The 57,671-nt window shown below is 65.5% G+C and carries 48 protein-coding genes, 1 tRNA gene and 2 pseudogenes; 24 read left to right on the top strand and 27 right to left on the bottom strand.

Features of this window, described 5'->3' with window-relative positions:
• Window positions 1-514 precede the first annotated feature (514 nt).
• Both EO156_RS02235 and xopAE read left to right on the top strand, forming a co-directional pair.
• Window positions 515-2,932: an HrpF/NolX family T3SS translocon protein gene (locus EO156_RS02235; RefSeq protein ID WP_016850043.1), complete on the top strand. Its 2,418-nt coding sequence runs from the start codon at window positions 515-517 to the stop codon at window positions 2,930-2,932.
• A gap of 856 nt (window positions 2,933-3,788) precedes the next feature.
• Window positions 3,789-5,432, top strand: coding sequence for a type III secretion system effector XopAE (gene xopAE, locus EO156_RS02225; protein WP_080683271.1), 1,644 nt, complete (start codon window positions 3,789-3,791; stop codon window positions 5,430-5,432).
• A 410-nt stretch (window positions 5,433-5,842) separates the two neighbouring features.
• On the opposite strand, the gene EO156_RS02220 is transcribed toward xopAE, so the two are convergent.
• Window positions 5,843-5,919 (bottom strand) — tRNA-Arg (locus EO156_RS02220).
• Window positions 5,920-6,393: 474 nt separating this feature from the next.
• Here EO156_RS02220 and ubiA point away from each other — a divergent pair.
• A complete protein-coding gene (gene ubiA / locus EO156_RS02210) occupies window positions 6,394-7,299 on the top strand; it encodes a 4-hydroxybenzoate octaprenyltransferase (RefSeq protein WP_011050286.1) in 906 nt (301 codons plus the stop codon).
• 250 nt (window positions 7,300-7,549) lie between these two features.
• On the opposite strand, the gene EO156_RS02205 is transcribed toward ubiA, so the two are convergent.
• Entirely contained in the window at window positions 7,550-8,275 is a 726-nt protein-coding gene (locus tag EO156_RS02205; protein WP_029827882.1) for an amidophosphoribosyltransferase, read from the bottom strand.
• A 49-nt stretch (window positions 8,276-8,324) separates the two neighbouring features.
• On the opposite strand from EO156_RS02205, the gene bioB reads away from it, so the two are divergent.
• The 7 genes from bioB to lpxO all read left to right on the top strand — a co-directional run bounded on the left by bioB (window position 8,325) and on the right by lpxO (window position 15,017).
• Window positions 8,325-9,359: a biotin synthase BioB gene (bioB, locus tag EO156_RS02200; RefSeq protein ID WP_005920040.1), complete on the top strand. Its 1,035-nt coding sequence runs from the start codon at window positions 8,325-8,327 to the stop codon at window positions 9,357-9,359.
• Complete coding sequence (gene bioF / locus EO156_RS02195) at window positions 9,283-10,656, top strand: 8-amino-7-oxononanoate synthase (RefSeq protein ID WP_016850190.1); 1,374 nt, start codon at window positions 9,283-9,285, stop codon at window positions 10,654-10,656. Before bioB ends, bioF begins: the two co-directional genes overlap by 77 nt.
• Window positions 10,657-10,847: 191 nt before the next feature.
• Window positions 10,848-11,222 carry a hypothetical protein gene (locus tag EO156_RS02190; protein WP_003485712.1) on the top strand — a complete coding sequence of 125 codons (375 nt, stop codon included), beginning with the start codon at window positions 10,848-10,850 and terminating at the stop codon, window positions 11,220-11,222.
• Window positions 11,223-11,322: 100 nt separating this feature from the next.
• Entirely contained in the window at window positions 11,323-12,084 is a 762-nt protein-coding gene (gene bioH / locus EO156_RS02185) for a pimeloyl-ACP methyl ester esterase BioH (RefSeq protein ID WP_016851553.1), read from the top strand.
• A gap of 44 nt (window positions 12,085-12,128) precedes the next feature.
• On the top strand, window positions 12,129-12,911 hold the full coding sequence (locus tag EO156_RS02180; RefSeq protein WP_016851554.1) for an SDR family oxidoreductase: 783 nt from the start codon (window positions 12,129-12,131) through the stop codon (window positions 12,909-12,911).
• Window positions 12,912-12,978: 67 nt separating this feature from the next.
• Window positions 12,979-13,863 (top strand): malonyl-ACP O-methyltransferase BioC, encoded by an 885-nt coding sequence (gene bioC, locus EO156_RS02175; RefSeq protein ID WP_016851555.1) that lies wholly within the window; start codon window positions 12,979-12,981, stop codon window positions 13,861-13,863.
• A gap of 248 nt (window positions 13,864-14,111) precedes the next feature.
• The gene (lpxO, locus tag EO156_RS02170) at window positions 14,112-15,017 is read left to right on the top strand and encodes a lipid A hydroxylase LpxO (RefSeq protein ID WP_003485707.1); all 906 of its coding nucleotides are present in this window, start codon (window positions 14,112-14,114) and stop codon (window positions 15,015-15,017) included.
• Window positions 15,018-15,127: 110 nt separating this feature from the next.
• Here lpxO and EO156_RS02165 read toward each other — a convergent pair whose 3' ends face one another.
• The 3 genes from EO156_RS02165 to EO156_RS02155 are packed head-to-tail and all read right to left on the bottom strand — an operon-like array spanning window position 15,128 to window position 17,151.
• A complete protein-coding gene (locus tag EO156_RS02165; protein WP_016851557.1) occupies window positions 15,128-15,547 on the bottom strand; it encodes a ketosteroid isomerase-related protein in 420 nt (139 codons plus the stop codon).
• A 42-nt stretch (window positions 15,548-15,589) separates the two neighbouring features.
• Window positions 15,590-16,207, bottom strand: a complete 618-nt coding sequence (locus EO156_RS02160) for a YdcF family protein (protein ID WP_005920033.1) — start codon at window positions 16,205-16,207, stop codon at window positions 15,590-15,592.
• Complete coding sequence (locus tag EO156_RS02155; protein ID WP_029827869.1) at window positions 16,192-17,151, bottom strand: pyridoxal-phosphate dependent enzyme; 960 nt, start codon at window positions 17,149-17,151, stop codon at window positions 16,192-16,194. The genes EO156_RS02160 and EO156_RS02155 overlap by 16 nt, the downstream gene beginning before the upstream one ends.
• 156 nt (window positions 17,152-17,307) lie before the next feature.
• Here EO156_RS02155 and EO156_RS02150 point away from each other — a divergent pair, with 156 nt between their 5' ends.
• From EO156_RS02150 to EO156_RS02140, 3 genes are all read left to right on the top strand, one after another.
• Complete coding sequence (locus EO156_RS02150) at window positions 17,308-17,781, top strand: hypothetical protein (RefSeq protein ID WP_003485699.1); 474 nt, start codon at window positions 17,308-17,310, stop codon at window positions 17,779-17,781.
• A 571-nt stretch (window positions 17,782-18,352) separates the two neighbouring features.
• Window positions 18,353-20,257 carry a tRNA uridine-5-carboxymethylaminomethyl(34) synthesis enzyme MnmG gene (gene mnmG, locus EO156_RS02145; RefSeq protein ID WP_029827866.1) on the top strand — a complete coding sequence of 635 codons (1,905 nt, stop codon included), beginning with the start codon at window positions 18,353-18,355 and terminating at the stop codon, window positions 20,255-20,257.
• 237 nt (window positions 20,258-20,494) lie between these two features.
• Window positions 20,495-21,175 carry a DUF2490 domain-containing protein gene (locus tag EO156_RS02140; protein ID WP_026006799.1) on the top strand — a complete coding sequence of 227 codons (681 nt, stop codon included), beginning with the start codon at window positions 20,495-20,497 and terminating at the stop codon, window positions 21,173-21,175.
• Between the two features lie 300 nt (window positions 21,176-21,475).
• On the opposite strand, the gene EO156_RS02135 is transcribed toward EO156_RS02140, so the two are convergent.
• Together EO156_RS02135 and EO156_RS02130 are read right to left on the bottom strand one after the other, a co-directional pair.
• The gene (locus EO156_RS02135) at window positions 21,476-22,444 is read right to left on the bottom strand and encodes an alpha/beta hydrolase (protein ID WP_011050277.1); all 969 of its coding nucleotides are present in this window, start codon (window positions 22,442-22,444) and stop codon (window positions 21,476-21,478) included.
• A 270-nt stretch (window positions 22,445-22,714) separates the two neighbouring features.
• Window positions 22,715-23,575: a PA4780 family RIO1-like protein kinase gene (locus tag EO156_RS02130; protein ID WP_005912751.1), complete on the bottom strand. Its 861-nt coding sequence runs from the start codon at window positions 23,573-23,575 to the stop codon at window positions 22,715-22,717.
• A gap of 148 nt (window positions 23,576-23,723) precedes the next feature.
• Between EO156_RS02130 and EO156_RS02125 the strand changes: the two genes are divergently transcribed.
• On the top strand, window positions 23,724-24,584 hold the full coding sequence (locus tag EO156_RS02125; protein ID WP_016848874.1) for an IclR family transcriptional regulator C-terminal domain-containing protein: 861 nt from the start codon (window positions 23,724-23,726) through the stop codon (window positions 24,582-24,584).
• A 261-nt stretch (window positions 24,585-24,845) separates the two neighbouring features.
• Here the strand turns inward: EO156_RS02125 and EO156_RS02120 are convergent, their stop codons facing one another.
• The 9 genes from EO156_RS02120 to EO156_RS02075 all read right to left on the bottom strand — a co-directional run bounded on the left by EO156_RS02120 (window position 24,846) and on the right by EO156_RS02075 (window position 33,115).
• A complete protein-coding gene (locus EO156_RS02120; RefSeq protein ID WP_003485685.1) occupies window positions 24,846-25,772 on the bottom strand; it encodes an alpha/beta fold hydrolase in 927 nt (308 codons plus the stop codon).
• Between the two features lie 169 nt (window positions 25,773-25,941).
• Window positions 25,942-26,355 carry a 4-carboxymuconolactone decarboxylase gene (gene pcaC, locus EO156_RS02110; protein WP_016848875.1) on the bottom strand — a complete coding sequence of 138 codons (414 nt, stop codon included), beginning with the start codon at window positions 26,353-26,355 and terminating at the stop codon, window positions 25,942-25,944.
• A gap of 26 nt (window positions 26,356-26,381) precedes the next feature.
• Complete coding sequence (gene pcaD / locus EO156_RS02105; protein ID WP_005928893.1) at window positions 26,382-27,164, bottom strand: 3-oxoadipate enol-lactonase; 783 nt, start codon at window positions 27,162-27,164, stop codon at window positions 26,382-26,384.
• 10 nt (window positions 27,165-27,174) lie between these two features.
• Window positions 27,175-28,527: a 3-carboxy-cis,cis-muconate cycloisomerase gene (locus EO156_RS02100; protein WP_016848876.1), complete on the bottom strand. Its 1,353-nt coding sequence runs from the start codon at window positions 28,525-28,527 to the stop codon at window positions 27,175-27,177.
• A 352-nt stretch (window positions 28,528-28,879) separates the two neighbouring features.
• Window positions 28,880-29,443 (bottom strand): protocatechuate 3,4-dioxygenase subunit alpha, encoded by a 564-nt coding sequence (pcaG, locus tag EO156_RS02095; protein ID WP_016848877.1) that lies wholly within the window; start codon window positions 29,441-29,443, stop codon window positions 28,880-28,882.
• 4 nt (window positions 29,444-29,447) lie between these two features.
• Complete coding sequence (gene pcaH, locus EO156_RS02090; protein ID WP_003485674.1) at window positions 29,448-30,182, bottom strand: protocatechuate 3,4-dioxygenase subunit beta; 735 nt, start codon at window positions 30,180-30,182, stop codon at window positions 29,448-29,450.
• 79 nt (window positions 30,183-30,261) lie between these two features.
• Window positions 30,262-31,470 (bottom strand): 3-oxoadipyl-CoA thiolase, encoded by a 1,209-nt coding sequence (gene pcaF, locus EO156_RS02085; protein WP_016848878.1) that lies wholly within the window; start codon window positions 31,468-31,470, stop codon window positions 30,262-30,264.
• The gene (locus EO156_RS02080; protein WP_005912761.1) at window positions 31,467-32,255 is read right to left on the bottom strand and encodes a CoA-transferase subunit beta; all 789 of its coding nucleotides are present in this window, start codon (window positions 32,253-32,255) and stop codon (window positions 31,467-31,469) included. Before EO156_RS02080 ends, pcaF begins: the two co-directional genes overlap by 4 nt.
• A complete protein-coding gene (locus EO156_RS02075) occupies window positions 32,252-33,115 on the bottom strand; it encodes a CoA-transferase (protein ID WP_005912762.1) in 864 nt (287 codons plus the stop codon). The genes EO156_RS02080 and EO156_RS02075 overlap by 4 nt, the downstream gene beginning before the upstream one ends.
• A 252-nt stretch (window positions 33,116-33,367) precedes the next feature.
• Here EO156_RS02075 and EO156_RS02070 point away from each other — a divergent pair, with 252 nt between their 5' ends.
• The 6 genes from EO156_RS02070 to glpK all read left to right on the top strand — a co-directional run bounded on the left by EO156_RS02070 (window position 33,368) and on the right by glpK (window position 41,222).
• Complete coding sequence (locus tag EO156_RS02070; protein ID WP_005912763.1) at window positions 33,368-34,444, top strand: aromatic ring-hydroxylating dioxygenase subunit alpha; 1,077 nt, start codon at window positions 33,368-33,370, stop codon at window positions 34,442-34,444.
• 100 nt (window positions 34,445-34,544) lie between these two features.
• Window positions 34,545-35,528 carry a PDR/VanB family oxidoreductase gene (locus EO156_RS02065; protein ID WP_003485667.1) on the top strand — a complete coding sequence of 328 codons (984 nt, stop codon included), beginning with the start codon at window positions 34,545-34,547 and terminating at the stop codon, window positions 35,526-35,528.
• A gap of 493 nt (window positions 35,529-36,021) precedes the next feature.
• The gene (locus tag EO156_RS02060; RefSeq protein WP_003485664.1) at window positions 36,022-36,849 is read left to right on the top strand and encodes a DeoR family transcriptional regulator; all 828 of its coding nucleotides are present in this window, start codon (window positions 36,022-36,024) and stop codon (window positions 36,847-36,849) included.
• A 222-nt stretch (window positions 36,850-37,071) separates the two neighbouring features.
• On the top strand, window positions 37,072-38,586 hold the full coding sequence (gene glpD, locus EO156_RS02055; protein WP_005928922.1) for a glycerol-3-phosphate dehydrogenase: 1,515 nt from the start codon (window positions 37,072-37,074) through the stop codon (window positions 38,584-38,586).
• A gap of 174 nt (window positions 38,587-38,760) precedes the next feature.
• Window positions 38,761-39,582 (top strand): MIP/aquaporin family protein, encoded by an 822-nt coding sequence (locus EO156_RS02050; protein WP_007968441.1) that lies wholly within the window; start codon window positions 38,761-38,763, stop codon window positions 39,580-39,582.
• Window positions 39,583-39,722: 140 nt separating this feature from the next.
• Entirely contained in the window at window positions 39,723-41,222 is a 1,500-nt protein-coding gene (glpK, locus tag EO156_RS02045) for a glycerol kinase GlpK (RefSeq protein WP_003485659.1), read from the top strand.
• 111 nt (window positions 41,223-41,333) lie between these two features.
• Here glpK and EO156_RS02040 read toward each other — a convergent pair whose 3' ends face one another.
• Window positions 41,334-41,846 carry a nuclear transport factor 2 family protein gene (locus EO156_RS02040; RefSeq protein ID WP_005912773.1) on the bottom strand — a complete coding sequence of 171 codons (513 nt, stop codon included), beginning with the start codon at window positions 41,844-41,846 and terminating at the stop codon, window positions 41,334-41,336.
• 450 nt (window positions 41,847-42,296) lie between these two features.
• The gene (gene pobA, locus EO156_RS02035) at window positions 42,297-43,481 is read right to left on the bottom strand and encodes a 4-hydroxybenzoate 3-monooxygenase (RefSeq protein WP_026006801.1); all 1,185 of its coding nucleotides are present in this window, start codon (window positions 43,479-43,481) and stop codon (window positions 42,297-42,299) included.
• Between the two features lie 96 nt (window positions 43,482-43,577).
• Between pobA and EO156_RS02030 the strand changes: the two genes are divergently transcribed.
• Window positions 43,578-44,465, top strand: a complete 888-nt coding sequence (locus EO156_RS02030) for a helix-turn-helix domain-containing protein (RefSeq protein ID WP_016848879.1) — start codon at window positions 43,578-43,580, stop codon at window positions 44,463-44,465.
• A gap of 348 nt (window positions 44,466-44,813) precedes the next feature.
• Here EO156_RS02030 and EO156_RS02025 read toward each other — a convergent pair whose 3' ends face one another.
• The 6 genes from EO156_RS02025 to EO156_RS01995 form a co-directional block, all read right to left on the bottom strand.
• Entirely contained in the window at window positions 44,814-46,295 is a 1,482-nt protein-coding gene (locus tag EO156_RS02025; RefSeq protein WP_016848880.1) for a benzaldehyde dehydrogenase, read from the bottom strand.
• 31 nt (window positions 46,296-46,326) lie between these two features.
• Window positions 46,327-47,094 (bottom strand): coniferyl-alcohol dehydrogenase, encoded by a 768-nt coding sequence (locus EO156_RS02020; protein ID WP_011050262.1) that lies wholly within the window; start codon window positions 47,092-47,094, stop codon window positions 46,327-46,329.
• Between the two features lie 33 nt (window positions 47,095-47,127).
• The gene (locus EO156_RS02015; protein ID WP_050595576.1) at window positions 47,128-48,120 is read right to left on the bottom strand and encodes a transporter; all 993 of its coding nucleotides are present in this window, start codon (window positions 48,118-48,120) and stop codon (window positions 47,128-47,130) included.
• 167 nt (window positions 48,121-48,287) lie between these two features.
• Window positions 48,288-48,818 (bottom strand): MarR family transcriptional regulator, encoded by a 531-nt coding sequence (locus tag EO156_RS02010; RefSeq protein ID WP_005912782.1) that lies wholly within the window; start codon window positions 48,816-48,818, stop codon window positions 48,288-48,290.
• A 442-nt stretch (window positions 48,819-49,260) separates the two neighbouring features.
• Window positions 49,261-50,520, bottom strand: a complete 1,260-nt coding sequence (locus EO156_RS02000; RefSeq protein WP_003485645.1) for an HD-GYP domain-containing protein — start codon at window positions 50,518-50,520, stop codon at window positions 49,261-49,263.
• Window positions 50,521-50,669: 149 nt separating this feature from the next.
• Entirely contained in the window at window positions 50,670-51,980 is a 1,311-nt protein-coding gene (locus EO156_RS01995) for an MFS transporter (RefSeq protein WP_016850521.1), read from the bottom strand.
• Window positions 51,981-52,221: 241 nt separating this feature from the next.
• On the opposite strand from EO156_RS01995, the pseudogene EO156_RS01990 reads away from it, so the two are divergent.
• Together EO156_RS01990 and EO156_RS01985 are read left to right on the top strand one after the other, a co-directional pair.
• A pseudogene (locus EO156_RS01990) lies at window positions 52,222-52,448 on the top strand (hypothetical protein).
• Window positions 52,445-52,990: a gamma carbonic anhydrase family protein gene (locus EO156_RS01985; protein WP_011050260.1), complete on the top strand. Its 546-nt coding sequence runs from the start codon at window positions 52,445-52,447 to the stop codon at window positions 52,988-52,990. The pseudogene EO156_RS01990 and the gene EO156_RS01985 overlap by 4 nt, the downstream one beginning before the upstream one ends.
• Window positions 52,991-53,044: 54 nt before the next feature.
• Here the strand turns inward: EO156_RS01985 and EO156_RS01980 are convergent, their stop codons facing one another.
• The gene (locus tag EO156_RS01980) at window positions 53,045-53,242 is read right to left on the bottom strand and encodes a proteinase inhibitor (protein ID WP_230578019.1); all 198 of its coding nucleotides are present in this window, start codon (window positions 53,240-53,242) and stop codon (window positions 53,045-53,047) included.
• 117 nt (window positions 53,243-53,359) lie between these two features.
• A complete protein-coding gene (locus EO156_RS01975; RefSeq protein ID WP_029827855.1) occupies window positions 53,360-54,721 on the bottom strand; it encodes a cellulase family glycosylhydrolase in 1,362 nt (453 codons plus the stop codon).
• A 384-nt stretch (window positions 54,722-55,105) separates the two neighbouring features.
• Between EO156_RS01975 and ilvD the strand changes: the two genes are divergently transcribed.
• On the top strand, window positions 55,106-56,944 hold the full coding sequence (gene ilvD, locus EO156_RS01970) for a dihydroxy-acid dehydratase (RefSeq protein ID WP_011050257.1): 1,839 nt from the start codon (window positions 55,106-55,108) through the stop codon (window positions 56,942-56,944).
• A gap of 305 nt (window positions 56,945-57,249) precedes the next feature.
• Here ilvD and EO156_RS01965 read toward each other — a convergent pair.
• A pseudogene (locus EO156_RS01965) lies at window positions 57,250-57,600 on the bottom strand (phage integrase N-terminal SAM-like domain-containing protein); the annotation flags it as partial.
• Between the last annotated feature and the right edge of the window lie 71 nt (window positions 57,601-57,671).

Here is a 57,671-nt window from a genome sequence, read left to right as displayed (position 1 = left end):
CAAGAGCGACCTTGATCCGGTGAATCATCCGGCCCTCTGGCTGCACATACAGGCGACGCATGGAGGTCTCGCACCCTGGCGGCCTACATGCACACAACGCATGACACAAATACTAACTATCTGCGCACATCATCAACTTCAATTTCAGCGGTCTCCATCATCATAATCAGTGCAAATTCCATCTGGAGCAGCCGAATAATCCGGACAATCCTCATGACATGCATTCTTGGCACTCATCGGTTTGCAACGCCGTATCAACCCGATAGTCATGATGGGACAGGCCACAGCAGGAGCACTCGTCTGTCGGGCAGCTGCGCGCGAACGAGCAGCCCCTGAATAGGGCATCGACGCACCGATTTTTGCGCTTTTTTCGCCAAAATAGTTCGTCGATCAGGGTGCCCATCGCGCAGATTGGCAACATACGGCTACACCGCATGGGCGCACCCGTGCGGCCGTATAAGAGAAAGCTTATACGCAGGTGCTCTGCCAATTCTGCCATTGCGAGGCCGCCCATATGTCGCTCAATACACTTTCTACCGGGAGCAACCCCAGCCAATTGCTGGGCACTCCTCTAAATGAGTCCGATTCGTCGGAGCTGTTGGGGTCGGATTCTTCCAAGGATGACTCCGATCTGCCGTCGACGATGGACGACATCTTTCTGCTGATCTACCAGCTGCTGGCAGCCCTCCAAACCAACGCGCCAACGAGTACATCAGGCAACGGGTCAGCCGATGCACCAACAAGCGCGCCAAGCGGTGATGCCAGCACCCCGGCTTCTGCATCGGACGATCAAGCCAACCAGCCGATCGAGAAGCGCACCTCGTGGCCATCGCTGGGCTACGACTTCGATCCCAAGGACATCAAGGGTAAGGACGCGCCACCAGCATTGGAGGGCTCAACGGTCACCTGGAACGGTGGCACGCTCACACCATCGGAGCTGCAGATCGTTTCGACCTTGAATGCCCACAAGGATCAGATGCCGCTCGAATACAAAAATCTCGATGACAAGATCAACGACCCTTCCACGCCCGCCGACCTGAAGGCCGCATTGCAGGGACTGAAGCAGGACCCGCGCTTGTTCTTTGCGATCGGTTCGCAGGGAGACGGCAAGTGCGGCGGCAAGATCAAGGCGCAGGATCTCTGGGATTTCTCCGATTCGCATCCGCAGGTCAAGGCGATGGGCGGGAAGAACGACCAGTTCAACCCCAAGGACATCAAGGGATCGACGCCACCTCCCGCCGTCGATGGCTCATCGGTCACCTGGGATGGTGGAACGCTCACCCAGAATGAGCTGGAAATCGTCAGTACGCTCAATCGCCATAAGGATCAGTGCCCACTCAAGTGGTCCGATCTGGATGCAAAGATCAACGACCCGTCGACACCACCGGATCTGAAGAAGGCATTGACGGACTTGCAGTCGGACCCGCGGCTGTTCTTCGCGATCGGCTCGCAAGGTGATGGCAAGTGCGGCGGCAAGATCAAAGACGGCGATCTCGGCAAGTTCGTCTCCCACCATGCGCAGGTCGCCGAGTACGCCGACAAGCAAGCAAAGAGCTACACACAGAACTACGTGGCCTCGGACAGCCCGGACAAGACCAAGGCGTCGGTAATGAACGAGAGCGATGCCATGCGTGAGCTGTACCGCTATTCGGACTATCTGCCGGACGATCTGAATCAGGATACCTTCAAGTCTCTGGTGGATGGCGAAAGCAGCACCAAGAAATGTCCGCCGCAGGTCATCGCTGCCGCACAGTATTTTCGTGATCATCCCGACCAGTGGAAAGCGCTGGCAGGAGACTCCGGCTCGATGAGCAAACCGGACTTCCTGCAGAAAGCCAGCTCCGAGATTCACCTGACGGCGGACGAGCGGAAGACGCTGGACACCATCAACAGTCATCAAGACGCTTTTTACGGCGATGGCAAGGAAGTGACCCGCGACAAGCTCGACTCCATTTCCAAGGACGACAAGGCCGACCCCGCGGTGAAAGAGGCCGCGACGCAGTTGTTGAGCGATCCGTTGCTGTTCGGGTTGTTGAACAACTCGATCACCGGCTACAAGAAGCCACATCGCTTCTTCGGGGGTGGTCATGTCGTCGACTCGGGCAAGATCAGCCAGGACGATTTCCGGCGGTTCTACGACAACATGAGCGCAGCCAACAAGACCGTGGACAAGCCGGTCACGCACGATGCCAGCTCGGCCGAGCAGCAAAAGGCCGTCTCGGACATGCTGATGGGCAAGGACGATCCGCCCGCGATCAAGAAGCCCAAAAAAGACGTCGGCGTGTTCCAGGAGGGCTTGCACGAGTTCCTCAAGTGGGACAGCAAGATCCTGGACTGGATGTCCGTTGGCCTCAGCGCATTGAATGGGATTCCCATCATCGGCGAAATTACCGATGCGGCGTCGATTGCATTGGAAAGCGAGGCGCAGGCGGCGCAGGTGGTCGACACCGCGATTCAAGGTGGCGACATGTCGCTTGCCTTGAAGCTGGCCGGCATCAATATGGCCGGAGCAGTGGTTGGAGCAGTCGGCGGACCCACGGCCAGAATCGGAGCCAAGGCGGTCGCCAAAGGAGTCGCCGAAGCCGCGGCCAAGGGAACAGCTGAGGGTGCGGCCAAGGGAACTGCCAAGGGCGTGGCCAAAGGTGCGGGTAGAACGGCGGCCGAACGGCCGAGCGCCGCGAAGTTCGCAAAAGGCTATGTCGGCGGCACTGCCATCAGTAAATCGGTTGAAATTCTCAAGACGCCCGTCTTGGCGGGCTTGCATTACGAAGAATATCAACTGGACAAGCAGAAAGAAGGAGAGATCCACCAGAAGATGGAAAACGCCGGCGGCATCCCGATGGGTAAGCAGATTGTTCCCACGAACGTTGCCAACAATTTCGAGGGAGACCTGCGACAGAACCTGAGGAATATCAGAGTGCGTCGTAGATAACGCGCATGCCACAGCGACATTTGCGTTAGACGTCCTGCAGCCGGCGTTGGTGCTCGTGAACGTGGGCGTTGCGGCAACGCCGGTCGATCCGCCACGACGTGCTGCGGGGTCGCGCTGCGATGATGGGTTGCGGTTCGCTTGGCAACCTTCGTATGAACGTGCCTCTAGGTGCCTGGAGGCACGTTCCGGCGCCGCTGCAGCCGTAATGTGCCTGCGGGCGATTAAGTGACCGGATGCCGGAGGCTGTCCCGGGAGCATCAACATCCTTGCAATGAAGACGGTCGACACGCGTGGATCCTGAGTCGCGAACGATGTGGCGCACCACCTGATCGGTCCCCTGTTGCCCTCGTGTGTTTCACGCTGAAAACCGATTAAATCGAACCTCGAACCATTTACCGCTTTCGGTGAGCAGATACGCAGCACGGCTGCGCCCTTGGACATAAGCGTCTGATTCGCCAGGCGATACAACCTCTTCGCTTTGGTGCAGTGATGACAGTCGCATCGCAGTAGCCTGCATTCCGGAACGCTGCAGCCAGCCGACTACGCAGGAGATACCTCCATGTTCAATATAAATCGCTTACTGCGCTCTCGTCCGCGAACGGACACTGCCGATCAAGCACCGGCTGAAGACAGGCCTTCACATCAGCCTTCGGCCGCAGAGGGCTTGCTGAGCCCTCTGCTCGCGCGGCCGCGGCGGCGCGAAAGCGCGTCGGCGCCTAGAAACGCGGGGCAAAGGAGCCCTTTCCGATCGCCTCTGCGTGCGTCGGGCCAGCCGGCTGCACTCGCGGGAGCCTCTTCTGCGCCACCGCGCAGCATCGAGCACGACATCGACGATTGGCTTGCGCAAAGCCTACCGATGGCAGAGAGGGTTCGAACGGGCTACAACCTGCACGACGGGCAGAGAGATACGTCGCGGGAAGTACTGCAAAGCGTCGCAGATGCAATCCGCCGTGCAGCGACTCGCCATAGCACCGAGCTTGTCCTCGACTACGGCCTGCCTGCCACGACGCTGCCTGACGTGATCGGCCGGCTCGACGCGCTACAGAAATTGACGCTGCTCCATACCGGGCTCCAATCGCTGCCAGACAGCCTGGGGCAGCTGCACCAGCTCCGCCATTTGCAGATCGCTGGCGCGCTGGGCCTGAAAACGCTGCCACCCTCGTTGACGCGCCTGTCCAATCTCAGAACCCTTCAATTGACGATGATCCCGTTGGACGAATTGCCCGTAGGCATTGGCCGCATGCAGGGTCTGCGCAGCCTCACGCTAGGTGGCGGGCACTATGCGCGTCTGCCGGCCAGCATCGTTGAACTGAGCGGATTGACCGAGTTGCGCATGCCGTACTCTTCGCATTTTCGCGAGTTACCTGAGAACATCGGCCTCATGCAGGGGCTCAGGTCGCTGGAGGTGGCATCGAATTCCGAGCTAGAGCAGCTTCCTGGCAGCCTCACCCAGCTGCATCGGCTGGAAAAACTCACCCTGTCGTCCAACCGCCGGCTGGCGCATTTGCCTGAAGACATCGGCCAACTGCGCGGCTTGACGGAACTCTCGCTCAAAAATTGCGCTGCGCTGCGGCAGCTGCCCGACAGCGTGGGGGATCTGGCCCAGCTGCAACTGCTGGACCTGCGCGGCACCGGCCTGCAGACCCTTCCACAGTCGCTGGCACGACTGCCCGCTCAATGCGATATCAAGGTACCGGATCATCTGGCAGGCCAATTGCTGCAAATCCGCGACCCGGAGCGCGCTGCGCGCGAGCCACAGCGCGCGGCACAGCGACTGGCCGAGAGAAGGCGGCGCGCGCCTGTGCCGGCGGCGCAGCAGGCCGGGGCATCGTGGAACCGCATGCCCGAGTTCGCGCGCGTGCTGCGCACTGTCGATGCCGACCTGGGCGAGCGTTTTGACAAGTGGACGCAAGGCTTGGCGCAAACTGCCAGGATCTCCGGCGCATCCATCACGCCGGCCGACATGCCCCTGCTGGACCAGGTGGTGACCGAGGCCATTCGCTCACCCGAATTCCGCAGCAGCTTCGGCCAATTTTTGAGCGACCACACCCTCAAGACGCTCAACATGGATGGCATGACGCAGGTGGGCGGTTTCGGGCCCGCCGTGCGAGGAGACGTCAAAACCGCGTTTGCCGAGATGCTCAAGCACAAGCTCATGCACACGCAGGACCACCAGACTGCACTGGGCCTGCTGCAGGACGCCCTGCAAAATCCAGACTTGGGGCTGTCCAGGGAGATGCTGCTGCGCAGCAGGAATGAACTCACCGGGCGTGTGGAGATGTGGCCGCCATTGAAGGCCTATATTTCCATGCACGATGTGGAGGGACAAGCGGCGCAGGATGCGGCGATCACGTGGACGATGGCGCAGTTCGAAGAAGCGCAGCAGGGTGGCATCGGGGACGCAGAGGCCAAGCAGGAGTCCGAACGTGCGCAGGCCAACGCGAACCGCTTCATCGAGCAGCGGGCCCGTGTACTGCTCAGGGAATGGGACATCCGTTAGGCCCTGGAGACCGGTGATATCGCGCCCGGCACTTTAAACGGCAGGCATGCTGGCGATGTTGATCGCAGAGCTCGGCGGGTGTTTGCCCGCCGAGCCCATGCAGTCTTTATTGGATGCCGGCAACCAGCCAAGCGTCGGCCTGTCTGTTTGATCGCTTCGCTCACGCCGCGGAACCCGTGCATATCCGGAACGCCGCGTTGTTCTCTGTCGTTGAAGCGTTCCATGAAGCCGCTTGACTGCATGGGGCATCTATCCTCTGCGCGTCTGCGTTGAGGGCTGGTGCGCCCATCTGTGGCCCGACCAGTCCGGATGCCAATGGATCCGGATAGACCTTTCGATGTACAGACAACAAAAAACCCCCGATCTCTCGAGGGCTTTTGTTCATCCCAGGACAGGCCTGGAACGGAATGTGGTGCGCCCGGAGGGATTCGAACCCCCGACCAATGGCTTCGGAAGCCACTACTCTATCCGGCTGAGCTACGAGCGCCTGGCCGCGCATTATGCCAGAACAGCCGGCATGCGCGTGATGGGGCCGGGCGGCGCGGGACCTGGGTGAGCCACGGCGTCACTGGAGACGTCATGACCGGCCTCTCGGCCCGGGCAGTCGGTGGGTCGCAACCGGATGTCCAGGTTCGAGCGCACCGGACCCAGACCGTGCAACGGTGTCGCCGTCTCAAGCGGCAGTCTGCAGAACGCAAGCCCGCTCAACGTCCCCAGCCTGACCGTGCGGTTGAGCACGCGCCCGAGCGCGGTCACTGCCGAGCTTGCGTTGTAGCCGCATACCTGCCGCACGCCTGACTGCGCCAACGTCCGGCTTAGCCGCTTGCGACCACGTCGTTCAGGCCAGCCGCACCCGTGAACAGCCTGCCATCGCGGACGCAGGGCTTTCCCAGGATTGCCGCCCGGGCAGCGCCCACCCCGCACATGACCACGGCCAAGCCGCGCTGCTACCCTTTGCCGCATGAGCAAGCATGGTGTCGAACAACTGCCCGCAGCGCGCGCGCTGACGTGGCCGCAGCGATTGGGCCAGTACTGGAAGCTGGTCCGCGGCGACCGCCCGATCGGAAGCCTGCTGCTGCTCTGGCCCACCTGGTGGGCATTGTGGCTGGCCGCCGACGGCCTGCCGCCGCTGTGGACGCTCTTCGTGTTCACCGCCGGGGTGTGGCTGACCCGCTCGGCCGGTTGCGTGATCAACGATTACGCCGACCGCTGGCTGGATCCGCACGTGGAGCGCACCAAATCGCGTCCGCTGGCCACCGGCGCGGTCTCCGGGCGCGAGGCATTATGGGTATTCGTGGCGCTGATGCTGGTGGCCTTCGCGCTGGTGCTCACGCTCAACTGGCTGACCGTGATGCTGAGCGTGCCCGGCGTCTTCCTGGCCGCCAGCTACCCCTATCTCAAGCGCCATACCCACCTGCCGCAGGTCTATCTGGGCATGGCGTTCGGCTGGGGCATCCCGATGGCCTTCGCCGCCGTGCAAGGCAGCGTGCCGTTGCTGGGCTGGCTGCTGTATGCCGCCAACATCCTGTGGGCCACCGCCTACGACACCTGGTACGCCATGGTCGACCGCGACGACGATATCCGCATGGGCAGCAAGTCCACCGCCATCCTGTTCGGCAGATTCGATCTGATCGCGCAAGGCATCCTGTATGCGCTGATGGCCGCGACGCTGGTAATGGTCGGCCTGCGCGCTGATCTCGGCGCTGCGTACTGGGCCGGCCTGGGCGCTGCAGCGCTACTGGTCGCCTACGAATTCCGCATCGCCCGACACCGCGAGCGCGGCCCCTGCTTCCGCGCCTTCCTGCACAACAACTGGGTTGGCCTGGCGATCTTCGTCGGCATCGCAGTGGCGGTGGCAGGGCGTTAGATGCGGGATCGGGGATTGGGGATGGGAAATTCGTCGATTGAAGGTCAGATCTTGAAATTGCGAGCAAGGATTCAAGCCCGCCACCAGCTTCAACTGCTCTATTCCTCAATCTCTTCTGGCCATCCACCCGCCGAAGCCGCATCGCCATCCATCGCGCTGTGCCGTCGGACAAAGAGCCCGTCTCCTGCGGGAGAGAGGCTGGGGCGAGGGTGCGGGCGAAGCCTCGCGCACCCGGCGGCCGCCGGCTAGATCACGGCACCCGCGCGCAGACCCAGGCATCCACCCGTTGAACACCCGCCTTGCGCAAGGCCTTGGCCGCGGCGTGGAGCGTCGCGCCGGTCGTCATCACGTCGTCCACCAAGGCCACATGCGCCGGCAAGGCGCCGCGGACCTCGAACGCATCGCGCAGATTGCGCTGCCGCTTGGCCGCATCCAGTTCGGATTGCGGTGCGGTCGCGCGAACCCGGCGCAGCAACGGCTGGCACGGCAGCTGCAGCGCGCGGCCCAGCGGTCGGGCCAGCTCCAGCGCCTGGTCGTAACCGCGCTGGCGCAGGCGCTGCCGGTGCAGGCTTACCGGCACCAATGCCTGCGGGCGCGGCAGCCCCACGCAGCGCCGGGCCATCAGTTCGCTGAGCAGGCGGCCGGCCGCCAGGTCCTGATGGAACTTGAACCGCCGCAGCAGCCCATCCACCGGCCAGCGATAGGTAAAACAGGCATGCACCCGCTGCAGCGCTGGTGGGTGCTGCAGGCACTGCCCGCACAGCACCACCGCGTCGGAGGCGAACAGCTGCGTGGCGCAGCACAGGCAGGCGTGGCCATGATCGGGCAAGGCGGCGCGACATGCAGGGCATAGATCGCCGTCGGGCGTGCCGGCCTCCGCGCAGACCAGGCACAGGCTCGGCAGCAACAGTCGCAGCACCCGCTGCGGCCATCTGTAAACCGATCGGACCTGATTGAAGTTGACAGTCTCTTGCATGCTCACCAGACTGCCTGGCTTCCAAGCCGCTGACTGTCAGGAAACTCCGATGTCTGTTGTCGTCCGCCATGACTGGGATCGCAAAGAGCTGCAGGCGCTGTTCGATCTGCCGTTTCCGGAGCTGCTGCACCGCGCGGCCAGCGTGCATCGCGCGCACTTCGATCCGGCGCAAGTGCAGGTGTCCACCTTGCTCTCGGTCAAGACCGGCGGCTGCCCGGAAGACTGCGCGTATTGCCCGCAGGCGCAGCGCTACGACACAGGCGTGAGCGCGCAGAAGCTCATGGAGACCGAAGAGGTCGTCGCCAAGGCGCGCCAGGCCAAGGCCGCCGGCGCCTCGCGCTTCTGCATGGGCGCCGCCTGGCGCTCGCCCAAGGAGCGCGACATTCCCAAGGTGGCCGCCATGATCCGCGAGGTGAAGGCCATGGGCCTGGAAACCTGCGCCACGCTCGGCATGCTCGACGCCGGCCAGGCGCGTGCGCTCAAGGACGCCGGGCTGGACTACTACAACCACAATCTGGACACCGCGCCGGATTACTACGACTCGATCATCCACACCCGCCAGTATCAGGACCGCCTGAACACGCTGGAGCATGTGCGCGATGTCGGCCTGAAGACCTGCTGCGGCGGCATCGTCGGCATGGGCGAAACCCGCGAACACCGCATCGGCCTGCTGCTGGCGCTGGCCACGCTGCCGGCGCATCCGGATTCGGTGCCGATCAACCAGCTGGTGCAGGTACCCGGTACTCCGCTGCACGGCACCCAGCAGCTGGATCCGTTCGAGTTCGTGCGCATGATCGCCGTTGCCCGTATCGCCATGCCGAAATCGATGGTGCGCCTGTCCGCCGGCCGCGAGACGATGAGCGACGAACTGCAGGCGCTGTGCTTCCTGGCCGGTGCCAATTCGATTTTCTACGGCGAAAAACTGCTCACCACCGGCAACCCGGACACCGAGCGCGACCAGGCCCTGTTCCAGCGCCTGGGCCTGCGCCCGATGCAGGTCACCGTCGATGCGGCCGAGCACGATCACCCCGGCACCGTCCATGCGGAGATCACCCGTAGCGCGGCCTGCGAGCACGCCGCCTGACCCGGCACCGGGCACCGGTCGTCGGTGGCGGCTGGGCGCCCTGAGCCCGGCACGCTACGCTATCCGGCCTTCCCTGCCGTTGAACGCCCCCATGGCTCGCCCCGATCTGCACGAACGGATTTCGTCGCTGCGTAAATTGCGCGTGGCCCAGGAACGGGTGCGGGTGCGACGGCAGGTGGGCCGGCGCGACGGCGTGCGGCTGGAGATCGACGGCCGTTGGCTGACCGGTTTCTGTTCCAACGACTACCTGGGCTTGTCGCAACAGTTCGAAGTAGTCGCCGCGCTGCAGGATGCCGCTGCCCGCGATGGTGCCGGCGCCACCGCCTCGCATCTGATCTGCGGGCACCACACCGCGCACGAAACATTGGAACGCGAAATCGCCGAATGGCTGGGCTATCCGTCGGCGTTGCTGTTCGGCAGCGGCTTCATCGCCAACCTGGCCGTGCAACAGGCGTTGCTCAGCGAAGAAGACGATGTCTGCGTGCAGGACCGGCTCAATCACGCCAGCCTGCTCGATGCCACGCGGCTGGCCGGTTGCCGGTTGCGGCGCTATCCGCACATGGATGTGGAAGGCGCGATGCGCCAGCTCAAGGGCGCGCCCGAAGGCGCGGCGATGCTGGCCACAGACGGCGTTTTCAGCATGGACGGCGATGTCGCGCCGCTGCGCGCCTTGAGCCTGGTGGCACGCATGCAGCAAGCGCTGTTCTATGTGGACGACGCGCACGGTGTTGGCGTGCTCGGTCCGCAAGGACGCGGTTGCGTCGCCGATGCCGGGTTGGGCGTGGCCGAAGTGCCGTTGCAGTTGGTCACCCTGGGCAAGGCGCTCGGTGGCTACGGCGCGGTGGTGGTGGGCGAAGAGGCGTTGGTGCGCCATCTGGCCGAAACTGCGCGCCCCTACATCTACACCACTGCATTGCCGCCGGCGCAGGTCGCGGCCACCCTGGCGGCCGTGCGCCTGGCGCGGCGCGACGATTGGCGGCGTGCGCGCCTGGTCGAATTGATCGGTGCGTTCCGCGATGGCGCGCGCAAGCACGGCTTCGAACTGATGGCCTCCGACACGCCGATCCAGCCGCTGCTATGCGGCGAGGAAGCAACCGTGATGGCGATGTCGGCTGCGCTCGAACACGCAGGTTTCATGGTTGGTGCCATTCGTCCGCCCACCGTGCCCGAAGGCAAGGCGCGCTTGCGCGTCACCTTGTCTGCGCTGCATACGCAGCAGCAGGTGCAGGCACTGATCGAGGCCATCGTGCAGGCGCGCGATGTGGTCAGTCGGCAGCCGCTGCGTGCCTCTGCCTGAGGCGAGTGGCAGCGCGTGGCTGGCCTGCACGCAGACACGCGCGGGCCACTCAGCCAATGCAGCGATCGCACGACGCACCTGCGTGGCAGGCGACCACGGCGCGCTGACCGTGCATTGCGCGATGGTTTGCCTGCATTGGACCAGCCGTGCAACCGGTGCGTGCCGGTATCCGATCGCACCCCGGCACTGACATGTCACGCGCGACACCAGGCACAGCCACGGCGGCGCAACGTCGCGTGTGGGAAGCGTTGTCGCGGCTGTACCTGGACAGCGACAGTTGCGACGACGACGGCATCGCACGCGTCCTGGCTGCCTCGCCCTTCGCCCTGGAACAGTTGCGCACGATGTTGTTGTACGAGGTGCACCCGGTGCTGATCGGCAATCTGCGCAGCGTGGCCGGCGTCTGGGACGGCTTCGATCCCGACTGGCTGGCGGCGGCGATCCAGGTGCGGCGCGCACGGCGCCGGCACTGGCCGGCGCGCTGGCGCTGGTGCGGCCATGCGCGTGCGCAGTGGGCGTTGCTGGCCCCGAGAATCCTCGCACTGCGTGCAGCCGCCACGCATTGACGCCAGGACCCTGCACCCAACATCGGATCTGCGTGCATCCAATCACCAGCGCGTATCCCGCGATGCGTGCCGGCACGCCACAATCGGCGACAATGCGCGCATGCATATCGATGTCATCGGCCACGGGCCTGCGCTGGTTCTCCTGCACGGCTGGGCACTGCACGGCGGCGTGTTCGCACCGCTGGTGGAGCGCCTGGCGCCGCACTATCAATTGCATCTGGTCGACCTGCCCGGGCACGGCTTCAGTCGCGACGACAGCACACCGCTGGCCTTGCCCTATGTGGTTGCAGAAATTGCGGCCGCCACACCGCCCGCGGTATGGCTGGGCTGGTCGCTGGGCGGGCTGTTTGCGCTGCATGCGGCCGCCACCCTGCCGCAGGTGCGTGGGTTGGCGATGATTGCCGCCACGCCGCGTTTCGTGCGTGGCAGCGATTGGCCGAGTGCCGTCCAGCGCGAGGTGTTCGTGCAATTCGGCGTGGAGTTGTCGCGCGACTATCGCGGCACGCTGGAGCGTTTTCTTGCGCTGGACACGCTCGGCTCGGCGCATGCACGCAGCGAACTGCGCAGCCTGCGCGAGACGCTGACCGCGCGCGGCGAACCGGCACCGGAAGCGTTGCAGCAAGGGCTCACCCTGCTCGAACGCACCGATCTGCGCCGCACCTTGCCGCAGCTCGCACGCCCCAGCCTGTGGATCGCCGGGCAACGCGATCGCCTGGTGCCTGCCGCCGGCATGCATGCCGCCGCCGCGCTCAGCCCGCACGCGCAGGCGCTCACCATTGCCGGCGGTGGTCACGCGCCGTTTCTTGGTCATGCAGATCAGGTGAGCGAGGCACTGCAACGCTTCGTTGCGTCCGTGCCATGAGCCGATCGTCGATCATGCGACATCGCTGATCGAGGGACACTCGCATGGATCTGGGAATCGCTGGCCGCTGGGCGTTGGTCTGCGCCGCAAGCAAAGGGCTGGGTCTGGGCTGCGCACGTGCATTGGCCGGCGAAGGCGTCAATGTGGTGATCGCCGCGCGCGGCCGTGAGGCACTGGAGCACGCCGCCGATGCCTTGCGCGCATTGCCCGGCTCTGGCGAAGTGCGCAGCGTGGTTGCCGATATCGCCACGCCGGAAGGGCGCAGCGCCGCACTCGCGGCCTGCCCGCAGGTCGACATCCTGATCAACAACGCGGGCGGCCCGCCGCCAGGCGATTTCCGCCAGTGGGAACGCGCCGACTGGTTGCGCGCGCTGGACGCCAACATGCTGGCGCCGATCGAACTGATCCGCGCCACCGTCGATGGCATGCGCGCACGCCGCTTCGGCCGCATCGTCAACATCACCTCCAGCGCGGTGAAGGCGCCGATCGACATCCTTGGCCTGTCCAATGGCGCGCGCGCCGGCCTCACCGGCTTCGTCGCCGGGCTTGCGCGCAGCACCGTGGCCGACAACGTCACCATCAACAACCTGTTGCCTGGGCAGTTCGCCACCGACCGCCTGCGCGGCAACTTCGCCGCCATCGCGCAGCAACAGGGCAGCAGTGCCGACAAGGTCGCCGAACGCAAGCGTGCGGGCATTCCGGCGGCGCGTTTTGGCGAGCCGGACGAGTTCGGTGCGGCTTGCGCCTTTCTGTGCAGCGCGCAGGCCGGCTATATCACCGGACAGAATCTGTTGATCGATGGCGGCAGCTATCCCGGCACGTTCTAGCGTGGCGTCGTCGCGCACCACGCATCGATTCCCTCCGCCCTAGCCCTGGGGCGACAATAGCGGCGCCATGACCAGTACTTTCGACCCCCGCCACGTCCGGCGCGCCTTTGCGCGTGCCGCCAGTACCTATACCGCCGCAGCCGCACTTCAACGCGAAGCGGAAACCCGCCTGCTCGAATCGCTCGACTACCTGGGCGAGCAGGTGCCCAAGGTGGCGCTGGATGTCGGCGCCGGCCCCGGCCATGCCAGCGCTGCAATCAAGAAGCGCTGGCCCAAGGCGCAGGTCATCGCGCTGGATCAGGCCATGCCGATGCTGCGCCAGGCGCGCAAGGCCGCGGGCTGGTGGAAGCCGTTTACGCAGGTGTGCGCCGATGCGCGCGCGCTACCGGTCGCCGACGGCAGCGTGGATATGATCTTCAGCAATCTATGCCTGCAGTGGGTGGAAGACCTGCCGACCGTGTTCGCCGGTTTCCGCCGCGCGTTGCGCCCGGGTGGGCTGCTGCTGTGCTCCACCTTCGGCCCGGAAACACTGATCGAATTGCGCGATGCCTTTGCGCAGAGCGACCCGGCCCCGCACGTCAGCCGCTTTCCGCCGATCGCACAATTCGGCGATGCCCTGCTGATGTCCGGGTTCCGCGACCCGGTGCTGGACCGCGACCTGTTCACCCTGACCTACAACGATCTGCCCGCGCTGATGCGCGAACTGCGTGCGATGGGGGCAACCAATGCACTCAGCAACCGCCGTGCCACCTTGACCGGACGCGGTCGCTTCGCGGCCGCCAGCGCTGCCTACGAACCGCTGCGGCGGCCGGACGGCACCCTGCCCAGCTCCTGGGAGGTGATCTACGCCCATGCCTGGGCACCGGCGCCGGGCGCGCCCATCCGCGAACACGGGCATGACGTCGCCAGCGTGCCGGTCAGCGCCATCCCGATCCGCCGCCGCATCGACTGAGCGGCGGTACAGAACGTTGGTCGTCGCGCATCCACTGCCGGTGAGACACAGAGTATTGCGCCCCCGCTCATGCTCACCTGTCAGGCTCGGCGGAGACACTTGCTAGAATTCTGAAGTTAACGGCCGCACTTCCCTGTTGCGACTCAGCTTGTTCGATGGTGGCTACCGACACGACGCAGCAGTGCTGCGTGCGCTGCTTGGCAGCCACTTTCACGTTTGCGTCCCCCCGCTCCCAATCGGCCTCCCCCATGTTGAAGTGGCTCCTCATCGCGTTGTTCATCGCATCGGCGCTCTACATCCATTGCCGCGGTCGCGTGCGGCACCGGCTCAGCCGGCAGTTGCTGGACCATTCCACCTTCATGGCCCCCATCAACACGCTGATGTACCTGTGTTCGCGGGTGCCGACGACGCCATTCATCGACCCGGGCAAGGAATTTCCCGAGCTGGCGCCGCTGCGCGCCAGCTGGCCACTGATCCGCGACGAAGCGGTGGCGTTGCAACAGATGCAGAAGATCCGCGCTGCTGAAGGCTATACCGACATCGGCTTCAATTCGTTCTTCCGGCGTGGCTGGAAGCGCTTCTATCTGAAGTGGTACGGCACCGCGCATCCGTCGGCAGCCGAATTGTGTCCGCAGACCACCGCCTTGCTGAAGTCCATTCCCACGGTCAAGGCAGCGATGTTCGCCGAGCTGCCGCCGGGCAGCGAACTACGCCCGCACCGCGACCCGTTCGCCGGCTCCATGCGCCTGCACCTGGGCCTGGCCACACCCAACGACGACCGTTGCTTCATCGACGTCGACGGGCAACGCCACAGCTGGCGCGATGGCGAGTGGACCATGTTCGATGAAACCTACATCCACTACGCGCGCAACGACACCGACCAGGACCGCATCATCCTGTTTTGCGATATCGAACGCCCGATGCGTTGGCGCTGGGCGGCTGCGGTGAACCGCTTCGTCGGCCGCAGCCTGCTCTCGGCCGGCGCCTCGCCCAATCAGGAAGGCGACAAGACCGGCGGCATCAATCGCGTGTTCCGCTATTTCTACGCCGCACGCCTCAAGGCCAAGGCGCTGAAGGAACGCAACAACCCGCTGTACCAGGTGCTCAAGTGGGGCATCTTCATCCTGGTGGTGGTCGGAATCGTGCTGCTGTAACCCTCGCCCACCCACCTAGGAACGCACTTGGCGCGACCAGGCATTGCCGGTAACGCCTCATCGCGCCCAGGTGCGCCCCTACGCAGCGCTGGCCGATGCGGTCGATGTGCTCAGCGCGATACCTGCGCAATCCATTCCTGCAGGTTGTAGTAGTTGGTCACGCGGGTGATCTTGTCGCCGCGCACGTCGAAGAACGCACCGCCCACCAGCATATAGGTCTGCCCGGTGGCCTCCGGCAGGCCTTCGTCGGTGGTGTGATAGACGCCATGCACCACGTACTCGGCGCCGACCCGGGTGCCATCGTCGTTGGCGATGACGACCACATCGCGCAATTGCTCGCGGTAACTGTCGTTCATGCGCTGCAGGAATGCGGCAAATTCGTTGCGGCCGATTTCGCGTGGACCTTGGTTGAGGTCATGGGCGACGTCCTCGGCCAGAAACGCCAACATGCCGTCCCAGTCGCCACGGTTGAATGCTGCGTAGTAGGCCTGGACCAGGCCGATGGCGTGTTGCCGATGGGTCTCGCTCATGCTCGAACCTGCCGCTGGGAAAGCCGCGTCATAGGCCTGCGGTCACGACCCTTGCACCACCAGATCGCGGTGGAAGTAATACACCTCCTGCAACAGGAAGCGCCAGCTGGTGTGGAAGCTGCGAAAACGCGTGCTCGGCGTGGACGAGGCCAGCGCGTCGATACCCAGTTCCTGGCTCAGTCGCAGCGCACGCGCCATGTGCAGTGGGTCGCTGACGATGATCGCCCGATGCAGGCCGTGCCGCTCCATCAGCGTGCGCGCCTGTTCCAGGTTCTGCCGGGTGGTGCGCGAGGTGGTCTCGATCACGATGGCGTCCGGCGGGATGCCGTGGCGCAGCGCGTAGCGTCGTGCTACCTGCGATTCGGCAAAGCGCGCACCGTTGCCGAAGCCGCCGGTGAACAACAGCCGCGGCGCATAGCCCTGCGCGTATAGATCCAGTGCGTGCCGGATGCGTTCTTCGAACACCGGCGAAGGGCGCGCATCGTAGGCGGCCGCACCCAGCACGATGATCACATCGGCCGGCGCGGCCTGATCGCGGTCGCCGATCCACACGATCCAGCCTGCCACGGCCACCAGCCAGATCAGCGCCAGCATGCACAACCGCCAGCCCCAGCCCCACAGGCCGAGCCCGCGTGAGCGCCTGCTCACGCCGCGACCCAAGGCAAGGCGTCCAGATCGACATTGCCGCCGGACAGGATCAGCCCCACTCGCCGCCCGGCAAACCGTGCCGGCTGGGCCAGGACCGCAGCCAGGGCGATCGCCGAAGACGGCTCGACCACTTGCTTGAGCAACTGCCAGACCAGCCGCATGGCCTGCACCACCGCGGCATCGTCCACCGTGATCACCTGCGCACCGGCGCGCTGCAGCACGGCGAAGTTGGGCGCGCCCAAGGTGCCGCGCAGGCCGTCGCAAATGGTGTCCGACACGAAATCGACCAGCCGCTGCCCGGCCGCCAGCGAACGCGCGGTGTCGGCTGCGCCGGCAGGCTCGGCCAGCACCAGCTCGCAGTCCGGCGACGCCTGCAGCGCCAGTGCGGCACCGGCCGCCAGCCCACCACCGCCGACCGGCGCCACCAGCACATCCAGCCCGCCGCTCTGGTGCAGCAACTCCAGCGTGGCGGTGCCCTGCCCGGCGATCACTGCACGATCGGTATACGGGTGCACCAGCGTGGCGCCGCTGCCGGCCTGCACCTCGGCGCACATCTGTTCCCGCGCCGCGATGGTCGGCGCGCAACGCCACAACGTGGCGCCGTTCCGGGAGATATTGGCGAGCTTGGCCGCCACCGCGCCCTCGGGCACCACCACGTGGCAGCCGATGCCGCGCGTGCGTGCGGCAAGCGCCAGCGCCGCGCCGTGGTTGCCGGATGAATGCGTGACCACACCGCGCGCAGCCAGCGCGTCCGGCAGCGACCACACGGCATTGCAGGCACCGCGGAACTTGAATGCGCCACTGCGCTGCAGATGCTCGGCCTTGAAGAACAACTGCGCACTGCTGAGCGCGTCCAGGCTGTGCGATGTCAGCAACGGTGTCGGCGCGCAGTGCGGCGCGATCCGCGCAGCGGCTTGCAGGACGTCGGAATGGGCAAGGGGGACCGTCTCGATCATGCCTGCAAGATTAACGTATCGCCTCCTCTTCACGGGTCGCACGCCTACCGCCGCGCATGCTGGATCGATGACAAAGCGTCGCAATGCCGCACAATTAAGGACCGATTCAATGCATCGGTTCGACAGTGGCACCATGGTTGCAGGAGGGCACCATCCATGAAATTCCGTCTGATCTTCGCCGCCGGGCTGTTGGCCCTGGGCGGCTGCGCAACCTACGACTACACCGGCGGTGGGTCGGGCGGCTATTACCGTGGTGCGCCTGCCGTGCAGTATCGCTATCCGCCCGGCTACTCCCCGTATTTCTACGGCAACCCGTACGGTCTGCCGTATGGCTATGGCGCCGGGTCGATCGGCCTGTACGACTACCCGGTGTACCCGGTTTATCGTGGTGGTGGCGGCTACTACTACCGGCAGTACGATCGCCGTCCGCAGTACCGTCCGCCGCGCCCGAACGGCTCGTTCAACAACGGGCCGCGCCCCGGCGGCTCGCGGCCGCAACAACCCAACCGCCCTCCGGCAACCGGCGCACCGCCGTCGCGGCCGCCACCGCGTATCGGCGCACCGCCGCGGGTCATTCGCGAGATCCAGCGGCAAACCGCACCGCGTACTACACGCGAACAGATTCCGTAGGACGCTGACTGCGACCTGGCCCACACTTGGCGATATTGGGGGCTTGCGTTCAGCTGACGATTGGCTGCAAGCTAGGTGCTCTGTGTGACCCGCCACGTCATTTTTTGACCGGGCCAGCCCCACTGAATGACTTATGTCGATGTCCGACAGGGAAATCTGGATCCCCCCTGTTCCGGCCCTGTCGGATATCGGCGCCTACAACACAGAAAGCCCCGGCATGCCGGGGCTTTCTGTTTTTGTTCGATGTTGCCGAGCAGGCGCTGCAGCGCAGGGGGCGCATGCGCAAACTCGCAGGAATCATAAAAAATAAGGGCCGGCAGTCCCCCGACTACCGACCCTTACGCTACCCCATCGCACGCGCGGCTGGCCCCTGTTCCAATTCCAGCCTTTGCGCCCATGTCGCAATGCCACGACGGGTGCAGTAGGGATATCCGCACGAAACATGCCAACTTGAGGGTCACGTGCTGGAAATGTGATTTGAATCACATTTTCTACCGAACAAGTGACCTGGCCCGCCCTTCAGCCGATACTTCCGCGGCCGTTTTCCCTTTTCCGCTCCTGGTCCACGCTCATGTCCGACTCCTTTTATCGCTACGACGTCATCGTGATCGGAGGTGGTCATGCCGGCACCGAGGCCGCCCTTGCGTCTGCACGCGCAGGCGCGCGCACCTTGCTGCTTACCCACAACATCGAGACGGTGGGGGCGATGAGCTGTAACCCGGCCATCGGCGGGATCGGCAAGGGCCACCTGGTCAAGGAGATCGACGCACTCGGCGGGGCGATGGCACGCGCAGCGGATCTGGCCGGCATCCAGTGGCGCACGCTCAACGCCTCCAAGGGGCCGGCAGTGCGTGCCACGCGCTGCCAGGCCGACCGCAACCTGTACCGCACTGCGATCCGCTGCATCGTCGAGGCCCAGCCCAACCTGACCGTTTTCCAGGCGGCCGTGGACGATCTGATCATTCATCACGGCGCCAGCGAAGCCGACAGCGTGCGTGGGGTCATCACCCAGACCGGACTGCGTTTCCAAGCGCCTTCGGTGGTGCTGACGGCCGGCACGTTCCTGGCCGGCAAGATCCATGTCGGCCAAACGCAGTACGCGGCCGGGCGCATGGGCGATCCGCCGGCCACCACGCTGGCCGCGCGCCTGCGCGAGCGCCCGTTCGCGATCGACCGGCTCAAGACCGGCACCCCGCCGCGGATCGACGGGCGCACCCTCGATTACGGCGTGATGGCCGAGCAGCCCGGCGACGACCCATTGCCGGTGATGTCGTTCATGGGCCAGGTCAGCGACCATCCGCGCCAGGTCAGCTGCTGGATCACCCAGACCACCGAGCAAACCCACGAGCTCATTCGCAACGCGCTGCATCGCTCGCCGCTGTATTCGGGGCAGATCGAAGGCATCGGCCCGCGCTACTGCCCGTCGATCGAAGACAAGGTGGTGCGTTTTGCCGAGAAGACCAGCCACCAGATCTTCGTCGAACCCGAAGGCCTGGAAGTGGCCGAGATCTATCCCAACGGTATTTCCACCTCGCTGCCGTTCGATGTGCAGCTGGCGCTGGTGCGCTCGATCCACGGCTTTGCGAACGCGCACATCACCCGCCCCGGCTACGCCATCGAGTACGACTTCTTCGACCCGCGCGGGCTCAAGGCCTCGCTGGAGACCAAGGCGGTTGGCGGGCTGTTCTTCGCCGGGCAGATCAACGGGACCACCGGTTACGAAGAGGCGGCCGCCCAGGGTCTGCTCGCCGGGCTCAACGCAGCGCGCCACGTGCAGGGGCTGCCGGCGTGGTCGCCGCGCCGCGATGAGGCCTACCTGGGCGTGCTGGTGGACGATCTCATTACCCACGGCACCACCGAGCCGTACCGCATGTTCACCAGCCGCGCCGAATACCGATTGCAGCTGCGCGAGGACAATGCCGATGCGCGCCTGACCGGCGTCGGGCGTGCGATGGGCCTGGTGGACGACGCGCGCTGGGCGCGCTTTGCCGCTAAGCAGGAGGCCGTGCAACGCGAAACGGCGCGGCTGTCTGCACTGTGGGCCACACCGGGCAATGCGCTGGGCCGCGAGGTGGCCGACGCGCTGGGCGTGACGGTCAGCCGCGAAACCAACGTGCTGGATCTGATCAAGCGCCCGGAACTCACCTACGCCACCTTGATGCGCGTGCCGGCACTGGGCCCGGGCGTGGACGATGCGCAGGTGGCCGAGCAGGTCGAGATCAGCGTCAAGTACGCCGGTTATCTGGATCGCCAGCGAGACGATATCGCGCGTCAGCAACGTCACGAAACCACGCCGATCCCGGACGGTTTCGATTACGCCAGCGTGCGCGGCCTGTCGATCGAAGTGCAGCAGAAACTCGAACGCGTGCGCCCCCAGCACATCGGTCAGGCACAACGGATTCCCGGCATGACCCCGGCGGCGATCTCGCTGCTGCTGGTGCATCTGGAGCGCGCGCGACGCAGCCAAGTGGCGTGATCGACGCGACGGCCCTGCCCGTCGCCAGTGATCGTTGGCATCCATCCCTCTGACGACAGCGGGCGACCGCGCCGGTCATCGCGACACGATGGCGTGTCCCGATTTGCGAACACGCGGGCGAGCAAAGGCGACCTGAGCCGACCCAACGGTCGAAGCGGGCTCGAGCGTTATTGCTATGATTTGCCAACTGACGACATATTTCGACACATGAACGTATCCAGCACGTTATTGCCGGCGATGTTCCGCAGCGTCTGCGCTCTGCTGCTATCGACAGTGGCATGCAGTTGGCCGGCACATGCCAAGACCGAAGAAGACGGGCGTTACTGGCTGAGCGTCTACGCGCAAGGCAAGCTGCCGGTCGAAAACCTGTACTGGAGCATGGATGTCCATCCGCGCTGGCGCGAGGAAGGCGAACAGTTCGATCAACTGATCTTGCGCCCTGCCGTGTTCTACCGGCTCAATCCCAAGGCCAGTGTCTGGATGGGTTACGACACCATCATCAGCCATCCGGCCGGGCAGCCATCCAACCGCGAAAATCGCTGGTGGGGGCAATTTCAATATCAATTCGATCCGATCGCCGATATCACCATTACCAGCCGCACGCGCCTGGAACAGCGTCACCGCGAAGGCTTCAGCGATGAAGGGTATCGCGTGCGGCAAATGATCCGCGCGGTGCGCCCCAGCGGGTTCAGTCCGCAATTGTCGTGGGTGGCCTTCAACGAAGTGTTCGTCAATCTGGATCAGACCCGATGGGGCGCGCAACGCGGTCTCGATCAGAATCGGGTATTCGTCGGCATCAACTGGAAATTCAATGCCATTGCCAACGCCGATGTCGGTTACCTGAATCAGTTCGTCAACACGCGTGCGGTGGATCGGGAAAACCACGTCTTGATGACCACGTTCCGCTTCAATTTCTGAACACCGCGTGCGCGTGGCCCAGTTGCAGGGCGAGGTTGAAGGCAGTGCGTTTCAATCGACGCCGGACGCCATGCTGGGCGATTCGACAAGACCTGCGCGTTGCCAACGAGCAGCCGATGACAACCATGACAGTCCACGTGGTGCGCAGCGCCGTCGGCGCCGGCATACGGGCAGGCGCATGCCTGCATCCAGGTCTTCTTGTCGCAGGGCGCACAGGCATGCGGTGCCACACGCACCGAAGCTGCAGCGATACCGCCAGGGTTGCGGCAGCGCGAGCCTCGGCACGGCTGCCGCAGGTCGTCAGGCGGCCCTGCGTTCGATCGCCGGCAGCAGGCGCTGGCGTAGCGTCAGTGCCGCCAGGTCCAGCGTTTCACCGGCGGCACGCAAGACGCTGCCCATGTTGATGAAGCCGTGGATCATGCCCGGGAAGCTATGCAGGGTGACTTCCACTCCTGCCGCACGCAGGCGCTCGGCATAGGCGCGGCCTTCGTCGTAGAGCATGTCGCGGTCGCAGACCACGACCAGCGCAGGCGCAACGCCGGCGACATCCGGCGCCAGCATCGGCGAGACACGCCAGTCGTTGGCCACTGCCATATCCGGCAGCAGATGGCGGTTGAAGAATTCCACCGCTGCCGCAGTCAACGGCGGCAGGCCGGCGTTGAGCGAGCGCGATGGATACAAGCCGCTGTCCTGGCGCGCGTCGGTCAGCGGATAGACCAGCAGCTGGCAACGCAAGGCGATTCCGGCATCGCGCGCGGCCAGTGCGGCAACCGCGGCCATGGCGCCGCCGATACTGTCGCCGCAGACGGCAAGGCGCTGCACATCGGCGCCGACCGTGTCCGGGTGCGCAACCAGCCAATGCAAGGTCGCGATGACATCTTCCACACCGGCCGGCGCCGGGTGCTCGGGGGCCAGACGGTAATGGATCGCCAGCACCTGACAGCCAGCGCGCGCTGCCAATTGCCGACACACATCGTCATGGGACTCCAGATCGCCGACCAGACCGCCGCCGCCGTGCACGTATAGGCAGGTCGGGGCTGGGCCGGTTGCGAGCCCCGTAGGGCGATACACGCGCAAAGGCACTGCACCGGTAGCGGCATCGGCCTGCAGATCGCGTACCTCGGCCATCTCGAGGCGCTGGAAACCGAACTGCGCGCCCACCGCGCGCATCATCGCGCGCGCGCCTTCGATCGGCAGGGTGTCCATGGGCGGCTGCGCCGCCTCTTGAAGCTGGGCGAACAGGCGCACGACATCAGGATCAAACGACATGACGAACTCTCCGATAAGCAGTTGTCGAGCTTGCCAGATTGTTATGAATCATCACTATTCACATCGTTAACTAGTGTTAACGGATTGACCGGCTGGCCGGGCATGCATGCGAAAAGCCCAGGATTGCCGGGAAAATAGGCGACCACACGTGGATCGGCCGCTTGGCAACGGTGCAGGTACGGCAGCCCGCGCGTTGAATTTGCTGCGCTGCATCGCGACCACTGCGCTGCTAAGGACCTGACAGCTGGCGCAGCGGCCTGTTGGCAATTGCTAATCGTTGTCTTCGGCAGCGGCTTCGCGGCCTTGCTGGCGAATGAGGTTTTCCTGGCGCGCATCTTCGATCGAGGCACGGACGGCGCGTACATCGGCGCGGCGGGTGTCGAATTTGAAGCGCCCGGTGAGCGCGCTGTCCGGGCGCAGTTCGCCCTTTTCGAACAGCGCCCACATCTCTTCGCCGTAATGGGTGTCCAGCAGCTCGGGCGCGAAACGGCCAAGGCAATCGCGCAGGTTGTGCACGTCGCGCAGCAGCATGTCGCGCGCGGCATTGTTGCCGGCGGCGCTGACCACCTGCGGAAAGTCGATCACTACCGGGCCATCGGGCGAAACCAGCACGTTGTATTCGGACAGATCGCCGTGCACCAGGCCCAGCGACAGCATCTTGACCACATCGCCGATCAGGCTGGCATGGAAGGCGCGCGCCTGATCGGGCTCCAGTTCCACTTCGCCCAGCCGCGGTGCGCTGTGACCGGCGTCATCGGTGACCAGATCCATCAGCAGCACGCCGTGGAAGTAACCGCGCGGCTTGGGCACATGCACGCCGGCATCCACCAGTTGATAGAGCGCATCGGCTTCGGTGTTCTTCCAGGCGGTCTCAGCTTCCTTGCGGCCGAACTTGGTGGCCTTGCCCATCGCGCGCGCCTGACGGCTGCCACGCACCTTGCGGCCTTCCTGGTACTGCACGCGCGCCTGGAAACTGCGTTGCGCCATGTCCTTGTAGACCTTGGCGCACAGGATCTCGGCGCCTGCGCTCACCACGTAGACGGATGCTTCCTTGCCGCTCTTCAGTGGTCGCAACACTTCGTCGATGACGCCGTCGTCGATCAGCGGCTGCAGGCCGTTGGGGGTTTTCATGGACTAAGAGCACCGATCCGTCACAAACCAGCGGCGATTATGCGGCAAGCAGGGTGAAGCGCTTACATGCCCACGCACAGAGTGTGAGCCGGGGCATGCCATGGCGCGAGCGCTTACCATGCACGGACCTGTCCGCTGCCGCATTCCTATGCCCGAGCCCGCCTCCAGCCGCCGCAAACGTCCCGCCGCCGTGGTTGCGGCCGGCAGCGATCGCGGCCTGCCGCATGAGCTGATGCAGCAGATCGCCGCCGCCCAGGGCGATCCGGACTTCATGACCTCGCTGGGGCGCGGGCTGGTGGTACTGAGCGTGTTCGCGCAGCACGCGCGCGAAGTGACGATGTCGCAGATCAGCCTGGAAACCGGCATTTCGCGCGCGGCTGTTCGGCGCGTGCTGCATACGCTGGCCAAGCTCGGCTATGTGGGCGAGCAAGGACGTGGCTACGTGTTGCTGCCGCGCGTGCTGGGAATCGGCGGCGCGTACGCGGCGTCTTCATCGATGACCGCGGCCGCGCAGCCGGTCCTGGACGGGCTGCGCGACCAGTTGCACGAATCGTGTTCGCTGGGCGTGCTGGATGGCGACGACCTGTTGTACGTGGCGCGATCGGAAACGGTGCGCATCATGTCGATCGGGCTGCGCCCCGGCACGCGGCTGCCGGCCTACTGCACCTCGATGGGCCGCGTGTTGCTGGCCGCCCTGCCCGGCGACACCTTGCAGGCGTATCTGGAACGTACCACCTTGCGTCCGCGGACCGACCGCACGGTGACCCAGGCCTCGGCACTGCTGGAGGTGCTGGCGCGCACGCGCCGCGAAGGCATGTGCCTGACCGATCAGGAACTGGAAATCGGCCTGCGCTCGGTCGCCGTGCCGGTGCGCAACCTGCGCGGCGAGGTGATCGCCGCGCTCAACATCGGCGCCCAGGCCGGGCGGGTGAGCCTGCAGACGATGCAGACGCAGTTGCTGGAACCGCTGAAGCAGGCGGCGCAACGGCTGGGAACCTTGCTGAGCTAGAGCGCGACAAGGCGGCTGACGGAGCATGCAGCCTGCGCTTGCGCTGCGTGAGCTGGCAGTACAGCGATGGGTGCACAGGTCAAGCAATTGCAACCCCGCATTCCGCGTGGGCCGATGCGCATACGGACGACTGGTCGCACAGCGCTGGGCGCGCCAGGTGCGGAGTGATTGCCACCCGTTGTTGCGCGCATGCCGGCTCAGAACGGCGACGAAAGCCGCGTGATCCATCGTCCGTGGCGTGGGATGCGTGCAGGCGCTGGACTAGCGCGGCCGGCGCAGAAAGCTCACCACCGCGTCCACCCAGGCCGCGTGGCTGTCTTCGACCTGGGCCACGTGGTCGGCGTGCGGCAGGGTCACCCAGCTGCGATCTTCGCTGCGCAGACGTGCGTAGAGATGGGCGTTGTCTGCCTGGGTGGCGATCGGGTCGTCGACGCCGCGCAACAGCAGCACCGGCAACGTCGCGACCTGCTCGGGGTGGAAGGCGAACTGCTCCATCGCGCGCCAGTCGGTGCGCACCGGGTCCGCTGCCAGCGCCTGGGCGACGTAAGCCGCACGTACGCCCGGCGGTGCCGCGTTGGCGGTGATGAAATCCTCGCCGGCCGCTGCGGCCGTGGTGGGTGTGCGCAAGGGCCGATCCGCCGGAACCGCTGACGCGGGTGGTGTATCCACATCGTCCGGGAAGCCGAACAACACCAGTGCGGAAATCTCTTGCGGTTGCTGCTGCGCGAGCAGCAATGCCACCCGCGCGCCGTTGGAATAGCCTAGCAGTGCGGGCGGCGGCAGGCCGGGATGGGTCTGCGCGACCCAGGCCAGCACGTTGCGGACATCGGCCACTGCACGGGCGGGCGTATTCCAGCCCGTGCGGTCGCGTGGGCTGCCGCCGTAGCCGCGCAGATCCACCGCGTACGCGGCAAACCCGGCTTGCGCGAGCGCCGCAAGGACAGAGCGCGCATCACGCGGCTCGCCAGGCACCTGCAAATCGAAGTTGGGCAATGCGCTCCAGGTGCGGCCGTGCACCAGCACGATCGCGCCACGCGGCTGCACGGGCACCCGCGACCACACCGCCAGCGTCTGCCCATCGTCGGTGCGCACCTTCGACAACACGGTGCCGGGGCCGGGCTGCGGTTGTGCGTGCAGCGCCGCAGCAGCCAATAGCAGTAACAGCAGGCAGGCAAATCGACGCGGCATGCGATGTCTCCGGACGCGGTGGGTTGAGCGCGGCCAACGTGCGCGCGCAGGCCGAAGTGAGCGGTGTGCCAGGCACCACAGTGTACGAGTGGTCCACGCCGGGACTGAGTACCGACCGCGCGCGCCTGGCGGTGAGCGCAGTCGGTCTGTCCGCGCCACCGAGACGACCTTACCCGGGTTGCGCTGTCGATGCTGTGCCGGCGTCGGCGGCTTGTTCTTCCAGGATCGGCCTGGCCAGCGCGAACGCGTGGTTGGCGGCCGGCACGCCGCAGTAGATCGCCGCCTGCAGCAGCACTTCCTTGATCTGCGCAGGCGTCACGCCGTTGTTGCGCGCCGCACGCACGTGCAGCTTGAATTCTTCGTCGTGGCCCAGCGCGACCATCATCGACAAGGTGATCAGCGACCGGGTGTGGGCCGGCAGGCCATCGCGGGTCCAGATGCCGCCCCAGGCGTAGCGGGTGATCAGGTCCTGGAATTCCTCGGTGAAGTCGCTGCGCGCGGCCAGCGCGCGGTCGACATGCGCATCGCCAAGGACGCGGCGGCGTTCACGCATGCCGGCTTGATACCGTTCGTCTTCGTGCATGGGGTGTCCTTGCAAGGTGGGAAAGCTCACTGGCCCTGAAGAAAACCGAGCACCGCGTGGTTGAACGCGGCCGGCGACTCCAGGTTGCAGATGTGGCGGCCGGGCACCTGGGCGTAATGACCGTCCGGCGCGGCATAGGCGATCTCGCGCAGGTCAGGCGGCGGGCACACCGGGTCGTCGTCGCCGGCCAGCGCCAGCAGCGGCAGGCTCAGCCCGTCCAGTGCACCGCGGAAATCCGCATCGGCCACCGCCTGGCAGCAGGCGATGTAGCCGGCCGGCGAGGTGGAGACGAAGGCAGCGGCGATCATGTCCAGGCGCTGCGCGTGGCTGGTGGCGAATTCGGGGGTAAACCAGCGTTGCAGCGTGGCATCGATCAGCGTCGGAAGGCCTTCGCTGCGCACCTGTTCGATGCGGGTTTCCCAGGTGGCGGCGCTGCCGATTTTCTGCGCGGTGGCGCACACCACCAGCCGGCGCAAGCGCTGCGGTGCCTGCAGGCCCAGCCACTGCCCGGTGAGCCCGCCGATCGACAGGCCGCAGAAATCGCTTTGCGCGATCTCCAGGGCGTCCCACAGTGTCAGCACGTCCTGACCCAGGTCGGCGACGCTGTACGGGCCGGGCGGCGTCTCCGAATACCCGTGGCCGCGGCGGTCGTAGCGCAGGATGCGGTAGTGCGGAGCGAAGGCTTCGAGTTGCACGTCCCACATGTGCAGATCGGTGCCCAGCGAATTGCAGAAGGTCAGCCAGGGGCGTCCTTCGGTGCCGTCCAGGCGGTAGTGCAGGCGATGCGTGGGCAACTGGAGATAAGCCATCGAAGCACCGTCAACGGGAAGAAGATCCAGCCAGCACGCGGTCGATCCAGACCGAAGACATACCGTGCCAACTAGCGCTATCGAACACTGCCTGGAGTTGCGCGTGCGTGAGCACCGCGCTCACCTGCGCGTCTTCGCCGAGGACCTCGCGCAAATGCCGTTGCTGCGCCTGCGCGCGCAGCGCTGCCTGTTCCACCAGGGCGTGCGCCTGCGGCTTGCCCAGGTGTGGCGCGAGCGCGAACACTGCCGCCTCGGCGTAGAGCAGCCCGCCGTGGCTGTCCAGATGCGCCTGCATGCGCGTGCGATCCAGTTCCAGACCGGACAGGCACAGCTGCATCTGCGCCAGGCTGCCGGCGGTGAGGCAGACGATCTGCGGCAAGGTGTCCCATTCGGCATGCCATTGTCCGGCCGCGCGCTCGTGCGGCTGCGCCATGGCGCTGAACAAGGTGGCGACCAGGCCCGGTACGCGGGTGGCTGCGGCAACCGCTGCCACGCTGGAGACCGGGTTGCGCTTGTGCGGCATCGCCGAGGAGCCGCCTCTGCCGGCGGCGGCAGGCTCGAACGCTTCGCCCACCTCCGATTGCATCAGCAACGCCACATCGCCGCCGATCTTGCCCAACGTGGCAGCCAGCAGACCGAAAGCGCAGCCGACCTCGACGATGCGGTCGCGCGCGGTATGCCAGGGCAGCGCGGGCAGCGGCAACTCCAGAGTGCTCGCCAGGGCCTGCGCCACTTCCAGGCCACGCTCCTGCAACGAGGCCAGGGTGCCGGCCGCGCCGCCGAACTGCAGCGCCAAGGCATCGCGCCGCAAGGCGTGCAGGCGCTGCTGCGCACGCTGCAGGGCGTCCAGCCAACCGGCGACCTTGAGCCCGAAGGTGACCGGCACGGCCTGCTGCAGCAGGGTGCGTCCGGGCAAGCCGGTGTTGCGCTCGCGTTCGGCCAGCACCGCCAGATCGGCGCACAGGGCGTGCAGACGCGGCAGCAGCAGATCAAGCGCGGCGCGCAGCTGCAGCACCGTGCCGGTATCGATGACGTCCTGGCTGGTGGCGCCCCAGTGCACCCAGCGCGCGGCGGCATTGTCGTGCGCGGCCACCTGCGCGGTCAGCGCCTTGACCAGCGGAATGGCGGGATTGCCGGCCAGCGCCGTGGCCTGCGCCAACGCGGCCCGGTCGTAGTGCTGCACATCGCAGGCAGCGGCAATGGACTGCGCGGCCTGGGCGGGAATCACCCCGCACTGCGCCTGTGCGCGCGCCAGCGCGGACTCGAACTGCAGCATCGCCTGCAAGCGCGCGGCATCGTCGAACAAGGCGTCGCACGCAGGCTCGCCGAACAAGGATCCCAACAACGACGATGTCGCACTCATGTATTGCATCTCTAGGCGTGCCGGCAGCATCGCACCGATGTACCAAGGTGCCAACTAGACCAAAGGGCAATGCATGCGGCGCGCCTGGCACTGCCGGGGTGATGTGGATGAGGTCACGCGTGCTTGCGGTGCATGCACGCGAGTGCGCGTGTTCGCTTGCCTGCCACGAGCGCTGTTCTTGATATGTGTGCGTGAGCTGCACGGCGCATTGCTTGCCGCCGGAGACACCCTGGCGGTTTGCGGCAGTCGGCGCTTGTGCGGCGGCGCCTCTGGCGCTGTTGACGCCGCAGCGCGCCGGCAGCATGCAGCGCTGTCCCCGCACGCATACGGCGTTTCAACGTCGGCATGCGGATCAATAGCGAAAGAACACCGTTTCCGCGTCGCCCTGCATGTGGATGTCCCACACATAGGCACCGCCTGGATGCGGCTGGGCCAGCAAGGTGGCGCGCCGCTCGGCCGGCACCAGCGCCAGGATCGGGTCGCTGCCCAGCTGCGGGTCGTCGGCGAAATACAGCCGCGTCGACACCCCGCGCAACAGGCCGCGCATGAAGACCAGCACCGTCAGATGCGCCGCCTGCTGCTTGCCGTCCGGGCCCGCCACCCTGCCCGGCTTGATGGTGCTGAAGGAAAAACGCCCGTGCGCATCGGTGGGCACCCGACCCCACCCGTCGAAGCTGGGGTCGTGCGCCTCGCAGCGACCGTCGGCCGCATGCGCATAGATGCCGCTAGCGTCGGCTTGCCACACTTCCAGCACCGCATCGGCCACCGGCGCGCCGGCGCCATCGAAGATGCGACCGCTGATCTGCACATGCGTGCCCGCGGCGTGCGCAGGTGCGATCTGCTGGCGATACAGCGCCTCCAACCCGAGCCGGTAGTACGGGCCGACGGTTTGCGACGGCGTTGCATGCAGGCTCATCGTGTCACTCCCAGACCGTTTGCTTGCGACCGCGCAAGACGATGTCGAAGCGATATGCCAAGGCGTATTCGCTGACCGCATTTTCCCAGTCGAAACTGGACACCATGCGCTCGCGCGCCAGCGCATCGTCGACACAGTTGAAGATGGGGTCGTGCGCCAGCAGCGGGTCGCCGGGAAAATACATCTGGGTGACCAGCCGCTGCCCGATGCCATCGCCGTGCAACGAAAAATGGATGTGCGCTGGCCGCCAGGCGTTGTAGTGATTGCGCCACGGATACGCGCCGGGCTTGATGGTCTTGAAACTGTAGCGGCCGCGCTCATCGGTCAGCACCTGGCCGGTGCCGCGGAAGTTCGGGTCCAGCGGTGCATCGTGCTGATCGCCAGCGTGCTGGTAGCGACCAGCCGCGTTGCATTGCCACACTTCTACCACGCTGTTGCGGACCGGCCTGCCGTTTTCGTCGAGCACGCGGCCGGAGACGATGATGCGCTCACCCAGCGGCGCGCCGCCAAACCCTGCAGTGAGATCGGCCGCGTGCGCGCCCAGCGTGAGCCGATCCAGCCGCGGGCCGGTGACTTCCGACAACGTGACCGGCAAGTCGATCGGATCGCGCGTGGGCCCGCGCAGCGTGGTGGAGGCGTATGCCGGATGCAGGTACGCCGGCTGCGTACCGGGCAGGCTGCGGCGATAACCGAGCAGCGGGTCGGCGATGGCAGGTTGGTCGGTGGTGGGATCGCGCATCTTGAAATCTCCGTCGGCAGCAAGACGACTAGAACGACATAGGTGCGAGGGAAGGACGAGGGAGGTTGCAACAGCAGGTTCACAGGCGCTCGATCGCCAGCGCCACGCCCTGCCCCACCCCGATGCACATGCTGGCCAGCCCGAGTCGCCCGTTGCCCGCCTCCAGCTGCCGCAGCAAGGTCAGCGCCAGCCGCGCGCCGCTCATGCCGAGCGGATGCCCGAGCGCAATGGCGCCACCGTTGGCATTGACGTGTGCGGCATCGTCGGCCAGGCCGAATGCGCGCGTGCAGGCCAGCGCCTGCGCAGCGAAGGCTTCATTGAGTTCGATCGCGTCGAACTGCGCGATGCGCAGGTGCAAGCGCGCCATCAGGCGCTGGGTGGCCGGCACCGGGCCGATGCCCATGTACGCCGGCTCCACGCCCGCCGAGGCGAACCCCAATACCCGCGCGCGCGGCGTCAGCCGATGCGTCTGCACGGCCTGCGCAGAGGCCAGCAGCAAGGCGGCGGCGCCATCGTTGAGACCGGAGGCGTTGCCGGCCGTGACGGTGCCGGGCTGGCGGAACACCGGCTTGAGCTTGGCCAGCATCTCGGCGGTGGTATTGGGCCGCGGCGCTTCGTCGTGTTCGACGGTGGAGGCATCGCCGCTTTTGCGCGCGACCACGGCCACCGGGGCGATTTCCGCATCGAAGAAACCGGCTGCCTGCGCCGCCGCCACGCGTTGCTGGCTGCGCAGTGCGAACGCGTCCTGGTCCTCGCGCGCGATGGCGTACCGCTGCGCCACGTTTTCTGCCGTCTCACCCATCAATTCGGTGCCATAGACGGCCTGCAGGCGCGAATTGATGAAGCGCCAGCCCATGGTGGTGTCTTCCAGTTGCTGGGTGCGGGCGAAGGCGCTGTCGGCCTTGCCCATCACCCACGGCGCGCGCGACATCGATTCGACCCCACCGGCAATGGCAAGATCCAGTTCGCCGGCACGAATGCCGCGCGCCACCGTGCCGATCGCGTCCAACCCGGAGCCGCACAGACGATTGAGCGTGCTGCCCGGCACCGAAGGCGGCAAGCCGGCCAGCAACAGGCTCATACGCGCGACATTGCGATTGTCTTCGCCGGCCTGGTTGGCGCAGCCCAGGTACACATCGTCGATTGCAGCCGGCTCCAGCTGCGATTGCCGCGCCAGCAATGCGGCGATCGGCACTGCGCCCAGGTCGTCGGCGCGTACGCTGGACAAGGCGCCAGCGTAACGGCCGATCGGCGTGCGAATGCCATCGATCAGATAGACCTCATTCATGCCTGAGCTCCCGTTGCCTGGGCACCATGCGCTGCATCGGTGCGTGCCTGCAGCGCGCGCAAGGCGTCCAGCTCGGCGGCACGGGGCGGCGTGGTGTGTGCAAGGTCGGCGGCGAACCGGATCGGCCACCCGGTCGCCGCGCTGACCTGCTCGCGCGTGGTGCCAGGGTGCAACGAGGTGACGGTGAGTTCGCGGGTCACGGGATCGGGCTCCATCACGCACAGGTCGGTGACGACCACGGTGGGACCGGCGCCGGGGAGGCCGGCGCGCGCGCGCGCATCGCCACCGTCCAGATGCCCGACCGTGGTGATGAAGTCCAACCTCGAAACGAAGCTGCGTTCGGACTGGCGCATGATGATGAACACCTGCCTGGCGCTGGCCGCAATCTCCGGCGCGCCACCGGCGCCGGGCAAGCGCGTTTTCGGCGCATCGTACGGGCCGATCACGGTGGTATTGAGGTTGGCGTGCCGATCGATCTGCGCCGCGCCCAGAAAGCCCACATCCACGCGCCCGCCTTGCAGCCAGTAGCGGAAGATCTCTGGCGTGGAGACGACGGTGTCGGCAGTTTCTGCCAGCTCGCCGTCGCCGATGGATAATGGCAACACCTGCGGGCGCGCACCGATCGGGCCGGATTCGTAGATCAAGGTGACGTCGGGCGCATGCGTAAGCCGTGCCAGATTGGCGGCAGTGGACGGCAAGCCGATACCGACGAAACACACCGCGCCGTCGGGCAAGCGACGCGCGGCGGCTACCGTCATCATCTCGTTGGTGCTGTAGGCGCTCATGCGGCCACCTGCTGCTGCGACTGCGCATACACGCGCTGAAAACCGGCGAAATCGTCGGTGTCGAGAATATGCGCCTGGATCCAGGCATCGAAGCGTGCACGGTCGCGCGCGATCGCATCCCAGGCCAGATAGAAGCGATTGTCGCGCGCGTAATAGCCATGCGCATACGAGGGCGCCGCGCCACCGGGAACAACGCACACCGCATCGACGACCCAGCGCGGCAGGATGCAGGCATTGGGCGGCGCGTCGAGGCTGTCGACGATCTCTTCCACCGTCACGATCACCTTGCGCGCTGCCAATGCGGCTTCCTTCTGCACGCCCAGAATACCCCAGAGCAATACGTTGCCGCGGCGGTCGGCCCGCTGGGCGTGGATCACGGTGACATCGGGATTGACTGCCGGCGTGGTGGCCAGCGTTTGGCCGGTATACGGGCACTGCAGGAACTTGATGCTGTCGTTGACGCGCGGCAGATCCGAGCCGACATACCCCCGCAGTACTGCAAACGGCAGCCCCGACGCACCGGCCACATAGGCATTGGCCATATCGGCGTGGCTGTGTTCGCGAATCTGCAGCGGCTGCGGCCAGGCGTGTTCCACCGCATCGCGCAGCCGGTGCAACGAACCGACGCCGGGATTGCCGCCCCAGGAAAACCGCAGCGCCGCAGCGCAACCGGCGCCGATCAACTGGTCGTAGATCAGGTCGGGAGTCATGCGCACCAGGCGCAGCGCACGCTTGCGCTGGCGAATGACCTCGTGCCCGGCCGCATGCGGAATCAGGTGGGTGAAGCCTTCCATCGCCACACAATCGCCATCGGCGATCAGCTGCGACACCGCATCCGCGAGAGCGACGATTTCGGCCATTGCGTTCCCTTCCAGCACAGCGAGCGTGGGGTCACGGTAGGCGCGGCCGGCGAAGCGGTCAATCCGATAATCGGTGATTCAAATCGATATTCGCACAATTTTGGCGGGTGCGTAATGCTCTCACATTGTCTCCGGTGTATACATAACTTCGCTCGCAAGCAGACGCCAGCGTTGCGATTGCGCGCCAACTAGCTCCAGGCCGGCGCAAGCCGCGTCGCATCCAGGTTGCCTACACACCCAGGAGTCACGGTCATGTCGCAGTCCAAGCCGCTGTTTCCCCTCAACGCGTGGTACGCCGTTGCCTGGGACCATGAGATCAAGCACGTGCTCAGCCCGCGCAAGCTCTGCAACCTGGACGTGGTGGTCTACCGCACCACCGCCGGTGCGGTGGTCGCGCTCGAAGACGCGTGCTGGCATAGGCTGGTGCCCTTATCGATGGGCAAGCTGTGCGGCGACGATGTGGTGTGCGGCTATCACGGGCTGGTCTACAACACGCAGGGGCGCTGCGTGCACATGCCCTCGCAGGACACCATCAATCCCTCGGCCTGCGTGCGCAGCTTCCCGGTTGCCGAAAAGCACCGCTATGTGTGGATCTGGCCGGGCGACCCGGCCAAGGCCGATACACGCCTGATTCCCGATCTGCACTGGTCGCACGACCCGGCCTGGGCCGGCGACGGCCGCACCATCCATGCCAAGTGCGACTACCGGCTGGTGCTGGACAACCTGATGGACCTGACCCACGAGACCTTCGTGCACGGCTCCAGCATCGGGCAGGACGAGGTGGCCGAAGCGCCGTTCGATGTGGTGCATGGCGATCGCAGCGTCGTCGTGTCGCGCTGGATGCGCAATATCGACCCGCCACCGTTCTGGGCCAGCCAAATCGCCCGCCATCTGGACTACCGCGGCAAGGTCGATCGCTGGCAGATCATCCGTTTCGAGGCGCCCTCCACCATCGCCATCGATGTGGGCGTGGCCATCACCGGCACCGGTGCGCCAGAAGGCGATCGCAGCCAGGGCGTCAACGGCTACGTGCTCAACACCATCACTCCCGAAACCGACACCACCTGCCATTACTTCTGGGCGTTCATGCGCAACTACGCGTTGCACGACCAGTCGCTGACCACGCTCACCCGCGCAGGTGTGACAGGAGTATTCGGCGAAGACGAAGCGGTGCTGGAAGCGCAACAACGCGCCATCGACGCGCACCCGGATCACACCTTCTACAACCTCAACGTCGATGCCGGCGGCATGTGGGCGCGGCGTGTGATCGACCGCCTGATCGCGCAGGAACAACGCGCGCAGGATCTGTCGTTGCGCATGGTGGGCTGAGCACGTCGCATGCGGACCGCCATGTCATCGATCACAGCGACGCATTGCAGCGCCGTCACAGCTGGCGCCTGCCGGCAGACCTCATTGCCTGGAGCCCTTCATGCGTAAAGACACCCAGTGGCATCGCGCCCGCGTCGTCAGCATTGCCGATGCCTGCCCGGGCGTGCGCGAAATCGTGCTCGATCCCGGCAGCGCCGCACGCGGCTTCGAGGTGGGCAGCCATGTGGATTTCCGTGTGCAGTTGCATGGTCGCGACGATATGCGCTCGTATTCGTTGGTGGGCGAACCGCGCGCCGATGGCTACTACCAGATCGCAGTGCGGCAGATGCCCGACAGCCGCGGCGGCTCGTTGCATATGTGGACGCTTGCGCCGGGCGATGTGGTGGAGATGTCGCCGCCCAGCAACAACTTCGCGCTGGATGAAAGCGGCGAGGAAATCCTGCTCATCGCCGGCGGTATCGGCATTACACCCATCATCGGCATGGCGCAGCGGCTGGCGCGTCGCCATCGCGCGTTTCGTCTGCTGTACGCCGGCCGCTCGCGCAGCGCGATGGCGTATGTCGACACGCTGGAAGCACTGCTGGGCGAACGTTTGCAATTGCAATGCGACGACAGCGCCGGCCCGCCGGATCTGGCTGCCGAACTGGCGCGCCTGTCGCCCAATGCCGAGGTGTATGTGTGCGGGCCGCTGGGCATGCTTGAAACGGTGCGCCAGCACTGGCACGCCGCCGGCCGGCCGCGTGCGCGCCTGCACTTCGAAACCTTCGGCAATAGCGGGCGGGTGCCTGCGCAGGCGTTCGTGGTGAAGTTGCCGGGGCTGGGCCTGGAAGTGCCGGTAGCTGAAAACGAATCGATGCTGGACGCATTGGCCGATGCCGGGGTGGAGCTGATCGCCGAGTGTCGCCGTGGCGAATGCGGCCTGTGTGCAGTGGAGGTGCTGGACAGCTCCGCCGATATCGATCACCGCGACGTGTTCCTCAGCGACGAGCAGCGCCGGGAGAATCGCAAGCTCTGTGCCTGCGTGTCGCGTGCGGTAGGCGGCAGCATCAGCATCGACACCGGCTATCGCAGCGAGCTGGGCTGAGTCCGCATCCGGCCGGCTGCACTCGTCGGGGCGACGGCGCGGCGGATGTCTGGACCCGGCATGTGCGGCTCCTACACTACCGCTGCGGCGTGCCGATCTTCAATCGCCTGCATGGGTGAGCACGGCGGCGCTGAATCCCAGATCCCGCCCGTTCGTAGGAGCGCACCCGGGCGCGATGAAGCGTTACCGGTAATCCCATCGCGCCCTGGGGCGCTCCACGGTATCCGGTTGCTCCGGCGCGAGCTGCAGGCGCCCCCGTCGGCCTCTGGCTGACGGCGTGTCGTTGCGCATGGCTTGCCATGCGGTGATTGGCGCTCTCCCCGGGCGCAGACGGCCGGCAGCGATCTCTCTGCGCGCTTGCCGAGCCTACGCCGTACGCGGCCCAGGCGCGCAGGCTCGATCGCGGCAGGCGGCGCTGTGTCAGGCCGGTGCTCGCCATCGGGCGGTCACCGCTGGCGGCACGCACGCGCGCGTGTTTTGCATCCTCACGCGCATGCGCGATCATCTGCGCATGGAGTCGACTCACTACAGGACTGTCCCGGCGCCGGCCTTGAACCCGCGTCAGGAGCAATTGGTGGCGCTGGTGCGGCAGCAGGGCTTTGCCGAGGTCGAAGGTTTGGCCACACGCTTCGAGGTGACGCCGCAGACCATCCGCCGCGATCTGACCTTGCTCTGCGATGCCGGCGTGCTGCGCCGCTATCACGGCGGCGTCAGCATGCCCTCCAGCGTGGAGAATCTGGCCTACACCGCACGCAAGGCACTGCAGGCCCGCGAAAAGCAGCACATCGCCGCGCGTGTCGCGCGTTTCATTCCCGACGATGCCTCGCTGTTCATCAACCTGGGCACCACCAACGAAGAAGTCGCACGCGCGTTGCTGCAGCACCGCGGACTCCGGGTGATCACCAACAACCTCAACGTGGCGGTGATGCTCAGCGCCAACCCCAGCTTCGAGGTGATCGTGGCCGGCGGCGTGGTGCGCGGGCGCGACCAGGGCGTGACCGGCGAGGCGACGGTGGAGCTGATCCGCCAGTTCAAGGTGGACTTCGGGGTGATCGGCATTTCCGGTATCGATCTGGACGGCACCCTGCTGGATTTCGATTACCAGGAAGTGCGCGTGGCGCAGGCCATTATCGAACACTCGCGACACGTGCTGCTGGCCGCCGATCACAGCAAGTTCGGTCGCAACGCCATGGTGCGGCTGGGCGCCATCGCGCAGGTGCACGACTGGTTTACCGACCGGCCGCCGCCGCAGGAGTTGGCGAGCGTGCTGGCCGAGGCCGGCACCCGGGTGCACCTGGCAGACGCGGACGGAACCGATTGAGGCCCATGTTCGTTTTTGAGCGTTTTACGTGTCAGCTGCCAAAAGCCACTGTGCCTGATAGGTCCGCTACATATAAACCTGTTTTCCCATAGCCGATCTGCGTGGCGAACGCTGTTGGCACAGGCCACGGACATCTTCACGTCTCCGCAAGGTTCGATGTTCGAATATGTTCGAACATGACAACTTGGGTTCGCTCATCGGCGCACCCTGACGGAGGCACCGATGGGCGAGATGTACGATCTTCTGGTAATCGGCGGCGGCATCAACGGGGTGGGCATTGCCCGTGATGCGGCCGGGCGCGGTCTGTCGGTGTGCCTGTGCGAGCAGGACGACCTGGCTGCGCACACCAGCAGCGCCAGCACCAAACTCATTCACGGCGGCCTGCGCTACCTGGAGCAGTACGAATTCGCCTTGGTCGGCAAAGCACTGGCCGAGCGCGAAGTGTTGCTGCGGCTGGCCCCGCACATCATCTGGCCGTTGCGCTTCCTGCTGCCCCACCAACCGCACCTGCGCCCGGCATGGATGATCCGCGCCGGGCTGTTCCTGTACGACCATCTGGGCGGCAGCAAGCGCAGCCTGCCGCGCTCGCGCCGGCTGTCGCTGCGGACGCACCCGGTCGGTGCGCCGCTGCAGGAGTCGCTGCGCACCGGCTTCGTGTATTCGGATGCGTGGGTGCAGGACGCGCGACTGGTGGTGCTCAACGCGATGGACGCCGCCAGGCGCGGTGCCAAGATCCACACCCGCACGCGCTGTGTCGGTGCCTGGCGCGATGCGGGCTTCTGGTATGCCGAGCTCGAAGACCGCCAGGGCCGCCGCCGCACCGTGCAGGCGCGTGCGCTCGCCAATGCGGCCGGCCCGTGGGCGGTGTCGTTCCTGGACACCGTGGCCTCGGTGCCGCACGAACATGCATTGCGGCTGGTCAAGGGCAGCCACATCGTGGTGCCCAAGTTGTTCGATCACGACCATGCGTACATCTTCCAGCAACCCGACCGGCGCATCGTGTTCGCCATCCCCTACGAGCACGACTTCACCTTGATCGGCACCACCGACGTGGACTACGAAGCCGACCCCGCCGCGCCGAAGATCGATGCGGCCGAAGTGCAATACCTGTGCGATGCGGTGAACCTGTATTTCCAGCAGCAGATCTCCCCCGCCGATGTGGTGTGGAATTACAGCGGCGTGCGGCCGTTGCTGGACGATGCCGAAGACAACGCAGCCGAAGTGACCCGCGATTACCAGCTGGAAGTGGTCACCGAGGGCGCGCCGTTGCTCAACGTGTTCGGCGGCAAGCTGACCACCTATCGCAAGCTCGCCGAAGAGGCAGTGGACCGGCTTACCCACGCGCTGGGCGCACGCAAGCCTGCGTGGACCGCGCGTGGCGAGGCATTACCAGGCGGCGAGCAGCGCGATATCGCCAGCCTGCTGGAACGCGTCGGCCGCGCGCGCCCCTGGCTACCGGCAGCGACCGCGCAGCGGCTGGTGCGTAACTACGGCACCTGCGCCGAACACCTGCTTGGCGATGCGCAGAGCCTGGCCGATCTGGGCACGCACTTCGGCGCGGACCTGTATCAGGCCGAGGTGGATTACCTGCGCCAACACGAATGGGCGGCGGCGGCCGACGATATCCTGTGGCGGCGCAGCAAGCTCGGCCTGCGGATCGATGCGGCCGGACGGCAGCGCCTGGAAGACTATCTGCAGACGCAGTCGATCCGGCAACGCGACGTCGTTTCTGCTTGAACACACCGCGTTGCCGGCGAGGACGGGTCGCCCGGCAGCGTATTCCGGCGCTTCAGCCAGCATCACCTGAGTCACGTGGAGGGCACCCCAGATGAGCATCACCAACCACCGCTGCGCGCGAGCAAGCGCGCTGCACGCTGTTATCCGCATCATTGACCTTGCGGGCATGCACGCATGAGCCGGCAACTCGTGGGTGAGTTGATCTCCGAAGCGGTCGCAATGTTCATCATCATCGCGCTCGGCGATTCGGTGGCGGCGATGTACATCCTGTACGACCCCAGCCCCTATCAGAACGCCTACTGGGGCGTGTGTATCGCCTGGGGCTTGGCGGTGACGCTGGCGATCTACGTCACGGGCTCGGTATCCGGTACCCACGCCAATCCGGCGGTCACGCTGGCGCTGGCGCTGTTCCGCGGCTTTTCCTGGAAGAAGGTGCTCCCCTACTGGGTTGCCCAGGTCATCGGCGCGTTCCTGGGCGCAGCCATCGTCTATCAGCTGTATGGGCCGGTAATCGATCACTTCAACCAGCTGCATCAACTCACGCGTGAGGCTGGTGGCGCGGCGGGCGTGTTCTTCACCGCACCGGGGCTGGCGGTGACGCCGATGCATGCGCTGGTCGATCAGATCATCATCACGGCGTTCCTGATCTTCGGCATCTTCGCCATCACCGAGCAGTTCAACGAGGCCGCACCGACTGCCAACTCCGGCGCGTTGATGATCGGCTTGTTGGTCGCCACGCTGGGCGCGTCGATGGGCTATCTGGAAGCCTGGGCGATGAACCCGGCACGCGATTTCGGACCGCGCCTGTTCGCGTACTTCGCCGGTTGGGGCGAGGCCGCCTTGCCGGCCAAGGACAATTATTGGTGGATCCCGATCGTTGGCCCGTTGATCGGTGGTCCGATCGGCGCGCTGGCTTACCAGTGGCTGATCCTGCCGTTCCTGCCGGCGCGGGTGCGCCATCTGCAGGGCGGGCCCAAGCCGCTCGATCCGCTGTGATGGTGCTGCGCCAAGCCAACAATCACTCCGAAAGTGGGTGAGGTCACCTGTGGCCAGCCCCTATTGGCCACGCGTCGTCACCCGCCTGAACCGACCTTTCTCGCCGTGCGCCACCGCCGGCATTGTTCGAGGAATCTTCGATGGAAAAGCAGTACGTCCTTGCGATCGATCAAGGCACCACCAGCTCACGCGCGATGTTGTTCGACCGCCAGGGCAAGGTGGCCGGCGTGGCGCAGCGCGAATTCGGCCAGATCTTCCCGCAGCCTGGCTGGGTGGAACACAACCCGCGCGAGATCATGACCAGCGTCTATACCACCATCACCGAGCTGCTCAACAACGCGCAGATCGATGCGCGCGCGATCGCCGGGATCGGTATCACCAACCAGCGCGAGACCGCAGTGGTGTGGGACAAGGCCACCGGCCAGCCGATCTACAACGCCATCGTGTGGCAATCGCGGCAGACCAAGGACATCTGCGCCCAGCTCAAGGAAGCCGGGCATGAGCAGATGGTGCGCGACAAGACCGGTTTGCTGATCGATGCATACTTTTCCGGCACCAAGGTCAAGTGGATTCTCGACCATGTCGAAGGCGCGCGCGAACGCGCGCAGAAAGGCGAACTGGCGTTCGGCACCATCGACAGCTGGCTGATCTGGAATCTCACCGGCGGCAAGGTGCACGTCACCGACTACACCAATGCCTCGCGCACCATGATGTTCAACATCCACACGCTTCAGTGGGATGCTGAACTGCTGGCGATGTTGGACGTCCCCGCGCAGATGCTGCCGGAAGTGCGTTCGTCCAGCGAGGTGTATGGCATGACCCAGACCCAGTATTTTTACGGCGAACAGGTACCCATCGCTGGCATCGCCGGCGACCAGCAGGCCGCGTTGTTCGGCCAGGCCTGTTTCGAGCCGGGCATGGCGAAAAACACCTACGGCACCGGCTGTTTCATGCTGATGAACACCGGCGACAAGGCGGTGGCATCCAAGGCTGGCTTGTTGACCACGATTGCCTGGGGCATCGACGGCAAGGTCGAATACGCATTGGAAGGCGCGATCTTCGTTGCCGGCTCGGTGGTGCAGTGGCTGCGCGACGGCTTGCGCATGCTGGGCAAGGCCAGCGACTCGCAGGCCTACGCCGAGCGTGCCGGCGACAACGATGGCGTGTACATCGTGCCGGCCTTCGTTGGCCTGGGCGCGCCGTACTGGCGCAGCGACATTCGCGGCGCCGTGTTCGGGTTGACGCGTGGCACCACCAAGGAACACTTCGTGCGTGCGGCAGTCGAATCGATGGCCTACCAGACCCGCGATGTTCTTACCGCAATGCAGAGCGATTCCGGCATCGAACTGAAAGAGCTGCGTGCCGACGGCGGCGCCATCGCCAACGACTTCATGGCGCAGTTCCAGAGCGACATCCTCAATGTGCCGGTACTCCGCCCGGAGGTGGCCGAAACCACTGCACTGGGCGCGGCGTACCTGGCCGGGCTGGCAACCGGGTTCTGGAGCAGCCGCGAAGAAATCGCCAAGCAATGGGCAGTGGATCGCCGCTTCGAACCGGCCATGGCCGACGACAAGCGCCAAGCCTTGTACGCCGGCTGGCAGCAAGCAGTGGAAGCGACGATGGGGTTCCGCATCAGCTGACACTGGTGCCCCGATACGACAGCGCCCACCGTGAGGTAGGCGCTTATATTGATTGACCATACGCATAGAAAACTGCAGGGCTACGCAACCAAGCCTGGTGTGCAGCAGCGGTTACTGGCCGCCGGTGCTGGCACGGCCGGCGATGGTGTCCGGGTCCCAATGTTCCTTGATCAGGCCCTTTTCGATCCGGAACATGTCGAACCAGGTAGTGGTGTAGGTGGTGCCGGGCTTATTGGGGTTGGGCAAGGTGCGCACCGACACCAGGGTGACCAGATCGCCATCGGCCGTGATGGCGACCAGTGGCAGTTGCACCCGCGGCTGCACCGGCGTCGGCTTCACGAATGCGGTCAGGAAGGCGATAAACGCATCGCGCCCATTGGCCACGTTCGGATTGTGCTGGATGTAGTTCTTGTCCATGTACATCGGCGCGTACTGCACCTGGCCAGCTTCGAACACGGTGCGCCAGAAATCGTAGACCAGCCGCTTGTTTGCAGTTTCATACCAGGTGCTGCCGAGCAGCATCTTCTGATGATTGGGATTGGCCGTCACCGCAGTCTGCGCGAACGCAGCCATTGGCGCGACCAGCATGACCAGCAACAAGGTACGGGAGAGCAACTTCTTCATGGAGTACTCCTGGGTGGAGAGTGGCATTGCGCTCAGCGGGGATGCCGGCAACGTGTCCGTTGAGCGGGGGAAGACGCGCGCGCGCGCACAGCCGCATTAACGCGTCATCGCCACCCTACCGGCGCCGTTCACCGGCCCGCTAGCCGCCTGGAAATGCACCTGGATACTTGTGCAACAGTTGGTGAGAAAAACATCACCCCAGTGGGGGCGCCAGCATACTGCCGCACTGTGCGCGGGATGGACCGGATGTTGCGGTCGAGCGGGCGATGACTGCAGTGGAAGCGACGCATGTGCGGCTGACGCGCATCACTCAGGTGGTCTGTGAGGACGCGCTGTTGTGCGCACGCATCGCTTTTATCGAGCTGAGGCGACGTTGAATCCGTATAGAGTCGAGCGCAGTGATGGGGACTCGCTACGTGGCGCTGGTATTACGCAATCACCAATGCCCCATCAATCAGACAGCGCAGCCAAGGGGAGACCTGCATAATTTTCCGCCAGCGTCGCGCGGCCCGCCTCGCTACCGAGCAGATAGTCCAGCTCCGCTCCGTGCAGCCGCGCGGTGAATGCGTCTTCGTCGTCGAAACGGTGCAACAGCGTGGTCATCCACCACGAGAAACGTTCGGCCTTCCACACCCGCTGCAAGGCCAATGTCGAATACTGCTCCAGCGCACCAGCATCGCCGCTGGCCTTCCAACGCTGGAACAGCTGCGCCAACAAGCCGACATCGCCAAGCGCCAGATTCAGCCCCTTGGCGCCGGTGGGCGGCACGATATGCGCAGCATCGCCGGCCAGGAACAGCCGACCATACTGCATCGGCTCGGCAACGAAACTGCGCAGCGGTGCGATGCTCTTTTCGATCGATGCACCGGTGACCAGTTGCGCCGCCAACGCAGGCGGGAGCCGCGCACGCAACTCGTCCCAGAACGCCTGATCGCTCCAGGCCTCCACCTGTGCGCTGGCTGGCACCTGGATGTAATAGCGCGTACGGGTGGGCGAGCGCATCGAACATAGTGCAAACCCACGCGGGTGGCGTGCGTAGATCAGTTCCTCGTGCACGGGTGGCGTATCGGCCAGCACACCGAGCCAACCGAACGGGTACACGCGCTCGAACAGACGCAGCCGCTCGGCGGGGATGCTGGCACGGCTGATGCCGTGATAACCATCGCAGCCGACGATGTAGTCGCAGTGGAGGCGTTTGCGCTGGCCGTCCTGTGTGAACTCCACGGCGGGCGTCGCGCCTTCCACATCGCACAGGGTCACATCCTGCGCGTTGTAATGCGTGGGCGCCCCGCTGCGTTGGCGCGCGTGCATCAGATCGGCGGTGACCTCGGTCTGCCCGTAGACCGTAACGCCACGTCCGCAGCCGCGCAGCAGATCGATGCGCTCGCGCTGACCGTCGAGGCACAATTCGAAGCCGTGATGCAACAAGCCCTCGCGCTGCAACCGCTCGCCGACGCCGGCCCGCTGCAGCAGTTCCACACTGCCCTGCTCCAATACCCCGGCGCGGATGCGCGCCAGCACATGCTGGGGCGTCTGCCGCTCGATGATGACGCAGTCGATGCCGGCGAGCCGCAACAGTTCGCCCAGCAACAAACCCGATGGTCCGGCGCCGATGATCGCAACCTGCGTTCGCATGCCCTGCTCCTGGCCTGGATGGCGATGCCTGCAGTGTCGGTAGCCAAAGCGCCGCATTGAAGGGATGATTCCGTGCAGTCCTTGGACTTTTCGACGATGGCCACATCCGTTCCCGACACTGCCGCAGTCCCTGCATTCGGCTTGTATGGCGAGCAACACGCCGACGCTGCTGAATTGCTGCATTGGGAGTCGATCGCCGCACGCAGCCGGCTGCACGACTGGCAGATCGTCCCGCATCGACACGAGGATTTAGCGCAGCTGGTCTATGTGCAACGCGGGCCGGCCACGCTGCAGCTGGATGGGCGCACGCAACGCCTGCGCCGCGCCAGCGTGGTGTGGCTTCCGCCGCTCTGCGTGCATGGCTTTGCCTTCGACCCGGCAGTGCGTGGCCACGTCATCACCCTGTGCATGCCGCTGGTCAGGACGGCGCTGAACGCTGCGCCGTTACTGCAACAAGTCATGACCGCGCCAGTAGTTGTGCACGCCCAGCATGCGCGCAAATGGCTGGATGTGTTGTTTGGCAGCATTGCGCAGGACCACGCACGCCGGTCGATCGGCTATGACGTCGCAGCGCAGGCCGCAGCGGCGCAGCTGGTCATCTGGATGGCGCGTACGGCACTGGAGCGCGCCCGGCATGCCGCAGCAATCAGCCCGCACGCGGACCCGGCGCTACGCCATCTGCGCGCTTATCAAGACTTGATCGACCAGCACTATCGCGCCCACTGGCCGATTTCCCGCTATGCCGATCAACTTGGGGTGACGCCCGGTCATCTCAACGCGTTGTGCCAGCGCCTGGCTGGCGCCTCCGCATTGCAGCTGCTGCAGCGCAGGATCATGCTGGAAGCACGCCGCACACTGCGTTACACCAGCCTGAGCGTGCAACAGATTGCCGCCAGCCTTGGATTTTTCGACGCTGCCTATTTCAGTCGCTACTTCGCACGGCACGCCGGTTGCTCGCCGACGCGCTTTCGAGTCGGTGAATAGAAGCGACCAACAGGACGACTTCACTCAATCGCTGTGCGCGTGGTAGGGGACGATCTGCAGACGTGCTGCAGGGCCCTTGCGCGCCCGCCATCGCAGGACACGCTGCAAATGCGTCCCTATAAGCTCCTTGGCGGCATGAATGCCGCCATCGAGCCTCCATGGATGGATTCACGGCGTGTCCCGCGAGCGGTGAGGGCACCACGCGCTCGACTCACCAAGCTTACGCCTGCATCTAGAAAAACGATGCCAGGCCTACACAGACGACGAAGGCGAATAGGCTCAGCACATACCGTCATCCTGCAACGATGGAGAGGCAGAGCCAGCCACTCCATCACCAAGCCATTGCGATCAGAACGGATACTGCGGCACTTCGTTCTTGATCGTCAGCCATTGCCAATGCGTGTACTGCTCCCAATCGGCGGGGCCGCCGACGCTAGTGCCGTTGCCCGACGCACCGGTGCCGCCGAATGGATTGACGACCTCGTCGGCCACCGTCTGGTCGTTGATATGCAGCAGGCCGGTGTGCAACTTCTCGCCCAGGGCCAGCGCCCGCGAGACCGATGCCGACAGAATGCCTGCCGCCAGCCCGTACTCGCCCTGGTTGGCCAACTCGGCAGCTTCATCATCAGTGTCGAACACGGTGATGTTGATCACCGGGCCGAACACTTCTTCGTCGAACGCGCGCATGCCAGGGCGAACGTTGGACAACACGGTTGGCGCATAGAACAGGCCCTCATGGGTGGCGCCGGCCTCCACGACCGCGCCGGCTGCGACGCTATCGTTGACGATGTCGACGACGCGCTGCAGCTGGCGTTGATCGATGATCGGACCCAGTGCCACGGTGCCGCTGACCGGGTCGCCCACCGGCAAATGGCGCGCTTTTTCGGCCAGTTGCTGGGTCAGTGCCTGCGCCACACTGCGGTGCACCAGGACACGCCCGGTCGCCATGCAGATCTGGCCCTGGTGCATGTACGCACCGAACGCGACAGCCGAGGCAGCCTTATCCAGATCCGCGTCGTCAAGCACGATCACCGCGTTGTTGCCACCCAGTTCCAGCGAGACTTTCTTCAGATGGCGTCCGGCGATTTCGCCGATGCGGCGGCCGGCGGCCGTGGAGCCGGTGAACGCAATCATCGGGACATCCGGCGATTCCACCAGCGCCTGGCCAAGCTGCCCATCGCCGTGCAACACGTGCAGCAGACCCTTCGGCAGACCGGCTTGTTCCAGCACCTGCGCGATGATCACGCCACCGGTGTAGGGAGTACGCGGGTCCGGCTTGAGGATCACCGCATTGCCCATCGCCAGCGCCGGCGCCACCGAGCGCAGCGACAGAATCAAGGGGAAATTGAACGGCGAAATCACCCCAATCACGCCCAACGGCAGGCGGCGCGCAAGGCTGAGTTGACCAGCTGATGTCGGCAACATCTGGCCGCTGGCCTGCAACGGCATTGCGGCGGCCTGCTGGTAGAACACCACCGATTCGTCCACCTCGCGCTGCGCCTTGGGCAGGATGCCGCCGGTTTCGCGCGCAATCAGCAACGCGGCTTCGGCACTGCGCGCCTGCATCGCCTGCGCAGCACGATGAAAGACGGCCGCGCGCTCGCGCGGCGGCGTTGCGGACCAGGCACGCTGTGCCTGCTTGGCCTGTGCGATGGCAGCGGCGAGATCGGACAGGTCGGCCTTGCCGACTTCATGCAGCAAGGCGCCGGTTGCCGGCTCGTGGATGGGCAGGCTGCCACCACGACCGGGAACCCAGTCGCCATTGAAGATGCAGCCATGCCACGCGGGCGTGTCGGTCGCAGCGGCTGTTGCGCTGGTAAGAGCATTCATGGTCTAGCCTCCTGCTAAAAACGTGTGGGGATTACAGCGTTGTGGAAGCCAGCCCGCCATCGATCGGCAGGGTGATGCCGTTGATCCAGCGGGCTGCGTCGGATGCGAGAAACACGATGCCCTCGGCTACTTCATCGGCATACGCCGGGCGGGTCATGCGCTTGGCGTCTGCCTTGACGCGTTCCTCGCCGAGCATGGCAGCAAAATCGCCCAGGATTGGGGTAAACACCGGGCCCGGAGATACGTTGTTCACGCGCACGCCGTGGTCGGCGAACCAGGGCCGCGATTGCAGCAAGGTCCACACGATCAAGGCCTCTTTGAAGTATTGGTAGCAGGTGTCGTGCGCCACCGGATGCGCCGCCAGCCACGCGCTGCCGCTTTCGAAGCTGTCGGTTGCCGCCAGCTGCTTGTGCAGGTCCAGACGCTGCGGCCATTCGGCGCCCAGGATCGAGGCCACATTGATGATGGAACCGCCCGACACGATGCGCGGTAGCAGCCCCTGGGTCAGATGGCGCAAGCCCAGATAGTTCACTCGCGCCACCACATCCAGCGGCGCGGTGCCGGGCACGCCGGCAATATTCGCCAACGCATCGATCTGGTTCGGCAACGCCTTCACCAGGGCATCGATGGACGCCGGGTCGCCAAGATCGGCCTGATGAAAGCCGTGCAGGGTCATCTGCACGGGCGTGCGATCGACCCCGATCACCTTGGCGCCATGAAACCGTGCCAGCCGTGCGACCTCCGCGCCAATGCCCGACGCCACGCCGGTCACCACGATCGTCTTGTTCTGCAAATTCATCGCCATCCTCCAAAGGAGCCAGCCGTGCCGGCGCTAGAACACATGGACATACTCGAAATTGACGTTGTTGCCGGACGCGGCATTCCTGACCTCCACCGGTAGATAGACGTTGGCGAACAGGATGTTTTTCGCATCAAAGCGCCACACGCCGCCCGGCCCTGCATAGAACGCGCGCTGACGGCTGTCCGGCACGCGCTGGTCGTTGGTGCGGTTGTCGCGGAACTGGGCCAGGTAATAGGCATTGATGCCCAGCCGCAGCTTCGGTGCCACTTCCCAGGAAGTGGCGAAATTGATCCATCCCGCATCGCCTGCCTGACCATTGCGGAAGTCGAAGCCTGGCGGCAAATTCGGACGGCGCTCGCTGCGAAAGTTGTAGATGTAGTTGATGCGTGCGCTGAGTTCCCATGTGGGCGTGGGAAGCACCGTGAATGCGTAGCTTGGAATGAGCGACCAATAACCGGAGCTCTGGTTGAGATCGCGATTGCCGTCGTACTTGCCAATCGGTGCCACGGCGTCGAATTCGAACCGCTGCGAGAACACCGGTCGCCCGTTTCGTATCAAAGGTGGCATTTGCAGATACGGTCCGAACGTCACATCACCCACGCCGGCGCCATTGTCGCGCAGCGTGGCAATGCTGTTGCGGCCGAAAGAGGCATCCAGATTGACCAGCGGCACCAGCGCAGTGATGCCGAGCGAGCCGCCGAATACCTGATAGGGCGTGACGTAAGCGAACTGGGTCAGCAACACGGTGGAATCGATCCGCGGATTGTCGAACACCGGGATATCGTTGCCACGTGCGTCCTTGATGGCATCCAGCGCGTTGTGCCGCAGATAGGTGACGACCGCCAAGCCGGGCGTGGTGCTGGTAAAGCCATCCAGGAAACTGGTGCCCCCGGTGTTGATGCCATTGGTCAGCGCCGCGCTCTGTGGCGCACTTTGCGCAGGCGCCGCGCCCGCTGCCAGGCCTGCCGCCAGGCAGAGCAACGCGCGCAGCCGCCAGCCTGCTGCCACACCCGCGCCACGCATCACCGATGATCGAATCACTGCAGGGATCTCCAGCGTTGGAAAGGAACAGCGGTGCGTGCCACATCACAAACGTCAGGCAAGCGCGCGCCCCGCGCGACGCACAGCACGTGCAGTGGAAACGTTCGTTGAGAATCGCTGCCGGGCGGCGGGCCGCCGACGGAGGCGGGTTACGGCGTGTCCAGACGGTCCAGACGGTCCAGGGCGCGCAACAACGGGGCTTCGCTGGAACCGAGTACGGCACTGAGTTGCTGTTCCATGCGCAGTACTTCGGCCTCGGCGGCGGCCAGGAGCGCGGCACCGGCCGCGGTGAGCGAAAGGTGCTGCATGCGCCGGTCCTGCCGACCACGCACCTGCCGCAGCAAGCGACGCTTGACCAGCCTGGCCACCACGATCGCCAGATTCGGCGGCGACACGTGCAGCACATCGCCGATCTGGCGCTGGTTGATGCCCGGGTTGCCATCCACCAGCATCAGCAGCGAGAAGTCGACCGGCTTGAGGTCGAACGCGGCCACGCACTCCTGGAACATCCGCCGCACCATCAATTCGGTGCGGGTGATGCGATACCCCAGCAACCGCAGCAGCCGCGCCTGATCCACCGTGGTGACGGCATCGGGCAAGGGCGTAGCAAGGGCGGTGACGGGCATGGCGGTTCTCGCGACGAAGGCAGCGGGCGGACCGGTACGCGCAATGCGCCGCATCCGCAACGCCGATCCACGGCGTGCACCGCATTGTAGACGCCACCGGGCCCGCCCATGTGGACAGGCCCTCTGCTGGTGCACGGGCGGTGGGTGTGTCAGCCACACCACCGTGCCACGCACCCAGCTTGCAACGGCGGGCCAGCGCTGCGGCTGATGGGGGGCGGCGGTGATCCGGGCAAGGCTGAGACATGATTCCGGTCGGCAAGTGATTGCGTTCCAGAATAGTTATTGATCATAACTACCTTGCCAAGCTGCAGCGCAGCATGGTCGCGTTCGCTAGCAGGAGCGCCCGCGGGCTTGGCGGCCGCGGGCGCGGCCAGGACCGCAAGCGCATCGCATGGGCTGGGCGCTACCTGTGCAGGTGGTGTCACGGTGATCGGCGCGCATGACGCACCGCGCGCATTGCAGCGAAGGCCATCGGCTCAACGCCTGTGCAGCCCGCTCAGGGCAGCCAGAGCTTTTCCAGATCGCGGAAGCCCCATTCGGCAGGACTTTCCATCTGCGCAATGCGGTCATGGCAGTCCGGACGCGACAGGTCGATGTCCTGCACCAACACGTGGCTGCGCAGCTTGGCCGAATAGAACACGCGCACCTTGGGCTTGAGCAGCGCATCGGGCGTCTGTTCGATGACCACCGCAAGTTTTTGCGACTCCAGCCGCACCAGCGAGCCGACCGGATAAATCCCCAGCCGGCGCACGAAGGCCTGGAACACCACCGGATCGAAATGGCCCTTCCAGGACGCCATTTGCTTGAGCGATTCGGCCGGATCCCAACCGCGTTTGTAAGGCCGGTCCGAACTGATGGCATCGTAGACATCGCAGACCGCGCCCATCCGCGACATCAACGAAATATTCTCGCCCACCAATTGATTCGGGTAGCCGCTGCCATCCATCTTTTCGTGGTGATGCAACGCGATTTCCAGCACCACCGCGTTCTGCACGCCGCCGGCCACCAGCAGCCGATGCCCGTCCAGCGGATGCTTGCGCATGACCTCCATCTCTTCGTTGGTGAGCCGGCCGGGCTTGTTGAGAATTTCCAACGGTGTCACCGCCTTGCCCATGTCGTGCAGCAGGCCGCCCATCGCCGCTTCCACCACCTGCGATTCGGGCAGGCCGAGCTGGCGCGCCAAACCGCTCATCAGCCCGGCCACGGCCATCGAATGCAGATAGGTGTAGTCGTCGGCGGTCTTGAGCCGCGCCACGCTGATCAAGGCCTGCGGATGCCGCAGCACCGAGTCGTTGATGGCTTCCACCAGCGGCATGGCCGCTTCTGTGTCGACGGTGCGCCCCAGCCGCACATCGCGGAACATCGCCTCGACCATGTCGCGGCCGTCTTCGAAGATGCGCCGCGCGCGCACCACCTCCGCTTCGATGCCGACCTGGGCGGTCACGCTGTTGGTGCGCACGCTGCGGGACGTGGCAGCAGGCTCCGGCGGTTCGGGCGCTGCCGGCGCCGGGGCAGGCGCCGGGCTCGGCGGCACGCCCGGTTCGGCGGACGCGCCAGAGGTGATGGGCGCCTCCACATCGAGCCCGCGCGCGGTGTCGATTACCAGCTGCTCGATGCGGCTGTCATGGATCTTCTCCACATCGTCGGAATCGACCAGAAACGATGTCTTCCAGAACGGATGGTGCACCCACGCGCCCAGCAGCTTGTAGACATACATGCCGGGGCGGAGTTGATCTGAGTCGATGGTTCTGAGCATGCCGGCGCTGGTCTGCACAATGTCCAGGGAAAGCCCGCCACGACTTGGCGGTCTGCGGTGTTATCGGCACACAGCACGATTTCTTTGGCGCGCGACCGGATCGACGGAAGGCCTGGAGGTGACGCCGGACGCGGCTGTGGGCGGGCCGCTCAGCGGTTCGGCAGCCGCATCCCCAGCACGGCGACGACGGCGAACAGCAACGGCACGCTGCAGGCCAGATACAACATGGCCGGCGACCATCCGGCGTCCAGCAACGTCCCGGCACAGAACGGCGACAAGATCGCACCGAAGCGCCCCACCCCGATCGCCCAGCCCAGCGCAGTCGAGCGCACCGCAGCGTTGAAGACGATCGGCACAATGGCGTACATGCCGCCCACCGCAGCGAACATCGCTGCCCCGGTGAGCAAGGCGACGGCGAGCGCCCAGCTCAACTGCGTACTGCACAGGCCGGAGGCCAGCATCGCCAAGCCCATCAGCAACAGGGATCCGACCGTCAGGCGCGACAGCCGCACGCACGATGCCAACCCACTGAACAGCAAGCCGCCGCAGATGCCTCCAAGATTCAACAGCACCCCGCCCGTGACGCCCTCCGTGGCCGACGAGCCAGCGGTCACCAGCAGCTTCGGCGTCCAGCTGATCACGAAGTAAAACGCAAACATCAGCGAGAAAAAGCCAAGCGCGATCAGCAGCGTGTGCCGCCGCATGGCAACGTCAAACAGGGCCGAATAGCCTTGTGGCTGCGTGGCAGACTGCGGCGGTAGCGGCGGCAATGCGTCGTGCGGCGACAGCCCCATCCGGGCCAGCACGGCGTTGAAGCGCGCGAGGGCATCGGGTGGCCGGCGCATGATCAGGAACTCCAGCGACTCGGGCAGGAATGCAAGCACCAACGGCACACACAGCAACGATGCCACCGCCCCGAGGACGAACACCGCGGGCCACGACCATTGCTGCATCAACAGTTCGGCAATCATGCCACCCAGCGTGGCACCGACCGGGTAGCCGGTCACCTGCAGCACGATGGCAGTGTTGCGCCAACGGGGGCTGGAAAACTCCCCTGCCGTGACCGCAACGCAGGCCAACATACCGCCGATCCCCAGACCGGTCAGGAGCCGCAGCGCCCCGAGCTGCCATGCAGTGCTGGCCAGTGCGGACATGCCCATGCCGATGGTCAGGATCGCCAGACATGCCAGCGTCAGCGCGCGACGGCCGATGCGGTCTGCCAACGGCGCCAACCCCAGTGCGCCAAGCGCCATGCCGATCAGGCCCGCGCTGAACAGCATGCCCAGCAGCTTGCCCGACAGCTGCCAATCCGCCGACACGTGCGGTGCGGTGAACGCCATCGCCATCACATCGAAGCCGTCGAGCATCGTCAGCAACACGCACACCGCCACGGCCCTCCACTGAAACGGTGTCATGCGCTCCAGCACGAAGTGCCCAAACGATGCAGTGTGCTGACGCATTGGCATGCCCTGTAGTGCGAGAAAGGATAGGCCCGAAGGCGCTGCAGTCGCGTTGAACGGCGCAGTGTGCAAGGCCGGCTGCGCGGCGGGGCAGCGATGCGTGCAATCACCGATGCGCAGTCGGTCGCGACCGACTGCACACGCTAGCCGATTGCACACCCGGTTCAAGACGAATGACCGCAGCGCTGTGCGCTTATCGGAAATGCGCCAACGCGCTTGGCCAGCGCTGCGATGTCCTCGGATGCATCGCGTGACGTGCTGTCCGCGGCTTTTGGAATATCCGCCGGCACGACACAATCCATTGGACGTTGCCCCACCCGGCCACGTCTGCCAACGACCTCGCACGTATTGCATCCGGGTGTTCGTTGCTTCAGCGCATTGCCGCTGCCGCAGCGGCAACCGCAGCGCAGGTATCATCCGCAGCGTGTCCGCAGTGGGCGGCACGCTGACCTGACGGAGATGCCGTGACACCGATTCGCTCCTTCCTGGACCACACCCCGCAGCTGGGTGCCCGCGTTTACGTCGATCCTGCCTGCACCATCATCGGCAAGGTGAGCCTGGGCGATGACGTCTCGATCTGGCCGGGCACCGTGATTCGCGGGGACGTCAATCATGTGCAGATCGGCGCGCGCACCAACGTGCAGGACGGCACCATCATTCACGTCAGCCACCACAGCCCGTTCAACAAGGCCGGCTACCCCACCGTGATCGGCGAGGACGTCACCGTCGGCCACGGCACCATCCTGCATGCCTGCACCATCGAAGACCTGTGCCTGATCGGCATGGGCGCCTGCGTGCTCGATGGCGCCACCGTCAGGCGCTATGGCTTCGTCGGTGCCGGTGCGGTGGTCGGCCCGGGCAAGGTGGTCGGCGAAGCCGAGTTGTGGCTGGGCAATCCTGCACGTTTGGCGCGCACGCTCAGCGACAAGGAAATCGAAAGCCTGCATTACTCCGCGCAACATTACGTGCGGCTCAAGGACCAATACCTGGGCGCCTCACCCGCCAGCTGAGCCGCAGCACAGGCGCACCTGTCTGCGCGGGCGCGACGACCGGGGTGCGCGCAGCTAAGGCTGGGTGGCGTGCTCCAGTGCCGTCAACGTGGCCAGCGCCTGCGCGCGCGAAGCACCGCACATGTCCGGGGACGGACGCAGGCTGGTGCAGACCGCTGGCCGCGTCGGCAGGCCGAACAGGCGGCAGCGGCCCTGCCCGTCCAGTTGCACGCATGGCACTCCCGCCGGCTTGCCATGCGGCATGCCGGGAATGGCCGAACTGATGGATGGGGCGATACAGCAGGCCGCGCAGCCAGCGCGGCAGGGGATGTCCATGTGCATGCCGCAGTGTAAGCCGCCGCCACCTCCCGGCAGCGGCGGCGCTGCCGGCTAGCGGGGCGGAATGTAGCTGGACAGGCGCACGTCGAAGAACGCCTGTACGGCGGCGAGATTGGCCTTGGCCTGGATGTCCGCACCCACGTCGCGGCTCATGCCAAGCACGTCGTCGTCCGGCCACCCGGGGCCGAAGCACCATTGCGTGCTGGGAATGTTGTAGGCCTGCAGATGCGCCAGCATGCGCGTGGTGGCGATCTCCGCGCTGCGATTGCCGGCCGGATAGCCGTGCTCGCCGAGATAACCGCGCTTGCCGGCCTGCTGCAGCGCTTCGATAAACGGGCTGACCATGTTGATGCCGGTATCCGGCTGGATCACCTCGTTGCGCCCACCGGGGCCAATCCAGTTGCCGCCCCCACTGCCGTTGTTGTCGAGATAGTTGTGCGCCTCGTACACGATGCGATCGTACGGGTCCGGGATGTCGAACAGGTCCATCGAATCGTCCTGCCAGCGCCGGGCGCTGGCATAGCCGTTGCCGCACACGAAAACGAAATGGTTTCGATCGCGGTCGATGATGGTCTTGGAGCAGGCGGTGGCGGTCTTCTGCCAATGTGCGGCCATCGACAGCACCGTGCCATCCGCATTGCGCTCGGCGCCCTGGTACGGCTCGTTCATGACGCCCCAGCCGAACATCGCCGGATGCTGCTTGAACCGGTTGACGATACGCGCCCACAGATCCGGCAGGCCGGCGTCGTTGTAGAGCGTGCACCCCGGCGTTCCGATCACCCGGTATTCGTAGAGCTTGAGCAGCTGGTCGCGACCGTCCAGATAGCCCACGTAATTGAAGTTGCGCAGCGGATAGGTGTCGGCCCACAGCTCGGCCGCCGCCAGATCGCCCACACGATTGCCGCGCGCATCGACGACTGCACCGCTGGCGTCGCGCCGGTATCCGCTCTTGGCCGCCACCCGCTGCGGCAGCCGCATGTAATCGTGCAGCTCCACGATGGCGCGCTTGCCGCGCGCTGCGATATTGTCCAACGCGTCCTGCACCTGCTTGCAGTAGCTCTCGTTCAACGGCGCGCCCTGCCCACGCGTGAAGCGCGCGGCGGTGGTCGGCAGACGGAAGAGCGGGCTGCTTCCTGCCGCGGCCACATGCTGGGCAGTGATGGCGCGGTAATGCGTGCCGATCTCGGCGTTTTCCACATAACTATTGGAGGCCAAACCGGACAGGTTGAGGCCAGCGAACGGCAGGCTGGCGCTTTGCGCGGCTGCGCGGCCTGCCCAGCCGGCAGTGGCCACGACCGCGGCGCCGGCCGCCCCTTGCAGGACGCGACGGCGGGTGATGCCGCCGGCGACCGGTGGCGTGGTGGAGTGGGGCGCTGCCGCTGGTGCACGGCGTGGAGATGGATGGTCGGACATAGGGGCGCCTCCTGCGGTGCCGTTGGAAAGATCCTCGCCGGCGCAGCTCCCCTCGGCCGCACCGACCCCTCTCGATAGTGGCCGCGCCCCAGCGCCCGGATCTGCGCGCCGGTTCGCACTCCTGCCACTGCATGCCCGGGCGCATACGTTTACATCGCATTACATGACAGGCCAACGGCGCTGCGCAGGTGCGGGCCCATGAGCCGATGGCGCCGGAGCGGCAACTGCGCGGCATGCCGGCAACGCCCGCCGCTGCACTGCGAGTGCACGCCGGCGGGCGTGCTAACGTGCGGACCCTGCGCGTGCGGTGACGGTTGCAGCAGCAACAGTCACGACGCGCTCTAATTGCCAGCCACCGCTCGCCAATCAGCCGTCGAATTCGCCATGCCCGAGTACCGTTCCAAAACCTCCACCCACGGCCGCAACATGGCCGGCGCCCGCGCCCTGTGGCGTGCCACCGGCATGCGCGATGGCGACTTCCACAAGCCCATCATCGCCATCGCCAACTCGTTCACGCAGTTCGTGCCCGGGCATGTACACCTGAAGGATCTTGGCCAGCTGGTCGCGCGCGAGATCGAACGCGTCGGCGGCGTGGCCAAAGAGTTCGACACCATCGCCGTGGACGACGGCATCGCGATGGGCCATGACGGCATGCTGTATTCGCTGCCCAGCCGCGAGATCATCGCCGACTCGGTCGAATACATGGTCAACGCGCATTGCGCCGACGCGCTGGTGTGCATCTCCAACTGCGACAAGATCACCCCCGGCATGTTGATGGCCGCGCTGCGGCTCAATATCCCCACCGTGTTCGTCTCCGGCGGCCCGATGGAAGCCGGCAAGACCAAGCTGGCCGAGCACAAGCTCGACCTGATCGATGCGATGGTGATTGCCGCCGACGACAGCGCCTCCGACGAAAAGGTGGCCGAGTTCGAACGCAGCGCCTGCCCCACCTGCGGCTCGTGCTCGGGCATGTTCACTGCCAACTCGATGAACTGCCTGACCGAAGCGCTGGGCCTGTCGTTGCCCGGCAACGGCACGGTGGTCGCCACGCACGCGGACCGCGAGCAACTGTTTCTGCGCGCCGGACGCGTGGCGGTGGAACTGTGTCACCGCTGGTACGGCGGCGAAGATCCCACTGCCCTGCCGCGCGGCATCGCCACCTTCGAAGCCTTCGAAAATGCGATGACGCTGGATATCGCCATGGGTGGCTCGACCAACACCATCCTGCACCTGCTCGCCGCCGCGCAGGAAGGCGAGGTTGCCTTCGGCATGCAGGATATCGACCGCTTGTCCAAGCGCGTGCCGCAACTGTGCAAGGTCGCACCGAATACGCCCAAGTACCACATCGAAGATGTGCATCGCGCCGGCGGCATCATGGCCATTCTCGGTGAACTCGCACGCGGCGGCCTGCTGCATACCAACGCCGCCACCGTGCACGCACGCACGCTGGCCGATGCCATCGCGCAATGGGATGTCACCCAGACCGACGATGAAAACGTACACACGTTCTACAAAGCCGGCCCGGCCGGCATTCCCACGCAGATCGCCTTCAGCCAGGCCACGCGTTGGGACAGCCTGGATACCGACCGCAGCGACGGCTGCATCCGCGATGTCGCACATGCGTTCTCGCAGGAAGGCGGCCTGGCTGTGCTGTACGGCAATATCGCCCGCGACGGCTGCGTGGTGAAGACTGCAGGCGTGGACGAATCCATCCACGTGTTCGAAGGCACTGCCCGCGTGTTCGAGAGCCAGGATGCTGCTGTGAAAGGCATCCTCGCCGATGAGGTGGTCGCAGGTGATGTGGTGGTCATCCGCTACGAAGGCCCCAAGGGCGGCCCCGGCATGCAGGAAATGCTCTACCCCACCAGCTATCTCAAATCCAAGGGCCTGGGCAAACAATGCGCCCTGCTCACCGACGGCCGCTTCTCCGGCGGCACCTCGGGGTTATCGATTGGTCACGCATCGCCGGAAGCCGCCGCAGGCGGCGCGATCGGCCTGGTGCGCGAAGGCGACAGGATCCTGATCGACATTCCCAATCGTTCGATCAATCTGCTGATTTCGGACGAGGAACTCGCGCTGCGTCGCGCCGAGCAGGACGCCAAGGGCTGGAAGCCGGTGGAGGTGCGCCCACGCAAGGTCACCACCGCGTTGAAGGCGTACGCGTTGCTGGCCACCAGTGCGGACAAGGGTGCGGTGCGGGATAAGGCGTTGTTGGACGGTTAGTGCCAGCGATCGCGGCGTGGTGAGCTGGCTTCTTGTGGTAAGCGCAATGCGACGCATCGGTGGGCCATGCTGATGCAACGCAGTTATCGCCGCTTGCTTGCAGTCAGCCGCTGGGTCGCTGCAAGCCAGTGCGGCGATTGGCCGTCGTCATCACGTGCTCTGGTTATTCAGAGCACGCGATGTCGATATCGATAACGTGGTGGCAAGCGTTCTATCACTGCATCGCTCGCCCCGCATGTTCCGCGTCACTATCAAGACGGCTGAGCCCGTCCAGCGGACCACATACCGCAGATGCTCGCGTCCCAGCCATCGCGCACTGCAATTTCGCCGCGAACTATGTCCATCGCCTTGCTCCGCAAGCGCAGGCATTCCAGCAACCGCATCCCGCTGACATACAGCAGCCCCGCCACCAGCCGACAATTCCCCTCCAGCATCGTCAGCAAGCGCGCGACCTCCTGCGTGCCGGCCGACACCTGGCCCCGCGCCGCCAATTCGGTGAGAAACGCCTCGCCCTCTACTTGTCCCATCTGTCCTGGATGCCGTTGGCCACTTGCCAGAATGAAGCGTCGGATCCAGCTTACATACGCCTGCTCAGTCCGCAGACTGTAATGGCGAAGCCTGATACGCCCAGGATTTCCTAGACATCTCAAGGCCATGGAAAATGGCTGATTCGGAGGTGTCCATGAGCAGTAAGCGGTATACGGATGAGTTCAAGATCGAGGCGGTC

It is taken from the genome of Xanthomonas sp. DAR33341 (assembly GCF_003992815.1).
Classification (GTDB): domain Bacteria; phylum Pseudomonadota; class Gammaproteobacteria; order Xanthomonadales; family Xanthomonadaceae; genus Xanthomonas; species Xanthomonas cissicola.
Note: the sequence above shows the minus strand (reverse complement) of the source record. Positions and strands in the feature narration are given on the sequence as shown.

Coding starts and splice junctions, on each gene's coding strand:
- EO156_RS02075 (WP_005912762.1), bottom strand. CDS start 33,115: ATGGCCGAAATCGTCGCTCTCGCGGATGCGGTGTCGCAGCTGATCGCC.
- bioB (WP_005920040.1), top strand. CDS start 8,325: ATGTCTGTTGTCGTCCGCCATGACTGGGATCGCAAAGAGCTGCAGGCG.
- EO156_RS02150 (WP_003485699.1), top strand. CDS start 17,308: ATGAAATTCCGTCTGATCTTCGCCGCCGGGCTGTTGGCCCTGGGCGGC.
- glpD (WP_005928922.1), top strand. CDS start 37,072: ATGGGCGAGATGTACGATCTTCTGGTAATCGGCGGCGGCATCAACGGG.
- pcaD (WP_005928893.1), bottom strand. CDS start 27,164: ATGGCTTATCTCCAGTTGCCCACGCATCGCCTGCACTACCGCCTGGAC.
- EO156_RS01975 (WP_029827855.1), bottom strand. CDS start 54,721: ATGTCCGACCATCCATCTCCACGCCGTGCACCAGCGGCAGCGCCCCAC.
- pcaH (WP_003485674.1), bottom strand. CDS start 30,182: ATGCGCGATCCCACCACCGACCAACCTGCCATCGCCGACCCGCTGCTC.
- EO156_RS02125 (WP_016848874.1), top strand. CDS start 23,724: ATGCCCGAGCCCGCCTCCAGCCGCCGCAAACGTCCCGCCGCCGTGGTT.
- bioC (WP_016851555.1), top strand. CDS start 12,979: ATGACCAGTACTTTCGACCCCCGCCACGTCCGGCGCGCCTTTGCGCGT.
- EO156_RS02065 (WP_003485667.1), top strand. CDS start 34,545: ATGCGTAAAGACACCCAGTGGCATCGCGCCCGCGTCGTCAGCATTGCC.
- pcaF (WP_016848878.1), bottom strand. CDS start 31,470: ATGAATGAGGTCTATCTGATCGATGGCATTCGCACGCCGATCGGCCGT.
- glpK (WP_003485659.1), top strand. CDS start 39,723: ATGGAAAAGCAGTACGTCCTTGCGATCGATCAAGGCACCACCAGCTCA.
- pcaG (WP_016848877.1), bottom strand. CDS start 29,443: ATGAGCCTGCATGCAACGCCGTCGCAAACCGTCGGCCCGTACTACCGG.
- EO156_RS02155 (WP_029827869.1), bottom strand. CDS start 17,151: ATGATCGAGACGGTCCCCCTTGCCCATTCCGACGTCCTGCAAGCCGCT.
- lpxO (WP_003485707.1), top strand. CDS start 14,112: ATGTTGAAGTGGCTCCTCATCGCGTTGTTCATCGCATCGGCGCTCTAC.
- pcaC (WP_016848875.1), bottom strand. CDS start 26,355: ATGCACGAAGACGAACGGTATCAAGCCGGCATGCGTGAACGCCGCCGC.
- EO156_RS02235 (WP_016850043.1), top strand. CDS start 515: ATGTCGCTCAATACACTTTCTACCGGGAGCAACCCCAGCCAATTGCTG.
- mnmG (WP_029827866.1), top strand. CDS start 18,353: ATGTCCGACTCCTTTTATCGCTACGACGTCATCGTGATCGGAGGTGGT.
- EO156_RS02180 (WP_016851554.1), top strand. CDS start 12,129: ATGGATCTGGGAATCGCTGGCCGCTGGGCGTTGGTCTGCGCCGCAAGC.
- bioF (WP_016850190.1), top strand. CDS start 9,283: ATGCGGCCGAGCACGATCACCCCGGCACCGTCCATGCGGAGATCACCC.
- EO156_RS02010 (WP_005912782.1), bottom strand. CDS start 48,818: ATGCGGCGCATTGCGCGTACCGGTCCGCCCGCTGCCTTCGTCGCGAGA.
- xopAE (WP_080683271.1), top strand. CDS start 3,789: ATGGCAGAGAGGGTTCGAACGGGCTACAACCTGCACGACGGGCAGAGA.
- ilvD (WP_011050257.1), top strand. CDS start 55,106: ATGCCCGAGTACCGTTCCAAAACCTCCACCCACGGCCGCAACATGGCC.
- EO156_RS02135 (WP_011050277.1), bottom strand. CDS start 22,444: ATGTCGTTTGATCCTGATGTCGTGCGCCTGTTCGCCCAGCTTCAAGAG.
- EO156_RS02130 (WP_005912751.1), bottom strand. CDS start 23,575: ATGAAAACCCCCAACGGCCTGCAGCCGCTGATCGACGACGGCGTCATC.
- pobA (WP_026006801.1), bottom strand. CDS start 43,481: ATGCGAACGCAGGTTGCGATCATCGGCGCCGGACCATCGGGTTTGTTG.
- EO156_RS02205 (WP_029827882.1), bottom strand. CDS start 8,275: ATGCAAGAGACTGTCAACTTCAATCAGGTCCGATCGGTTTACAGATGG.
- EO156_RS01995 (WP_016850521.1), bottom strand. CDS start 51,980: ATGCGTCAGCACACTGCATCGTTTGGGCACTTCGTGCTGGAGCGCATG.
- EO156_RS02080 (WP_005912761.1), bottom strand. CDS start 32,255: ATGAGCGCCTACAGCACCAACGAGATGATGACGGTAGCCGCCGCGCGT.
- EO156_RS02100 (WP_016848876.1), bottom strand. CDS start 28,527: ATGAGTGCGACATCGTCGTTGTTGGGATCCTTGTTCGGCGAGCCTGCG.
- ubiA (WP_011050286.1), top strand. CDS start 6,394: ATGAGCAAGCATGGTGTCGAACAACTGCCCGCAGCGCGCGCGCTGACG.
- bioH (WP_016851553.1), top strand. CDS start 11,323: ATGCATATCGATGTCATCGGCCACGGGCCTGCGCTGGTTCTCCTGCAC.
- EO156_RS02070 (WP_005912763.1), top strand. CDS start 33,368: ATGTCGCAGTCCAAGCCGCTGTTTCCCCTCAACGCGTGGTACGCCGTT.
- EO156_RS02190 (WP_003485712.1), top strand. CDS start 10,848: ATGTCACGCGCGACACCAGGCACAGCCACGGCGGCGCAACGTCGCGTG.
- EO156_RS02000 (WP_003485645.1), bottom strand. CDS start 50,520: ATGCTCAGAACCATCGACTCAGATCAACTCCGCCCCGGCATGTATGTC.
- EO156_RS02060 (WP_003485664.1), top strand. CDS start 36,022: ATGCGCGATCATCTGCGCATGGAGTCGACTCACTACAGGACTGTCCCG.
- EO156_RS02030 (WP_016848879.1), top strand. CDS start 43,578: ATGGCCACATCCGTTCCCGACACTGCCGCAGTCCCTGCATTCGGCTTG.
- EO156_RS02120 (WP_003485685.1), bottom strand. CDS start 25,772: ATGCCGCGTCGATTTGCCTGCCTGCTGTTACTGCTATTGGCTGCTGCG.
- EO156_RS02050 (WP_007968441.1), top strand. CDS start 38,761: ATGAGCCGGCAACTCGTGGGTGAGTTGATCTCCGAAGCGGTCGCAATG.
- EO156_RS02140 (WP_026006799.1), top strand. CDS start 20,495: ATGTTCCGCAGCGTCTGCGCTCTGCTGCTATCGACAGTGGCATGCAGT.
- EO156_RS02015 (WP_050595576.1), bottom strand. CDS start 48,120: ATGCGTGGCGCGGGTGTGGCAGCAGGCTGGCGGCTGCGCGCGTTGCTC.
- EO156_RS02040 (WP_005912773.1), bottom strand. CDS start 41,846: ATGAAGAAGTTGCTCTCCCGTACCTTGTTGCTGGTCATGCTGGTCGCG.
- EO156_RS02020 (WP_011050262.1), bottom strand. CDS start 47,094: ATGAATTTGCAGAACAAGACGATCGTGGTGACCGGCGTGGCGTCGGGC.
- EO156_RS02165 (WP_016851557.1), bottom strand. CDS start 15,547: ATGAGCGAGACCCATCGGCAACACGCCATCGGCCTGGTCCAGGCCTAC.
- EO156_RS02025 (WP_016848880.1), bottom strand. CDS start 46,295: ATGAATGCTCTTACCAGCGCAACAGCCGCTGCGACCGACACGCCCGCG.